Raw genomic sequence first — 57671 nt, forward strand, 5'->3', positions numbered from 1 at the left:
CATGTCGATGCCGAGCGTGCCGGCAAAACCGCCGCCGGCGACATCGAAATCGCTGGCCGAGATAAGGCTTGTGCCGAGAGCCGCTCCATTGAGATCGAGGCCGATGGCGTTCTGGGCGCCCAGCCCGATGTTGAGGCGGACGGCGCTCAGCGACGTACCCAACGTGCCGGAAATGTCGACGCCACGCGAGGTAATGCCCAGCAGGTCGACGACGCCGAGATTGATGACGCCGCCACCGCCGACATTGTTGAGCGCGATGCCGGTCGCCGCGCCATTGACGGAGACCGAGCTGAAGTTGAGGCCGCCCGCACCGATCGTCGCGCCGTCGAGCTTGAGCGCGGTTCCGGTCGTCGTGGCGATGGTGTTGTTGAGGCCGGTGATGCTGACCGTGCCGGCGCCGAAGGTGCTGGCGGTGAAGCCGGCGCCGCTGGTGGTGGTGATGCCGAGGCCACCGCCGGTGAAAGACAGTGTGCCGGTGCCGATGCCGGCGGCCTTGAAGACACCATTGTTGGCGAAGGTGCTGAACGTCTTCGACGTGCCGGAGAAGGTGATCGTGCCATCCGAGAAGCCGTCGACCGCGACGCCGGCGCCGCCACTATGCGCAATGGTGCTCGAAATCGTGTACGTCCCATCGGCTCCGGCGAAGTCGAAGGCCGTCGAGGTCGTGGTCGACGTGACCGAGCCGCCGAGATTGAGGGTGGCCAGGTCGGAGAAGGTGACGCCCACCACGCTGCCGGCGAACGCACTGCCGCCGCTGACGTTGATCGAGCCGTTGTAGTTGAGCGTACCACCGGTGTTGCCGTCGAGCGCAATGGCCCGGTCGATGGTGCTTGTCGTCGCACCGATGCTGGCACTGCCGGTGTTGCCGCCAATGTTGACGGACCCACCCATCACGCCATTGAACGAAATCCCGGTCGAGCCGCCGTCGATGGTCAGGCTGGAGCCGGCGACATTGGCGATGTTCACCGTGCCGAGCTGGCCACTGAAATTAAGACCAATCCCGGTAACGTCGATATTGGTCGTTCCGGTGAAGTTGACGGACTTGCCCACGGCGTTGGTCACGCCGAACACCGTGACGCCCATTGCGCCCGTATTGGTCAGGCCGCCGATGTTCACATTGCCGGCGAGGTCGACGCTGTTCAGCACCACACCGCCGCCACCACCGGTGGCTACCGACGTGATGCTGTCGAAGGCGATGCCGCCAGCGCCGATGTTGGTAACAGCCGCCAGCAGTCCGTCACCGCCGGAAGCGATAGTGTTGCTGGTGCCGGTTACAGTGAGGCTGCCGTTACCGATGCCAAGGCCGTTGCCGACGGTGAGCGCGACGAAGCCCGCCCCGGTCGTCGTCGTGATGTCGAGGCCGCCACCGCTGAAGTCGATCTTGCCATCCGGATTGCCGGTCAGGCTGACGGCATCGGTCGCGCCTGACTTGATCTGCTTGCTGCTGCCGGAGAAGGTGACCGTTGCCGCGGTGCCGTTGTCGATGCTGGCAACGACGATGTTGCCGCCAGCCGTGGCATTGCCGTCGGTCAGATTGCCCGACAGCGTCACCGAACCGCCGGTGAGTTCCTGGATCGAAACCGCCGCACCGGTGCCGTTGCTGGCGATGGTGCCACCATAGGAGATGACCGCGTTGCCGCCGCTCAAATTGGTGGCCGAGCCGACATTGAAGGCGGCGCCCGCGCCGGTGTTGGTCAGCGTGCCGGTGCCAAGGTCGAGCGTGCCGGTCAGGTTCTGCAGATTGATGCCGCTGCCGGCGGCGAAGCTGGCGCTGACCGACGTGAAGCCGCCGCTGACGCTGGCGTTGCTGATGCTGACGCCGGTGCCGTTGGTGGTGGTGACATTGTTGACGCCGGTGAGCGCCACCGCGCCGCGGTCGGCGGAGAAGCCGGTGCCGCCGCTGTTCTGGATCGAGAGGCCGCCAGAGAAGGTCAGCGTGTCGGTGCTGCCGGCCGCGCGCTGCCATATGACGCCGCCGCCGGTGGCATTGGTGATCGAGACCGCGCCGGCAAAAGTCACCGATGTCGCGACGAGGCTGCCGTTTTGGATCTGGATGGCGTTGGACGTCGTGCCGTCGATGGTCACCTTGCCGTTGAACAGCAGCGTCGGTGAAGTGGCCATGTTGGAGAGATAAATGCCGTTCTGGCCGCCGCCGCTCGAATTGATGGCGCCGAACTGCGCCGAGCCGCCCGAGCCGTTTTCAATCCTTGTGTTGGCAAACGAGATCGCCGGCTGGCCGGTGGTCGTCACCGTGTTGCCGGCCGCGCCGAAGAACAGCGTGCCGAGGAAATCGGAGTGCAGGCCTTCGGCCTGGACGGTGTTGACGGTGACGACGCCGGAGAAGCCGGCGCGGTTGCCCGTGCCGATCTGCGCGAGCAGAGCATCGCTGCGGCTCGCGAGCGCGCCGGTGCCGTCGATGTTGAGCGTGGCCGTGCCGAAGTCGACGCTGCTGTTGGCCGCGCCGCTGACATAGAGACCAACCGCGGTAGCGGTGCCCCCCGGATCAAATGTCGAATTGGTTGCGGTCTTGACCGCGACATTGGTTGTGTCGAATTTGAGATCGCCGGCAGCAGCGCCCAGGACCAGGCCATAGCCGCCGACGCGGTTCGTCGATGTGCCGGCGATAAAGGTGCCGCCGTCGACCTGGTCGATGCCGGGGGTGGCCGCATTGGCGTCGAAAACGACGGTCTGCAGCGAGAAGCCGCCGACTTCGCCCTTGTTGCCCAGAAGCGTGATGTCGGAGAAGGCGCTAACCTTCAGGGTGCCGGTGCCGGCCGTGCCGTTGACCGAAGCGATGGCGCCGCCTGTGGCCGAGAGGACCAGATTGGACAGCGCGACCTCGCTGTTGGCCACGCCGTCAACGAGCGACAGCGCACCGCCGCCGCCACCGGCGATCGTCGCCCGGTTGAGCACGACTTCGGTGATGGCGGTGCCGGACACGCCGATGCCGGTGCCGGTATTGCTGATGATGACGTTGTCGATGCTGGCGCGGCCGGTGAAGTCGACCGTGTTGCCGCTCGCCGTCGTCAGCGTCGGCAGCACGCTGTCGACACCGGCCGGCGCGTCGATGATGCTCGACGAATTGATGTTGCTGAATTTGAAGTTGCCGCCGAGCACGCCGCCAACGCCGCCATAGGGCGCGGTGTCGATGGAATCGCCGGCCTTGAGGCCGATCAGGATCTGGCCGTCGGCGAGGTTGAGCGTCTTGTTGCCGGCGCCGGTCTGCTGCGCCAGCATCATGTTGATCAAATTGCTGGTGCCGTTCACCGACGTGTCGATCAGCGCAATGATCTTGGCGCCCGACGCTTCGGCGCCGGCGATCGAGCCTGGATTGTCGGCCGTGCCGTCGCCGGTGCCGTTCTGGTCGACATAATAGATGGTCGATCCCTGCGCTTCGGAGATGTCGCCGATGAAGCCGCCATGGGCGCCGTCGACATCTTTGAAATTGTAGGTGCCGGCCGTCGGGAAGCCGCCGGTCGAATTCAGGATGTCGACCGCCTTGATCGTCGACAGCTTGTCGGCCACGCCTTCGCCGTCGCCATAGATGAAATTGACCGCGGTCGTGCTGCTGAACTGGAAGCCGATGCCGGGGCCATTGCCGCTGCCGCCGATGGTGGACGAGACCCCAGTGGCGGGGTTACCGGGATCGCCGAGCTGGATGGTGCCGGTGCCGGTGGTGTTGGACAGGTTGACCGCCGTCGTGCCGGTCGAGCTGTCGCTGGTCAGGTCGAAACCGCGCGCGGTGATGGTGCCGTTGACCACGGCATTGGCGAAGCTGATGCCGGTCGTGTTGTCCGCTGAAAGCGCTATGTCGAGATCGGCGAAACTGACCGTGCCGGACGTGGTGCCCGAGAAAAGGATAGCCGAACCGCCGCTGGCGTTCACCAATGTCGAGCCATTGAACGCGACCGTGCCGGACGTATTCGTCAACTCCACGATTGTCGGGCTGGAGCCCTCGATGATCACGTTGCCGCCAAAGGTGGCATGGCCGGCGATGTTGGAGAGCAGCAGGCCGCCAAATATGCCGTCTGTAACGTAAAGCGGTTCGTTGACGTTGAGGGTTGCCGCCGCGCCAAGTCCGTTGACGATTGCGCTACCGCCGCCCGTCGCGCTCAGGGCACTGTTCGAGAAGGTGATTGTGCCGCCGGTCGGCGCCGCGTTTGTGCCGATCTCAAACAGATTGCCTGTACCGGTCGAGTTGACGTTGCCCGTGAAAGTCACGGAGCCACCGGTGATGCCGTCGATAATGACGGCTGTACCGGGGTCGTTTGCCGAGCTGGAAATATCGGCCGAGATGGTGATGGCCGCGTTCCCGCCGGAGATGACGACGCCGTTGCCTGTGCCGGAATTGTCGACGGTGCCGCCAATGCCGATCGTGCCGGTGTTGCCGGTCAGACTGACATCGGTGCCGTCCACAGCGGTCGTCACCAGATTGGCGATGGCGAAATTCGCCGACGAAGCGTTGATCGCAAGGCCGCCGATGCCGGCAGCAGTGCCGTTGACCCTGACATCGCCGGCGGAGAACGTGCCGCCCGAGACGATGTTGAAATTCAGCGCCGTGTTAGTCGTGACGCCGGTGGAGATGCTGTCGAACGACACGCCACCGGAGCCGATGGTGACGCCGTCGAGGTTGATCGCCTGGCCGGTGCCGGTAGTAATCGACTCGGTACCCGCGGCCGCGACATTGACCGTGCCGCCGCCGCTGGCGTTGAAGCCGATGCCGGTCGTCGTGGTGAGGTTGAGCCCGCCGTTGAAGCTGATCGTGCTGCCGGTGTTGTTTGTCAGGTTGATCGCGGTGGCAGCACCTGTGCTGGCGGTGATCGCGCCGCCGAACGTGGCGCTGCCGCCGTTCAGGAAGGAGACCCTCACCGCGCTTGCCTGGCTGGTCTGGTTGATGGTGCCGTTGTAGGTGACGTTGGCCGATGAATTGGCGATGGAGAAGGCGCTGCTGCCGGTGTTGGCGATCGAACTCCCGGCCCCGAAGGTGAAGGTTCCGCTCGAGCCGGTGACGACGGAGACGCCAAGGCTGGCGCCGGTGATGTCGAGATCGTCGAAAGTGGCCGTGCCGTCAAAATTGTTGGCGAGCAGCGCGACATTGGCGGCGCCGGTAATCTTCGTGTTGCCGGTGAAATTGACGGTCGCACTTGAATCGACAAGCGCGATGCCGGTTTGGCTCGCGCTCTGGATGGTCAGGTTGTTGACGTTGACGATGCCGGTGGTGCTGTCAAGCAAAAGGCCGACCGTGGCAGCGCTGATCGTCACGCCGCCGATAGTCGCGCCGCTGCTGCCCGTTCCGTCGATCGCAAAGCCGGAGCTGCTGACCGTCAGGTTCTTGACGAGGTTGCCGTTGGCAAGATCGACGGTGTTGCCCGCGGTGTTGCTGAGCGTTGCGCCGCCGAAGCCGAACGGATCGGCCTGCGTCGTGCCGGTCACAATGTTGGTGCCGGTGACATTGGCGGGCGGCGCGCCCAGCGTGACGGTGCCGCCATTGGCGAAGGAAACGATCGACTGGCCGTTGGCCAGCGTGAAGCCGTCGGCGTCGGTGTCGGTGGTCTGGACGCTCGCCGTCTTGACCAGAACGAAAATCGTGCTGGCAGCGGTGGTCAGCTTGTCCGCCGCCGCCGCATTGATCAGATTGTTGGCGCTGGAGCCATCGCCGAGGCCCGTGCTGGTCGCGCCGACATAGATGACATTGGCGACGTCGTAGAGCTGCGGCCCGTTCAGCACCGTGCCGTTGAAGGCATAGGTGCCGCTGCCCGGGTTCAGGCCGCGCATGTCGAGCGAAGCCGTCGTCCCGGTGATCGACGCGCCGCCGGCCGCGCCGAACGAGAAGGCGGTGTTCGCGCTGGTTGCGGCCGCGCCATTGCTGCCCATCTGCACGCCGGTGCCGGCCGAGATGGTGCCGGTGCCGATCGTCACCGAGCCGCCGGTGGTGCCGGAAAGATCGATGCCGGTCGAACTGCCGGCGCCGGCGATGTCGAGCGAGGTGGCGGTGAAGGTCGAGCGGCTACCCGAAAGGTCGAGCCCGGTTCTGCCGGTGGGCAGGCCGGTGATGTCGATGTTGCCGAAGCCGATCGTGCCGTTGATACCCGAAACGTCGATGCCGTTCAGGCCCGGCTGGCCGATACTCACATCGCCGAACGTTACGGCGCCGGAATTGCCATTCAGCGCGATGCCGTTGCCGCCAGGGGACGTGATGGTGACCGTGCCGCCGAAATGCTCCGTCGCCGCGCTGGCGCTGATCGAGAGTCCGTCAGCCGTGGTGTTGGCGATCGTCGTCGCGCCGGAAACGGTGAAGGTGCCGCTGACGCCGGAAAGGCTGATACCGGTCGTGCCGCCGGTCTGGCTGAGGCTCGCCAGCGTGACGCCAAGCTGGATGTTGGTTGCCGAGAAGGCCGAGGTACCGTCGCCGGAAATCGTCCCGCCCGTCGTCGACAGTTTGCCGGCACCCGTCGAGGTAGCGCTGACGCCATTGCCGCCATTGCCGGTCGCGTTGAGCGTCCCGAAACCGTAGGTTCCATTGCCGTTGATCAGCAGGCCGTTGCCGGTGTTGTTCGACAGCGTCGTCGTACCGGTGAAATTGTAGGTGCCGCCGCCCTGGATCGACAGGCCGGCGCCACCATTGTTGCTGGAATTGAGGTTGCTGGCGGTGACGCTGTTGGTGCCGTCGAACAGCAGGCCATCGAGACCGGCGCCCGCAACACTCAGGCCGGAGATCGTGACATTGCTGACACCGCTGCCGTGGACGCCGTTGGCGCTGCCGCCGGCGATGTTGAAATCGAGCAGTGAGCTGTTGTTGGCCAGGGTGACGACATCGCCGCTGCCAGAATCGGTCAGCGTCGCCGCGCCGCCCGCATCCGAGATGGCGCTGGTGTGCGAAATATTGTCGCCGGTCACATTGACCGGGATGCCGCCGAGCGAGAATGTCCGCCCGTTGCCGAACGAGGCCAGTGTCTGCCCGGCGCTCAGCGAGAAGCCGCCGGCGGCGTCGATGGCCGTGCCGCGATTGACCAGCACGAAGATCGCGTCGGCAGCGGTGTTGGCATCGGCCGTCGCGATCGAGGCCAGGTCCAGCAGCGAGGAGCCGTTGCCCGAGCCGGTCGCGGAGGCGCCGACGAAGATCACATTCTGCGTGTCGAACAGCTGCGGGCCGGTGAACGTGGTCGCGCCGAACGCGTAGTGGCCGAGCGTCTGGTTGAGCCCGCGCGCATCGAGCGACGCGCTGATGCCGGCAATGGAACCGCCGCCGAAGGTAAACGCGGCATTGGCCGAATTGGCCAGCGAGCCGGCAACGCCGAAGCGCACGCCGGTGTCGACGCCTGCGATCGCACCGCCATTGGTGATGACGATCGTCGCCCCGCCCGCGCTCGGCGCTGAGAGATCGATGCCGATCGAGCCGGCGGCACCGGTGCCGGTGATGTTGAGCGACTGCGCGGTGAAATTGGTCTGGCTGCCGGAGAAGTCGAGGCCGGTGCCGACGCCGAGGCCCGAGATGACGATGTTGCCGGCGACCACCGCCGCATTGACGCCGGCAAACGAGATGCCGTCGCCGACGGGTGCCGAGATGGCGATATCGCCGAAGCGGATCGCCGCCGGCGAATCGGAAATGGCGATCGCCGGTCCGCTCGTGTTCGAGATCGTCGTCGCACCGTTGACGGTGAAGCTGCCCGAGACATGATCGAGCACGACGCCCGATGTGCCGCCGGCCTGGGTGATCGAATCCAGCACCACATGCGCGGTGATCGGATCGATGAAGACGGCGGTGCCGCCATTGCCCGACACGGTGCCGCCGGTGGTGGTGAAGCTGCCCGATGTCGAGGTGCCCTGCACGGTTATGCCGCGGTCGGCATTGTCCTTGGCGTTGAGCGTCGCGAATGTGTAGGTGCCATGGCCGGTGGCATCGAGCCCGTCGTCGCCATTGCCCTGCAACAGCGTCGTGCCGGTGAAATTGTAGGTGCCGTCGCCTTCGATGTGCAGGCCGTCGAGGCCGTTGCCGGTCGAGGTGAAATTGGAGCCGGTGATGCCGGTCGAGGTGCCTGTGAAGTCGGCGCCATTGCCACCGGCTCCCGTCACCGTGACATTGGTCAGCGTGGCACCGGTGATGTTGTTGCCGAAAATGCCGTCGGCGCCACCGGTGATGGTGATGCCGCTCAGCGTGTTGCCATTGCCGAGCGTGATGACGTTGTTGGCCGGATTGGTGTCCTGGATCGTGCCGTTGCTGCCGCCCAGGTTGAAGGTGCCGGTACTGCCGTTGAACAGCCTCGCGGTGACGCTTCCGCCACCGCCGATGATGGTCTGGCCATTGGCAAGCGTCACGCCGCCGGTGGTGATGTTGCCACTGCCGCCAAGCGCGACGATAAAGCCTTTGGCGCCGGCACTGGTCACCGCATTGTCCAGCGTCGTCGGGTCGCCGAGCGCTCCGGTGCCGAGCGGGTTGTTGTGGCCATCGGTGAAATAGAACTTGCCGAAGGCCGCGTTGGTGGCGGCGTTGATGGCGACGCGCGTCGTCGAGCCGCCGCTCACGTCCTGCGACTGAATCCTGACGCCGACATCGCCGCGCACGCGTTCGTTGACGCGTTTGCGCAGGCCTTCGCTGACAGGATAGACCGGCTCCGGTCCGCCGTCGGCCCCATTGTCGGCATTGTCCGAACCATGGCCGGGATTGAACGGGATGTTCAGCCGGACGCTGCCGGCAAACTGGGTGTGGTCGCGATTGTCGTCGCGGACCTCGCCGGCGAAGACCAGCGAGGTGTTGCTGCCGAAGACGTCGCCGATCGTATATTCGAACCCGGCCTTGGCGCCGGTGACGCTGTGGTCGTCGCCGTGCGGATCCTCGAAGTGATAGGCGCCGATATCCACCCGCAGCGAATGCTTGTCGGGCAGGTTGATCGGCACCTGCGCGCCGACCTCGCCCTCGATGCCCCACGCCGCGTATTGGCGATGATCGAGCACCGAGACCTGCTCGAGCAGCTGGTTTCCGACCATCGACAGGGTCGAGCTGGTCGAGCGATCGCTGTAGTCGCCCTTGATCGGCAGATAGACGTTCACATGCGCGTCGAAATGCGGCGTGATCGCCTCGGCGCCGAGCGTGGCTGATGTGAACTGGTTGCTGTTGAAGTTCTCGACATTGAGATAGGCGTAGCCGCCGATCATCAGGTCGGGGTTGACGATGCGGCGAATGCCGAGGCCGACGTCCTGGCCGAAACCGTCCTTGAAATCGTGCTTGGCCCGGACATCCAGGAACAGCACTGATTCGGCCGTCTGCTTGAGCGGGATGAACCCTTCCAGCGCTGCATTGCCGCCATTGTTGTCGGCACCGATGATGGCGCGCACCTGCGGCTGCCACAGCCCGTTCGGGTCGGCATGGGCAGCCATGCCCGAAAGGCCGAGCGCCAGCGTCGTCAGCGCCGTCGTCTTCCAAAGCTGTCTGGCAATTTGCGAACGGCGATAGCCGGCGCGCACGCGGAAATCCTCCCCACGCGCCATCGTCCCACCACCCAGCCGAGTGCCCTCGGTTTTTCCCATCCCTGGCGAGTCCCTTGGGACTGCACGTCCCGCGTGTGAATTGTTACGCGAATTGTATTGTTTAGCGAGCCCTGATTCTTTTGAGGTCTGCGATTCTTCGCCAAAATTCTTTGTTGTGGCAGGAAAGTCACAACAACTTTCCCGGCTTGCTTAGCCGGTGCGCAGCTTCCTGACGAGCCTCGAGTATTGTATCAAGGCCTTGCCGGAAACGGCTTTCGAGGCGCGAGGAAGACATGCAGGATAAGGACCACAACGCATTTGCTTCAGCCCGCGACGTCGGGTTTCGGCGGATCATCCGGCTCGGCATGCTGGCGTTGGTCCTGTCGGCTGCTGGACCGGCCCTTGCCGAAGATGCCAAGCCGGCACAGCCAAAGCCTGCCGATGCCAATCCGTGGGCGGTGAACTGCTCCAGCGGCTCGGCGAACGCCGAGCTTCAATGCCAGGTGTCGCAGAACCTGACCGAATCCAAGTCCGGACAGCGCGTGCTGACGGTGACCGTGCGGCGCGACAGCGGCAATGGCGGCCTGGCCATGCTGCTTGCCCTGCCGCACGGGCTGTTCCTGCCGTCCGGCGCCTCCTTCCAGATCGACCAGGGCCAGAAGACGACCCTTGCCATCCAGACCAGCGACCAGAACGGCGCCTATGCCGCCACGCCGCTGTCGGCGGACCTCATCAAGGCCATGAAGTCGGGAACCAATCTGAACATCGGCATGGAATCGGTCACCCGCAAGCCGGTCACCATTCCGGTGTCGCTGGCCGGTTTCAAGGCGGCCGTCGCCAAGCTGGAATCGATCAAGTAGCGGGTTCGTTCGCTGTTTCTTGCAGCCAGGGCAATCACCTCAGACCATCAACGACAGTTTCCTGGTTGTAGCGGAGACAATCGCCGAAGTCGGCACCGCCCCTCATCGCCCTGCCGGGCACTTCTCCCCGTATAGTGACGGGGAGAAGGGGCTGACCGCAACGACGGCGCCTTTTCTACAGCGCTGACAATTGGCGAAATCATCTATGAGAGCGCCCTCTCCCCGTCCCTATACGGGGAGAGGATGCCGGCAGGCAGGTGAGGGGCAGCGCCAACGTCCGGATGCACACCCCGCAGCCGCCGCTTGCCCGGCATCTTGCCGCTTGATTGTCGACACCCGGAATGCTCCGTTGCCACCTCTGATATCCGGAGACCATCAATGACAGGCTTTGTCGACCGCGAGCGTGCGACGCAACTGATGGACCGCGCCGGCATCGCGGCGCTGGTGCTCAGCGCGCCCGAAGCGTTCCACTATGCGACCGGTGCCTGGATCGGCCCGGCGGGACTGTTCCGGCGGGCGGGCGCCGGCTTTGTCGTCATCCCGGCTGGCCAAGACCTGCCGCTCGGCATCGTGGTGGCGGATTTCAACATGGCACAGCTGCAGGCGGCAATGCCGGACGCCATGGTCCGCAGCCATCCGATCTGGATCGAATCCGCGACGCTCGATGCCTCGACATCCGCCCATGCGCTGGCGCAGCGCATAGAGGCAGGCCTGACTTCGTCCGGTCGAGCGCCTGATTTTTCCCGGCCGGCGACGTTCGAGCTGGCCAATTCCGTCCGTGAGCTGAAGCATATCCTCGCCGGGTTTGGGCTCGACCATGCGACGATCGGCGTCGATCTCGATTTCATTGCCGCCGCCGATTTTTCCATCATGCAGGCGATGCTGCCGGGCTGTTCGATGGTCGACGGCGCGCCGCTTTTGGACAGGCTGCGGGCGGTGAAATCGCAACGCGAAATCGACCTGCTCCAGCAGGGCATCATCCTGTCGGAGGCCGGGCTGGAGCGGCTGCAGGTCGATGCCATGGCCGGCATGCGCCAGGCCGATCTCGTTACCCTCTACCGGGACAGCGTTGCCACGGCAGCTGCGGGCCTGTCGCATGCGGTCACAACCGCCGAATATGTGACGCTGGGCGCCCGGGCCAAAGGCGCCGATGCGAAGGCGGTTCCCGGCGATCCGCTGAAGTGCGACATGGTCTGCACCGTCGGCGGCTACGCCTCCGACATGTCGCGCAACTTCACCTTCGGGCCGCCATCCCCCGAGCAGGCCGAGCTGCATGCGATCGCCGAGCAGGCCTTCGAGGATGGGCTGGCCGAGCTCGTCCCCGGCACCTCGCTGGCCCAAGTGCATCGCGTCGCCACCGACAGCCTGGCCCGGCAAGGGCTGCGCTCCTATCGCCGCGGCCATTTCGGCCATGGCGCCGGCCAGTCGGTGTTCTCAGAGCAATGGCCGTTCATCGCGGCCGGCAGCGAAGTTTTGATCGAAGCCGGCATGGTGCTGGCCTTCGAGATCCCGCTCTACATTGACGGTCTCGCCAGCTTCAACCTCGAGGATCAGTTCCTGATCACAAGGGATGGGCCAGTGGCGATGAATCGGTTGCCTAGGCGGCTGGAGAGGATTGGATAGCGAGGGGGCTGTTCCCCTGCAGGGGTAGCGCTCTACGGCGCGCGAGGGCGGATGCTTGGCTCTTCTCCGCTCCGCCCTTCCCTTGCCATGCCCCTAACCACTCACCGGCGGCCGCCTATCCTTCCACGGCATCTCCTGCTCGAGCTGCGCAGATGCGGCCAGCACGGTCGCCTCGTCGCCATAGCGGCCGACCAGCTGCACGCCGATCGGCACGCCGCCTTTCGACCAGCCGAGCGGCAGCGAGATCGCCGGCTGCCCCGAAATGTTGAAGGGAAAGGCAAACACCGAATCCGCCCACTTGGCGTTGTAGCGGTCGATATCCGTTTCCGACATGTCGTAATAGCCGAACGGGCGCGGCAGCTGTGTCAGTGTCGGCGTTATGAAGAGATCGTAGGCGTTGAGGTCGCCGACAATGTCGCGGCCGGCCTGCCGCAACTGTTCGACGTCGGAGATGTGCCTGATACCGCCGGTCGCGCGGCCGCGTTCGATGATCGCCCAGGTCACCGGCTCGACATCGCCAAGCGTTACCGGCCGGCCGATCACTGTCTGGAGATAGTCGAACGTTGCCGCCGTCTGCACGCAGGTCATGTTGGTGTAGGTCTTCCACACCGCATCGGCGTCGAGCGGCATGTCGTGTTCCTCGATATGGTGCCCGAGCCGCTCGAGCGCCGCGACGGTCGCCAGCACCGCCGCCTTGACCTCCGGGTCGATGGCCGTGCCGTTGGGCGGCGTGACGGAGAAGCCGATGCGCAGCTTTTTCGGCGCCCGCGCCGACAGGCTGAGCCAGGAACCATTCGGGGCCGGCGGCGTATAGGGATCGCCGGGCAGCGCGCCGGCCACCGCGTCGAGATAGGCCGCGGTGTCGCGCACGGTGCGCGAGCAGCACAGGAAATAGGCGCCGCCATACCAATAGTCGCCGAACGGCGCGAGGCTGACGCGGCCGCGCGACGGTTTCAGCCCGACGATGCCGCAGCAGGAGGCCGGGATGCGGATCGAGCCGGCGCCATCGCTGGCCTCGGCGATCGGCACCATGCGCGAGGCGATGGCAGCGGCGGCACCGCCGCTCGAGCCGCCGGGCGTGATGCCTTCCTTCCACGGGTTCTTGGTCACGCCGTAGAGTTTTGGCTCGGTCGTGATCGACCAGCCATTTTCAGGCGCGTTCGACTTGCCGACCAGCACCAGCCCCGCCGCCTTCATGCGGCGAACCACTTCGGTGTCGAAGTCGGCGACGACGTCTTTCAGGTAGAAGCAGGAATTGGTGTTCGGCGCCCCGGTCCAGGACGAGGCCAGCTCCTTGAGCAGGAACGGCACGCCGGCGAAAGGCGCTGACTTGTCGACCGTCCCGGCCTGGGCGCGCGCCATGTCGTAGAGGCGATGGATCACCGCGTTGAGCGCCGGGTTGAACCGCTCGACCAGCGTGATCGCCGCCTCGACAAGCTCGGCCGGCGAGACCGCGCCGCTGTGCACGAGGCCGGCCAGGTCGAGTGCGTCGGACTCGGCATAGGTTTTCAGCAGACTGTCGGTGACCATGTCTCTCTCCTGATTTTCAATGTTCTCAACGTCGCCCATTGAGGGCCAGGGGCTATCGCTTCGGGCCAACGTTGGCGCCGCCCCTCATCCACCTGCCGGCACCTTCTCCCATATAGGGACCAGAGCACTGGGGAAGCCGAGGTTTTCGCCCTACGAATACCCCCACCCCTAACCCCTCCCCACAAGGGGGAGGGAGACTCTCGTAGACGCTGACACCGGCAAACTACCGAAGTTCGACGCTGAGTATGATGAACAAAGGCGCGGCAGCATTCCCTCCCCCTTGTGGGGAGGGTTAGGGTGGGGGTGCGTGCCGGGCAAACATCTCACAATTTCCATCTGCGGTAGTCTTGTACAGGGCGGCGATAGGGAGGCGCTCCAACGCTGGCTCCCCTCCTGCTGTGCCGCCCGCCTCCAGCGCCAGCGGCGGATCGCGTCAGGCCAGGTCCACCGTCCGTCCCAGCGCGATGCTCTGCTCGGCCGCCAGCACGATGCGCAGGCTGTTGACCGCCGCATCCATCTGCGAGGACAAATCGAGATCCTCGCGGATGGCGCGCAGGAAGAAGGCCTGCTCGCGGTCGCACAGTTCCTGGTGGCCGGGCTCGTCCTCCATGCTGACGATCTCGTCTGGCTTCGAGAAATTCTTGTCGCCGTCGACCTGGGCGTAATGGATCTTCAGCGCATCGGTCTTGGTATGCCGGTCGATGTCGGCGGAGTTCGAGACGTCGGCCGTACCAGCCGCGCTGCTCGCCTGCTGGCCGGCGACGATCGACACCGCGCCCTTGGGGCCGACCACGTCCTTCACGAAATAGGCCGTCTCGCTCATCATCGGGCCCCAGCCGGCCTCGTACCAGCCGACCGAACCGTCATCGAAGGTGACGTGCAGATGGCCGTAATTCTGCTTGTCGGCTTCAGCCCACAATTTGGCGCCGATGCCATGCACGCGCACCGGCTTGGCGCCGGTCAGCTGGCACATGACGTCGACATAGTGCACGCCGCAATCGACGATCGGGATCAGCGAATCGATCAGGTTCTTGTGCCAGTGCCAGGCGCTGCCGCTGCTCTGCTGGTTGAGGTTGAGGCGCATCACCAGCGGCTTGCCCAGCGTCTTGCCGACCTCGATGAACTTGATCCACGACGGATGCACGCGCAGGATATAGCCGAGCACCAGCTTGCGGTTTTTTGCCCGCGCCGCGGCGACCACCTTTTCGGCGTCCTCGTTGTTGGTCGCCAACGGCTTTTCCATGAACACATGGCAATTGGCGGCGATTGCCTTCAGCGCGTATTCGGCATGGGTGTTGGGCCAGCTGTTGATCGACACGGCGTCCGGCCTGGTTTCGTTCAGCGCCTGGTCGAAATCCTCGTAGAGCGGATAGCCGGCCAGCTCCGCCGGGATTTTTGTGTTGCTCTTGATCGAACGGCTCATGATGCCGACGATCTCGAAGCCATCGAGCCGGTGATACGCGCTCGCATGCGACGCACCCATATTGCCGAGACCAACCACCAGCACTTTTACTTTTTCGGACACCGCCATCTCCCAATTATTGATTGATTCGTGCGCGGCGATCGATCGCCGCTCGTATGTCTATCCGGGACAAGTCAGCGCCGCCGCTCATTGCCCGGCCCCTTCCTCTTCCCCGTCGATCGGGGGAGAGGTGTCGAGCGGAGCTCGACGGAGTGGGGGTCGACCTTCGCCGCCCGCCTGAGGTTCCTTGCTCGCCTGATTGTGCCTGTCTTGGGTCGACTGCTCGTTTGGCGAATGCCTTCCCCCACTCCGTCGCCGCTTCGCGGCGCCACCTCTCCCCCCTCCGGAGGGAGAGGAAAGGAGCCAAGGCAGGGCAATGAGGGGCGGCGCCGACATAGCCCCGTTTGCACCCTACTTGATCGCCGAATCGAACAGATGCGCCTTGATCTTCTCGACATCGAGCGCGGCAAAGCCTTCCGACAGCTTGACACCGTCGGCATCGGCCTTGACCTTGGCCTTGTCGAAGGTGTTGGCCGGGCCGATCAGCTCGTTGGTGCAGACGTCCTCGGCCTTCACCGGAGCGGTGATCTGGCCGATCTTGTGGATCTCGTCGAAGAAGCCCTGCCAGCTCGCCATGTCGTGCGAACCCCAGCCGCCGCGCTTGTCCATGTCGCCACGGAAGACGTTGATCTGCTGCAGGATCGAAGTGGTGCCGAGCTCGGGCCTGAGATTCTTGGCCAGAGTCGGGAACTGTTCGAACACCGCTTCGACGGCCGCGCGAGGATTTTGATAGCCAAACTCCAGGCCCATCGCCCAGCCGCGCAGATACTTTTCCAGGAACGCCTTGCGGTCGGGATCTTCCAGATCGGCGGCGCGCACGACGAAAGTGTTGGCCGGCAGCTTCGAATGCTGCACACCGAGCCAGTATTCGAAGTCGAGCCCCTTGGCGATCCACTCGGCGCGCAGGCCTTCCCACGACAGAGCGGCGTCGCCCTGGCCACCGGCAAGTGCCGTGCCCCAGGTCGGCCAGCCGGCCTCGACATACTTCACCTTCTTGATGTCGACGCCTTGCGCGGCCAGCAGCGGGTCGGTGATCGACTGCCAGGCGGCGGAACCGAGCAGGATGGTCTTGCCTTCGAGCTTTTTCAGATCGTTCGACCCCTCGCCCTTGCGGAAGGCGAAGCTGAACGTGTCGCGCGCGCCCATATGGAACACCGACTTCAGCTTCATGCCGTTCTGGATGGCGAAGGAGAACACGCCGGGCGAGGGAAAGCCCATGTCGGCCTGGCCGACATCGACGAACTTCACCGTCGCCGTGCCGTCCGACGGCCCCGGCTGCATGTCGGTGTCCAGCCCGTCGAAATATCCGGCCTTCTTGGCCGCCCAATAGGGATAGTCGTCTAGCACTTCGAGCGTGCCGCGCGGCGAGATCCAGGTGAATTTGCCATAGGCCTCGGCCCTGGCCTTGAGGCCCGTGGCGCCGAGCGCCGTGGCGGTCACCAGGCCGGCGCCGGTCACCTGCAGGAAGTAGCGGCGGCTCATTCCCGCCGGGTGGATTGAATTGTCTTTGGTCATCGCATTCCCCTTTTGTTTGATGTCAGTCTTGCCCTGCCGCCCGCCTCCCGGGCGTCGTAATCGCCTCTGTGCTTATGCCTCCCAGCTCGCCCATTTCTTGCCGATCAGGAAGAACAGCACGTAGATCAGGATGCCGAGCGTCGACAGGATCAGCACCACCGCGAAGAACTGCGGCATCTGGATCATCGACGAATAGGTGGTCAGCCGGTTGCCGAGGCCGAAGCCGCCGCCGACCATTTCGGCGCCGACCGCCGTCAGCAGGCCGAAGATCGCGCCGATCATCAGCCCGACCAGGATCATCGGCAGCGCCATCGGCGCGCGGATCTTCCAGAAGATCTGCAAGGTGCTGGCGCCATAGGAGCGCGCCAGTGCGATCTTGGCGCTGTCGACGCGGCGAAAGCCGGTGGCCGCGTTGATCATCACCATCGGCCCGGCGGCCAGCGCCACCGCGATGATGCGCGGCGTGTAGCCGAAGCCGAAGCGCAGGATCAGAAGCGGCACCAGCGCCAGCATCGGTGTGGTGACGAGCAGCAGGATATACGGCGCGACGATCTTCTCGGCGAACGGGAACTGGGTGATGACGGCGGCCAGCACCAGGCCAATGATGGCGCCGATGGTGAAGCCGGACACCAGCTCGACCAGCGTGTAGCCGAGATGCGGCGCGATCAGCGGAAACTCGTCGAACAGCGCATAGGCGATCGAGCTCGGCGGCGGCATGATGTAGAGCGGCACGTGGAACAGCCGCAGCGCCAGTTCGATGCCGCCGATGATGATCACCGCGACGCCGAGGATGGCCGCCACCTCCTTGCCCGATTTGATACCGGGACCGCTGGCGAAGGCCGACAGATTGGTCAGGCTGACCTCGTGGCCGTCGCCGGGCTTGGACCCGGCCTTGGACTTGGAGAATTCCGGAATGGCGTCGCTCACGGTCTGATCCTCACGATCTCGGCGCTCGGGCGTTCAGCCGCCTTCGGCCGCGTGCGCTCGCCGACAATGTCCATCTTGATCCGGTTGGTGAGGTCGAAGACCTCCTTGGTCGCCATGATCTCCAGCGAGCGCGGCCGCGCAAACGGCACGCGATATTCCTTGGCGACGCGCCCCGGCCGGGCGCTCAGCACCACCACGCGATCGGAGAGGAAGATCGCCTCCTCGATGCTGTGGGTGATGAAGACGATGGTGGTCTTGGTGTCGAGCCAGATCTCCTCGACCAGCCGGTTCATCTCCTCGCGGGTAAAACTGTCGAGCGCGCCGAACGGCTCGTCCATCAGCAGCACCGAGGGTTTCAGCGCCAGCGCCCGCACGATCGCCGCGCGCTGCTGCATGCCGCCCGAAAGCTCGCGCGGAAACTTGCCGCCGAAGCCGTCGAGACCGACGCGGTTGAGCAGATGCGCGATCCACGCCCGGTCCGGCATCTGCCCCTTGATCTCGAAGGGGAAGCGGATGTTGGCGTCGAGATTGCGCCATGGCAAGAGATTCGCTTCCTGGAAGACGATGCCGATATCGGGATGCGGACCGGTGATCTTGATACCGTCGAGCCGGATCTCGCCGCTGGTCAGGCCGTGCAGGCCCGACATCGACCACAAGAGCGTGGTCTTGCCGCAGCCCGAAGGGCCGACGATCGAGACGATTTCATTGGCGCTGACATCGAGGCTGCAGCGATCCAGCGCCAGCAGGTCGCCGGAGGCCGTGTGATAGATCTTGGTCGCTGCCTGCACGCCAAGTTTTGGGTTTTTTACATCGCCCGTGTTCATCTGCCCCCCGGGAAGATTGCGCGATGATCCATTGGCTCATCCGGCCGCGAAAATCAGTCTGTAACTATCCTACTTTCCTGTCAAGCGCGAGTGCTGGTACCCGTATCACGAAAGTCCTGGCTTGGAGCTACACGTTTGTTTCTGCATCGTTTTCTTCGCCTTGAAATCCATGTTGCTTTCCTACATACTTCTGAACTCGCACGAACTGGAAAGGAAACGGCGAAGGTGAGGCTTCCCCAACGACACGCACCGGCTGCGAAGCGGTCAGGCGCGTGGAGCCAAGGCACGCAAACATGCTAAGACGTCAGCCTTGCAACCCAGGGAAAGACTAGGACTTCATGACCGAAGCTGGCAGCCAGGAAGAGCCTGTTCCAAGCCACGATGCGGAGGGCCGCGAGCCTGTCCGGCGCATCCCCGACATCATCTCGCTGGTCAAGGATTCCTACGGCGAATTGCGCCCGGCCGAACGCCGTGTCGCCGATGTCGTGCTCGACGATGTCAAATACGCGGTCGACGCCTCCAACGCCGCCCTTGCGCAGCGCGCCGGGGTTAGCGAGCCGACGGTGACCCGGTTCTGCCGGGCCATTGGCTGCGAGGGCGTGCGCGACTTCAAGCTGAAACTGGCCCAGAGCCTCGTCGTCGGCGCGCTCTATCTGAGCAAGCCGCCACAAACCAGCGGCGACAATGGCATGCCGTTCTGGAACGCGGTGTTCGGCGAGGCGCGCCGGGCGCTGCAGGAGGCCGAGCGGCAGCTCGATCCGGCGCAGTTGCAGAAGGCAGCCGAGCTGATCGCCAAGGCGCGCCAGGTCACCGTGTTCGGCCTCGGCGGCAGCTCGTCGGCGCTGGCGCAGGAAACCCAGTACCGGCTGTTTCGCTACGGCATATCAGTCAGCGCCCAATGCGACCCCTATCTGATGCGCATGACCGCCTCGACCTTGAAACCGGGCGACCTGGTGATCGCCATTTCGGCGACGGGACGCACGCGCGAGGTGATCGAGGCCGTCGAGCTCGCCAAACACTACCGTGCCAATGCGATCGCCGTGACAGCGCCCGACACCGAGCTCGCACGCGCCTGCGACGTCAGGCTGACGGTCGCGGTGCCGGAATATCCCGACACGCTGAAGCCGACCGCATCGCGCTTCGCCTTCCTGGCCGCGATCGACCTGCTGGCGGTTGCTTCCGCCTACAGGCTCGACGGCTCGGCCCGCGAGACGGTTCGGCGCATCAAGTACAACGCCCAGATCCACCGCACCGGCAAGGAGATGGAGCCGCTCGGGGATTGATGTCTGATTTGTGGGGCGTTTGCGCTGCCCCTCACCCTTACCCTCTCCCCGTGAAGAACGGGGAGAGGGGGTCGCCAACGTTGGCGCGCTTCCCTTCTCCCCGTCCCTTACGGGGAGAAGGTGCCGGCAGGCGGATGAGGGGCGGCGCCGAGTTTGACAATTGACGGTCTCAATACGGATTGGGCGCTTGGCAGAAGAGGAAACAAATGCTCGACATGGCACCATCGAAACAGGCAGCCGCATGGCTTGGATCTTTTGCGCGAGCGCTCGGAGCGGGCGATGTGGCGGCGGCAAGCAACCTGTTCGTCGACGACTGCTACTGGCGAGACCTTCTGACCTTCACCTGGAACATTACGACCATGGAAGGCCGTGAAGCCATCCATGACATGCTTCAAGCGACGCTGGCGGCGACAAAGCCGACGGCTTGGCACCTTTCCGGCGAGGCGACCTCGGACGAAGGCACCATCGAGGCCTGGTTCAGTTTTGAGACCGCATCGGCGCGTGGCGAAGGCGTCATGCGCTTGCGCGACGGCCGCTGCCGCACCCTGTTCACCGCGATGACCGACCTGAAAGGGTTCGAGGAGCGCAAGGGACCGGCGCGGCCGCTTGGCGTGCGCCACAAGGCCGATCCCGACCGAGAGACTTGGGGCGAGGCGCGGGCGCGCGAGACGCGCGAACTTGGCGCCGAAGAACAACCCTACTGCCTGGTCATCGGCGGCGGCCAGGGCGGCATCATGCTGGGCGCGCGGCTCAGGCAGCTGGGCGTGCCCACCATCGTCATCGAGAAGAATGCGCGACCTGGCGATTCCTGGCGCAACCGCTACCGCTCGCTCGTGCTGCACGACCCGGTCTGGTACGACCATCTGCCCTACATTCCGTTCCCGGAAAACTGGCCGGTGTTCACGCCCAAGGACAAGATGGGCGACTGGCTGGAAATGTATACGCGCGTCATGGAGCTCAACTACTGGGTCGCCACCAAATGCCTCAGTGCGTCCTATGATGAGGCCGAGAAGGTCTGGACCGTCGTCGTCGATCGCGTCGGCCGGCACATCACGCTGAAGCCGAAGCACATCGTCTTCGCCACCGGCGCCTATGGTCCGCCGCGGCGGATCGAGCTCGCCGGCGCCGACACGTTCAAGGGCGAATTGCTGCACTCCAGCCAATATTCCAGCGGCGACAAATTCCGCGGCAAAAAAGTTGCCGTCATCGGCGCGGCAAGCTCGGGGCATGATGTCAGCGTCGATCTCTGGGAGAGCGGCGCCGACGTGACCATGATCCAGCGCTCGCCGACGACCGTGGTCAAGTCGGACACGCTGATGGAAGTCGGCTTCGAGATCTTTTCGGAAGACGCACTGGCGCGCGGCATCACCACCGAAAAAGCCGACATGATCGTCGCCTCGACGCCCTTCGCGCTGGTGCCCAAGGGCCAGCGGGCGCTCTACGAGGTGATTAAGGCACGCGACGCCGCCTTCTACGACCGCCTGCGCGCCGCCGGCTTCGCCATCGATTTCGGCGATGACGAGACCGGCCTGTTGATGAAGGCCTACCGCACCGGCTCCGGCTACTACATCGATGTCGGCGCTTCCGAGCTGATCATCGACGGCAAGATCGGCGTCCGCAGCGGCGTCGCCATCAAGTCGCTGACGCCGACCGGCATTCTCTTCGAGGATGGCACCGAACTCGCCGCCGACGCGATCATTTCCTGCACCGGCTATCAGTCGATGAACGAGACGGTGGCCGCGATCGTTTCGCGCGAGGTCGCCGACAAGGTCGGCCCGTGCTGGGGGCTCGGCTCGGGCGTCAAGGGCGACCCCGGCCCATGGCAAGGCGAGCTGCGCAATATGTGGAAGCCGACGGCGCAGGACGCGCTGTGGTTCCACGGCGGCAACCTGGCGCTGTCGCGCTTCTACTCGAAATACGTGGCGCTGCAGATCAAGGCACGGATGGAAGGGATAGAGACGCCGGTTTACGGGGCGGTCAGCAACGCTGGGCGGTGAGGGTAATCTCCCCCGGGGGGAGATGTCGCCAAAGGCGACAGAGGGGGTCGCCGCACATGGAACGCCAACCTCCATCTGCCGCAGGGAGTTGGCGTCCAGTCGAACCGCCCCCCTCTGGCCTGCGAGCACGAAAACTCAGTCAAGCGGCAATCAGGCGGAAGCATTGCTTCGGTGAAAGGTCGACCCCCACTCCGTCGAGCTTCGCTCGCCACCTCTCCCCCGATCGACGGGGGAGAGGAAAGGCGCGGGTTCGTCAACCTTGGCGCCCTTCCTCTCCCTCCGGAGGGGGGAGAGGTGGCGCTGCGAGGCAGCGACGGAGTGGGGGACGCCATTCGCCAACGCGCAGCCGCCGCAAGACAGGCACCCTGCTGAGATCAGCTAATCATGCCCGTGCCCAAAATGCCTGGCGGCCACCTCGACATGCGTATGCGAGGCATGCGCCTCGAAGCGCTCCGTCTCGTTGTGGTCAGGCGCCTCGTTCGGCCACCAGGCGCCGCCGATGGCGATGCCTTCGCAGACCAGCCTCTGGTCGGCGACCAGCGAGGCACCGACCGCGTCGACGAAGGTGAAGCGGCCCGGGCGCTGGCGGAGCACGGCGACGTCGCCGACGGTGCCGACGGCCAGCGTGCCGAGGTCGGGCCTTGCGATCGCTTGCGCCGGGTTTTGCGTCGCGGCGCGCAGAACCTCGACCAGCGGCATGCCGAGCGCCAGGAGCTTCGACATGCAGACCAGGATGTCGAAGGCCGGTCCGTCGACGCAGTAGAGATGCACGTCGCTGCTGATCACGTCGGGCGCCAGCCCTTCTTCGAGCATGGCCCGCGCCACCGCGAAATCGAACGAGCCCATGCCATGGCCGAGGTCGAAGATGACGCCGCGCTCGCGCGCCAGCCGCATGTCCGGCCGCACCGCGCCCGAGGCGAACACCGGCGCGTTGGGAAACGGCCGGAAGCAGTGGGTGAGGATATCGCCCTTGCGCAGGCGCGGCAGCACTTCCGAGCGACCGGGCGGCGGCTCGTCAATATGCGCCATCAGCGGCAGCCCGGCCTGGTCGGCCGCCTCCAGCGCGAGATCAACCGGGGCGATGCCGCTGGTGCCACCGGCGTTGCGGCCGGAGCGAACTTTGACGCCGACGACGACATCGCGGTGTTCGCGCGCCGCAGCTATCACCTCGCGCGGCTCGCAGAGCCTCAGGTCGCTGCACTCGCCGACCGACACCGTCTGCGAGAAACCGAAGATGCCGGCAAAGGAAATGTTGACATAGGCCAGGATGCGGACTTTCGAGCGCTCGATGACATGGCGGCGGAAGCCGAGGAAATTGCCGGCGCCGGCACTGCCCGCATCGATGAAGGTGGTGGTGCCGCTCTTGGCGGCGAGCCGGTCGGCATCGACGCCGAGCGAGGTGCCGCCCCAATAGACGTGGCTGTGCAGGTCGACGAGGCCCGGCGTGACGATGCAGCCGCCGGCATCGACGATTTGCGCGGCGCGGTCGGCCGGAATGTCGGCATCGACCGCAGCAATGCGGCCATTGGCAATGGCGACATCGCGCGGCGCATCGAGCCCGGCGGCCGGATCGATCAGCCGGCCGCCTTTCAGCAGGAGGTCGAATTGCATTGGGGTAACCTCCGTTTCGTTGCTTTGCCTTCTCAGATAGGGCGATACGCGACCGCCTCGACTTCGATCTTGATGTCGATCATCAGCCGCGATTCGACCGTGGTGCGGGCCGGCGGGTTTTTCGGAAAGTGCCTGGCATAGACGGCGTTGAAGGCGCCGAAATCGCGCGCGTCTTCCAGCCAGACCGTGGTCTTGACGACATCGTCCAGGGTGCAGCCGGCCAGCGCCAATGCGGCCTTCACATTGGCGAGCACCTGCTCGGTCTGCTCCGTTATGCCGCCCTTGATCACGATGCCGTCGCTGCCGACCGGCACCTGGCCCGAGACATAGACGAAATCGCCGGCCCGCACCGCCGGCGACAGCGGCACATGGGACGTTCCAAAACACTGCTTCGGCAAGGGATGACCTCCTCTGATGACGGATGGGACGCCATGGCGACGCCCGCTTCGATCGACATTTACCGCGATCGGGGCGCTCCTCATAGGGGCCTTGTTGGAAAGCAACATTCTTAGGAATTCATGTTGCTTTATGACAGAAGCGCTTGCATCGTGCGCGCCGTCGCTCGGCGACGCACGGACGCATTTTCCAGACCGGGAGAGCCAGAAATGACCTACGACAAGAACCCGTTTCCGGCCGGCGATGCCGATCGCCACGCGCTCTGGGAAATGCTGGTGCGGCGCGACATCGACGCCTTCATCGGCCAGGACTGGCCGATGGTCGAGAATGATTTCGTCGCCGACAGCTTCTTCGGCATGCATGCGCATTTCCTCCACAACGCCGACGCCTGGCGGCTGCAGTTCCCGCGGCTGGACATCTATCGCGACGAATGGCTGCGCCAGGCCAAGGAGACCGCGGCGACGAAATTCGCCGAGCCGCTGCGCGAGGCGCTGTTTCGCGTCACCAACATGCGCGACATCGATGTCGACGGCGACCGCGCCGTGCTGCACAAGAAGTTCGACGGCACCATTGCCAAGGCGGACGGCAGCGTCGACCGGCTGAAATGGCAGACGCTGTATTTCTGCAGGAAGGTCGGCGGCAGCTGGAAGATCGCCGGCTTCGTCGGCTACATGCCGCACCCGCTCGGAAGCTGACGCATGTCGCTCAAAAGTGGCCCCGGTTTTGAGACACCGATATGCTTGGAAAGAGACGGTTTTCCGTCCGGAATTGCGTCAAGCAATGATCAATAGAGGGTGATGAGGGCCGGGAACAGCAGGCCGGTCGCCCTGAAATGCTCGATCAGTTCGATGATCGGGAAGACGGCCAGGAAATAGAGCCCGTCGAAAAATGTGCGCTTGAGCGCCCGCGTCGAGAACTGCTGCTCGTCCTGGTCATGGTACAGCAGGGGATTGGGCCAGAACCGCGGCGTGCTCTTGATATAGGCAAGGTAGGCCGGGCCAAACTTGCCGAGCAGGAATTCGGCTTCCTTGCGCGCCGTCACGCGAAAGATGAAAAAGCTGGCAACGCCCAGCGCCATGGCCGCCAGCACGGAACCGTAGATCAATCCGATCCCCACCGCCCCGACCGTCGAGAAGAAGTAGAGCGGGTTCTGGGTTGTCGAAAACGGCCCGGTCGAGACCAGTTCCTCGTTCTTCTTGCCGCCGACATAGAGGATGCTCCAGAGCCGTCCGACGACACAGACGACCACCAGGCAGAAGCCGAGGAATTCGAGCGTGTCGTGCCCCTGCGAGCCCTCGCTGAGCGCCGGTTTGGCGAGAAACAGAAGCAGCACCGCGAGCACCGCCGCAACCCGCACGAAGATCAGCCGCTTGCGCTGCTCGAACGCCCGTGAAACCGGTTTCAGGTAGGCATAGCTCATCGTGTTTCCTGGTGCGCTGGCAAGCGGGTGTTTGGCAAGCCCGGGGGCACTGGGTCACCACATTGATGGCGGATGCAAGGCGCCGACCTTCTATCAGCGCACCGCGAGGCGTTCGTAAAGGCTTTTCGCGCGGACCGCACGCATTCTTACGAAATTGTAAGCAGCCGGACAGGCGAGCGTGAACTCCGCTGCCTACGGTGCGAACGCCGGCTCGGCATTTCCGGGGCCGGATTCAATCGAGCCAACCGGCTATCGGCACCAATCAGGGAAGTATCTCATGAGAAAATTTGCGCTTGCCATCGCACTGGGCACGTTTGCCGTTTCCAGTCCGGTCTCCTCTGTTTTCGCGGCCACGGCGCCTTGCGAGGAGACCCTGAAAACCCTTCGCGCGGCGGAGGCCGCGGCCACGCTCAGCGCCGCCGACAAGACCAAGGTCTCGGACCTGGAGACCAAGGGCATCGAGCGCTGCAATGCCGACGACGACAAGCGCGCCGACGACTTCTTCGCTCAGGCGATGAAGATCATGGGCAAATAGGTCCCCGAATCACCAGCCTCAGGACGCCTGCCATGCTCTCTCCCAATACGAATGAAACCGCCGGACCGGACCAAAACAGGGTCCCGGACGTCACCATCGATTTCTGGCTGATCAAGCTGATGGCCGTGACGATGGGCGAAACGGCGGCCGACTATCTCGCCGTCAACCTCGGATTGGGGCTGACCGTGACATCGCTGATCATGACCGGCGTCCTGATCGTCGCCCTTGTCCTGCAGTTCGCCCAGAAACGTTACGTCCCCTGGGCCTACTGGCTGGCGGTGGTGCTGATCAGCGTTGTCGGCACACTGGTGACGGACAACCTCGTCGACAATTTCGGCGTGCGCCTGCAGACCACGACCATTGCTTTCTCCGTCGTGCTCGCCGCGACATTCTCTGTCTGGTACGCCAGCGAAAGAACGCTGTCGATCCACACCATCTTCACCACCAGGCGCGAAATCTTCTACTGGCTGGCGATCCTCTTCACCTTCTCGCTCGGCACCGCCGCCGGCGACCTGGTCGCCGAGACTTTCGACATGGGTTATCTCACCACCGGCCTGCTGTTCGGCGGCGTGATCGCGCTCATTACGCTGGCCTACTACCTGCTGCGTCTCGACGGCATCCTGGCCTTCTGGCTCGCCTATATCCTGACGCGGCCGCTTGGCGCCTCGTTCGGCGACCTGTTGTCGCAGCCGGTCGAATATGGCGGCCTCGGTTTCGGCACCACCTTCACCAGCTTGATCTTCCTTGGCTGCATCGTTGCCCTCGTTCTCTACATGACGCTGAAGAGAACAGCCGACGAGGCTGGCGAGATCCTTGTGGAATCGGACTGAACAGGCGCCTCGTCATGGGGCGCGGCAAGGAGCGAAGCGACGCAGCGCAGACCCTGGGAGGGCGAAGGTCGGGCGGCCCCGGATGCCCCCGGTTCATGACCTCCTAGGAACAGACTCGTACCGGTGCTAGCCTGTCGCCGATCTCGGCAACGGACCGGACCTGCCATGCGACTTCTTCTTGTCGAGGACGACCACAAGACGGCTGACTACATCGTCAAGGGATTGACCGAGGCAGGCCATGTCTGCGACCTCCTGCGCGACGGGCACGACGCGCTTTTCGCGGCGACCAGCGGCAGCTATGACGTGATCGTGGCCGATCGCATGATCCCGGGCCTCGACGGCCTGTCGCTGATCAAGGCGGTCCGCGCCGCCGGGGTGCGAACGCCGGCCATCTTTCTTACCTCCGTCGGCGGTGTCGACGACCGCGTCGAGGGACTTGAGGCCGGCGGCGACGACTATCTGGTCAAGCCCTTCGCCTTTTCCGAACTTCTCGCCCGCATCAACGCGCTTGGCCGCCGGCCGGCCGCGCAGGAGCAGAAGACTGTTCTGCGGGTTGCCGATCTCGAAATGGACCTGATCATGCGGCGCGTCACCCGGCAGGGCCAGACGATCGACCTGCAGCCGAGGGAGTTCAGCCTGCTGGAAGTGCTGATGCGCGGCGAAGGCCGCGTCATCACCCGCACCATGCTTTTGGAGCGCGTCTGGGACTTTCATTTCGATCCCAGGACCAGCGTCGTCGAAACCCACATCAGCCGGCTGCGGGCCAAGATCGACAAACCGTTCGAAGTCCAGCTCATCCATACGGTCCGCAACACAGGCTACAGCCTGCACACTCCGACATGACCGGAACATGGTCCCGCCTGCTGCGCAGCACGCCGTTCCGGCTTGCCTTGACGTTCGCCTTCCTGTTCATGCTGGCCTTCGTGCTGTCGGGCGCCATCGTCTATCAGATGATGAGCGCCAATCTTGCCGAGAGGCTCGACGAAACCATCAAGGAAACCTACTCGGTCGTGACGGCGACCTATGCCGAGAGCGATATCGAGGACCTGGTCGCCACGGTCGAGAGCCATGCAAAGCTCAGCACGAAGAAGAAACAGCTGTTTTCGCTGACCGACGCGGCCGGAAATCGTCTGGCCGGCAACTTCACCGCGGCAGGACTTCCCGACGGCTTCTCGGTGTTCGACGCGGTATTGCCCGGCGTGCCGCCGGACACCGAGTACCGGGCCTATTCCGGCTCGATCGGCGGCAACAATCTGACGGTCGCTTTCAGCCTTTCCGAAACGGAGGAGCTGGAAAGGGTGGCGATGATCAGCTTCGGCTGGGCAACCCTGATCATCACCGGGCTGGCGGTCGCCGGCGGCGCCCTGCTTGCCTCGCGCGTCCAGCGCCGTCTCGACGGCATCGCCGCCACCATGGTGGATGTCTCGCATGGACGGCTGGATACGCGCATTCCGCTGACCGGTCAGGACGACGACATCGACGTCGTCTCCAGCCAGGTCAATGCCGCGCTCGATCGCCTGTCGGCGCTGGTCGAAGGCATGAAACAGGTCAGCGCCAACATCGCCCACGACCTGAAGACGCCGCTCAACCGGCTGCAGATGATCCTCGACATGGCGTCGGAAAAGAACCTCGCTGGCCTCCAGGTCGCCGGCGAACTGGCGGAAGCGCATGCCGAGAGCCTGCAGATCAACGAGACCTTCGATGCGCTTCTGCGCATCGCCCAGATCGAGGCCGGGGCGCGCAAGGCGCGGTTCACCGATGTCGATCTCTGCGAGGTGCTGAAGACCATCGCGGAAATCTATACAGATGTGGCCGAGGACGACGGCAAGGTGCTGTCGTCGACGCAACTGCACGAAACGGCGGACCGGATCCACGGCGACCGCGAGCTGCTGACGCAGATGTTCGCCAATCTGGTGGAGAATGCGCTGCGCCATTGCCCGCCTGGCACGACGATAAAGCTATCGGTGACGCGCCAGGGCGAACGCATTGTCGCCGGCGTCGCCGACAACGGCCCCGGCATTCCCATGGACGAGCGGGAGCGGGTGTTTCAGCGGCTCTACCGGCTGGACCACAGCCGGTCGACGCCGGGCAACGGTCTCGGCCTCAGCCTCATCAAGGCCATCGCCGATCTGCACGGAGCCTCGATCGCCCTAGACGACTGTCAGCCGGGGCTTGCCGTGGTGGTGAGTTTTCCCCTCGCATAGGGTTAGCCGGCAAAATGCCGGGATGATGGCCGATCTCCACTTCAGGGCTGGCTATCGGATATGGATTTTTGCGAAGATGGACCCCCACCCTAACCCTCCCCACAAGGGGGAGGGAACGCTGCCGCGCTCTTCATCTTGGGCGTCGAGACATCGACAGTTTGCCGAGATCAGCGCCTACGGAAGTCTCCCTCCCCCTTTGTGGGTGTTTGGACCGGAGACATCGCGAACAGGTGTGCGAAGACATCGCGAACAGTTTTGCGCGTTTTGCGCGAGGGGGTTCGGGATGCCATTCGGGGACAACAGCGCGATGAAACAGAAATTGGAATTCGTCAGGTTGGCGAGCGCGGCGGGTGCGAATGTGAGCGCGTTGTGTCGGCGCTTCGGAATCGGCCGGACGTTGGCCCACAAGCTGATCGCTCGCTATCGAGCGCAAGGCGATGCGGGGCTTTTGGAGCGTTCGCGGCAGCCCCATTTGAGCCCACGGCGCAGCGCCCCTGAGGTCGAAGCGGCAGCCCTTTGGGTGCGTGCGGCGCATCCGGCCTGGGGTGGGCGCAAGATCGCGCGTGTGCTCGCTCGCGAGGGTATCGGCACCCCTTCGCCCTCGACGGTGACCGGCATCCTGCGCCGCAACGGGATCGAGCTCGGATTGCAGGGCGGCGGGGCGCAGCCTTTCATCCGCTTCGAGCACGAAGCCCCCAACGATCTGTGGCAGATGGACTTCAAGGGCCATGTCGCCCTGCGCACCGGCCGGCTGCATCCGCTCACCGTGCTCGACGACCATTCGCGCTTCTCGATCGTGCTGTCGGCCTGCTCCGATCAGACCACCCAAACCGTGCAAACGCGCCTGATCGAGGCCTTCCATCGCTATGGCCTGCCGTGGCGCATCGCCACCGACAATGGCCCGCCCTGGGGCGATGGCGGCCGCAACAACTTCACGCTGCTCACCGTCTGGTTGATCGAGGCCAGCGTCGCCGTCAGCCACTCCAGGCCTTGCCACCCGCAGACACTCGGCAAGGACGAGCGCTTCCACCGAACGCTCAAGGCCGAGGCGCTGCAGGGACCACCCTTCGCCGATCTCGCCAAGGCTCAGCACGCCTTCGACCAGTGGCGCCATGTCTACAACGCCCAGCGTCCCCACGACGCGCTGGACGGCGCCGTGCCGCTCGACCGCTACCGGGCCTCGCAGCGCCAGTATCGCGAAATTGTCGAGCCGTTCGAATACGCCAAGGACGATCTCATCCGCCGCGTTCAGCAGCATGGCTTCGTCTCTATTCTCGGCCGCAAAATGCGCCTCTGCAAAGCCTTCGCCGGAAAATCCGTTGCCTTCCGTCCGACCGCAACAGACGGCCTCTTCGACGCCTGGTTCAGACACCAGAAAATAGAAACCATCGACCTCAATGCCATGGCTCGATAGCATGCAAAACTGTTCGCGATGTCCTCGCACACCTGTTCGCGATGTCTCCGGTCCAAACAGTGGGGAGGGGTTAGGGGTGGGGGTATTCGTAGAGCGAAAACCTCAGCGGTCGATGCGCGTCGACAGGATGATCGACGACAAGGTCCGTTCGACCCCGTCCATGGCGCCGATCTGGTCGAGCAGCATGTCGAGGTCGCGGATCGACGGCGCGTCGACGATCACGATCATGTCGAAATTGCCGCTGACCGAATGCAGCATCCTGACCGGCACCAGCGCTCGCAGGCCGCGCACCACCTTGTCGGCGAGCTTGGGCGTCACGGTGAGCAGCACATGCGCCCGCACCAGTCCCTGTTCGTAGTCCGGCGCCAGCCGCACGCCATAGCCGCTGATGATGCCGCGCTGCTCAAGCCGTTCGATCCGGCTCTGCACGGTTGTGCGCGAGACGCCGAGCTTGCGGGCCAGTTCAGCGGTCGAGGCGCGAGCATTCTCGCGCAGCAGGGAAAGCAGGGCTTGCTCGGGCTCACTGAGCATTTCGACGATTCCTATCGGCAGAGTGCGCAATCAGAGTTTCGTTTCGAACAATTCCACGCTTCCTTTCGACAGGCAAGCTGCGAGTCTCATGCATGTCGTCCAAAAGTGTGAAGCGGTTTTGGGACAACGACATGCATAAACAAAAGCATCAACAAAGGCATTCGCGTGAGGGATCGGTCATGAAGAAAATTGTTGTTGTCGGCGCTGGCAAGATCGGCTCGACCATTGCCGAGATGCTCGCCGCCACGGGTGACTATCACGTCACCCTCGTCGACCGCTCCGCGGCGCAGCTCGCTGCTGCCGAACTGCCGGCAACGGTTGCCACGCTGGAACTCGATATCGAAGCATCAGGCGCGCTCGAAGCGGCGCTCGCCGGAAAGTTCGCGGTGCTCAGCGCCGCCCCCTTCCACCTGACCACGCGGCTTGCCGAGGCGGCTGCCAGTGCCGGCGTGCATTATCTCGATCTCACCGAGGACGTCGTCAGCACCCGGCGGGTCAAGGAATTGGCGCGTTCGGCCAAGAGCGCCTTCATCCCGCAATGCGGGCTGGCGCCGGGCTTCATCTCGATCGTCGCCAACGATCTCGCCAGCCGCTTCGATTCGCTGGAAAGCGTGCGCATGCGGGTCGGCGCCTTGCCGCAATACCCGTCCAATGCGCTGAACTACAATCTGACCTGGAGCACCGACGGCGTCATCAACGAATATTGCGAACCTTGCGAGGCGATCGTCGAGGGCGAGCTGATCGAGGTGCCGCCGCTGGAGGAGCGCGAGGAATTCTCGCTCGACGGCGTCACCTACGAGGCGTTCAACACATCCGGCGGGCTTGGCACGCTGGCCGAAACGCTGAAGGGCAAGGTGCGCACGCTGAACTACCGCACCATCCGCTACCCCGGCCACGCCGCGATCATGAAGGCGCTGCTCAACGATCTCGGCCTGCGCCACCGCCGCGACGTGCTGAAGGACATCTTTGAAAGCGCCCTGCCGGCAACGTTGCAGGATGTGGTCATCGTCTTCGTCACCGTCTCCGGCCGCAAGAACGGCCGCCTGCTGCAGGAAACCTACGCCAACAAGATCTATTCGAAGCGCGTCGGCCAGACGGTGCGCAGCGCCATCCAGATCACCACCGCCTCCGGCATCTGCGCCGTGCTCGACATGCTGGCCGACGGCAGCCTGCCGGCGACGGGTTTCGTCAAGCAGGAAGACATCGCGCTCGACGCCTTCCTCGCCAACCGTTTTGGCCGCGCCTACGCCCAGCACGAGATGGTGAGCCGGCTCGCGGGGTGAGATTAGCGCCGCCTTACCTTCTCCCCTTGCGGGAGAAGGTGGATCGGCGCGTAGCGCCGAGACGGTTGAGGGGTGTTAGACGGAACACCGTCCTTGCCAAGCTGGAGCACCCCTCATCCGTCGCCTGCGGCGACACCTTCTCCCGCAAGGGGAGAAGGGAAAGCCGCCACCTCAAATATGCAGCGCGTGTCCCAGCGCCTTCAGCGCCGCTTCCTGGAACCCTTCGCCTTGCGTCGGATGCGCATGGATGGTGCCTGCGATATCCTCCAGCCTTGCACCCATCTCGAGCGCCAGCCCAAAAGCAGCCGCCAGTTCCGACACGCCCTGCCCGACCGCCTGGATGCCGAGCACCAGATGATTGTCCGCGCGGGCGACGACACGAACGAAGCCGTCTTCGCCAAGCCGCGTCATCGCGCGGCCATTGGCGGCAAACGGAAACATCCCGATCTTGATCTCGCCGCCCAACGCCTTGGCCTCTTCAGGCGACAGACCGGCCGTCACCAGCTCCGGATCGGTGAAGCAGACGGCGGGAATTGAGCGCTTGTCCCAGCTGCGCTTGTGGCCGGCGACGATCTCGGCGACCATTTCGCCCTGCGCCATCGCCCGGTGCGCCAGCATCGGCTCGCCGGTGACGTCGCCGATGGCGAAGATGCCGCGCATCGAGGTGCGGCACTGGTCGTCGATGCGGATGAATTTTCCAGCCATGTCGAGATCGATCTGGTCGAGCCCCCAGCCTTCGGTCACCGGCCTGCGGCCGACCGTCACCAAGATCTTGTCGGCGGTAACCTTGGCGCTCTTGCCGTCCGAGGTCTCGACCAGCAGCGCGCCGCCCTTGGTTCCCTTGGCCTTGGCACCTGGCATCACCTCGATGCCCATTGCGGCGAGCCGCTTGACCACCGGCCGCGTCAGCTCGGCATCATACTGCGCCAACACGCGGGGCAAGGCCTCGACCACGGTCACCTTGGCGCCCATTTTGGCGAAGGCCATGCCGAGTTCGAGGCCGATATAGCCGCCACCGACGATCGCGAGCTTTTTCGGCACCTCACTCAGCGCCAGCGCGTCGGTGGACGAAATCACCGAGCCGCCGAACGGCAGGAACGGCAATTCGACCGGCGCCGAGCCTGTGGCAATGACGATCATCTCGGCTCGAATCACTTGGCTTCCCGTCTCGGTCTCGACCGCGACGGTCTTGCCGTCGCGGAACGTCGTCCAGCCGTGGACGGTCTTCACCCCGGCCTTCTTGAGCAGGCCGGCGACGCCGCTGTTGAGCCGGCTGACGATGCTGTCCTTCCAGGCGACCGTTCTGCCAAGGTCGAGCACCGGAGCTGTGACCGAAATGCCGAGGGGACTGCCGCCGCCGGCCATGTGCGACACCTTCTCGAATTCTTCGGCCGCGTGGATCAGCGCCTTGGACGGAATGCAGCCGACATTGAGGCAGGTGCCGCCGGGCTTGCCGGCCTCGACGATCACCGTATCGACACCGAGCTGGCCGGCACGGATGGCTGAGACATAGCCACCGGGGCCGGCGCCGATGACGAGCAGCTTGCAGGAGATTTCTTTCATGTCGATTGCGCCCTTCTGTAGAGAACTGCCAGTGACGCATTCCCGGCTGGCGTCGCGCTGCCCCTCATCCGCCTGCCGGCACCTTCTCCCCGTATAGTGACGGGGAGAAGGGAGATGGCCGCAATGTCGGCGCCGTCCTTGCAACGCTGGCGATTGGCGAAACCATGAATGCCAGCGTATTTCTCCCCGTCACTATACGGGGAGAAATGCCCGGCAGGGCAATGAGGGGCAGCGCGACGCTCCGAGGCAGGTGGAGCAAGACGCTGAGAAGGCATTGCCATCACCCTCAATCCACAAAAATGAGCGCCGGCGTCTCCAGCAGCGTCTTGATGCGCTGGATGAACACCGCGGCGTCCCAGCCGTCGATGACGCGATGGTCGAAGCTCGACGACAGGTTCATCATCTTGCGCGGGATGAATTGCGTGCCGTCCCACACCGGCCGCACCATCATCTTGTTGACGCCGATGATCGCCACTTCCGGATGGTTGATGACCGGCGTCGTCGCCACGCCGCCCATGGCGCCGAGCGAGGTGATGGTGATGGTCGAGCCGGACAGCTCGTCGCGTGTCGCGGTGCCGGATTTCGCCGCCTCGGCAAGCCTGATGACCTCGGCGCCGCAGTCCCAGATGTCGCGCGCCTCGGCGTGCTTGACCACCGGCACCACCAGCCCCGACGGCGTCTGCGCGGCAATGCCGATATGGATGCCGCCATGCTGGTGGATGATGCCGGCCTCGTCGTCGAACAGCGAATTGAGATTGGGCTGGTCTGATATCGCCTTGACCATCGCCCGCATCAGGAACGGCAGCAGCGTCAGCTTCGGCCGCTCACCGTTGCCCGGGCGCTTCTCCTTGTTGAGCGCGGCGCGCAGTTCCTCCAGCGCGGTGACGTCGATCTCCTCGACATAGGTGATGTGCGGGATGCGCGACTTGGACAGCGTCATCTTCTCGGCGATCTTGCGCCTCAAGCCCACCACCTTGATGTCCTGTATGGAATCGTTGCGGGCGAGGCCCGATGTCCTGGCGACCTGCGGACCGCGCGCCAGGAAGGCGTCGATATCCTCATGACCGATGCGGCCGGCCGGGCCGCTTCCGGCAACCTGCCTGAGATCGATGCCGGCCTCTTTCGCGCGCAGGCGGACGGCGGGAGACGCCAGCGGCTTTTCGCCTTCGGGGCGTGGGGCGCCTGTGGCAACTCCGGGTGTCGGCGCCGTACCCCCACCCCTAGCCCCTCCCCACAAGGGGGAGGGGGATTCTGTCTCCGCCGTTCGGACGCCGGTACCTGACTCTCTGGCGTCCGCAGATTTTGGCGCAGCCTTGGATGTCGCGTGCTTCGCGCCAACCTTGGTCGCCGAGGTGCCTCCCCCTTGTGGGGGTCCGGAGGACGAGCGAGACCCGTGGCTCGCCCCGGCAAGGTTAGGGGTGGGGGTAATTTCAGCCGTAGACGTCTCACCTTTGGACGACGAACCGACATTCCCCTCGCCCGCCACCTTCAGCCGCACGATGGGCGAGCCGATCGCCACCGTGTCGCCGATCTCGGCGCCCAGCCAAAGAATCTCGCCATCGACGGGCGACGGGATTTCGACCGTCGCCTTGTCGGTCATGACAGCGGCGAGCACGGTGTCCTCGCGCACGATGTCGCCGATCTTGACGTGCCATTCGACCAGCTCGGCCTCGGCGACGCCTTCGCCGACATCGGGCAGCTTGATGATGTGTTCGCCCATCTCAGGCTCCCATGGTTTCGAGCAGGGCCCGGCCGACGCGGGCGGGACCGGGGAAATAGTCCCATTCCTGCGCATGCGGATAGGGCGTGTCCCAGCCGGCGACCCGCGCCACCGGCGCCTCCAGATGGTAGAAGCAGTTTTCCTGCACCAGAGCCGACAGTTCGGCGCCGAAGCCGGAGGTCAGCGTCGCCTCATGCACGATCACGCAGCGCCCGGTCTTCTTGACCGAGGCGACGATCGTGTCGAGGTCGAGCGGCAAAAGCGTCCTGAGATCGATGATCTCGGCATCGATGCCGGTCTCCTCGACGGCGGCCTGCGCGACATAGACCATGGTGCCGTAGGCGAGCACGGTGATCGCGGAGCCCGCCCTTCGAATCGCGGCCTTGCCTAGCGGCACGGTGTAATGGCCGTCGGCGACCTCGCCCAGCTCATGCTTCGACCATGGCGTCACCGGCCGGTCATGATGGCCGTCGAACGGACCGTTGTAGAGCCGCTTCGGTTCGAGGAAAATCACCGGATCGGGATCCTCGATTGCCGCGATCAGCAGCCCCTTGGCGTCATGCGGGTTGGACGGCACCACGGTCTTCAGCCCCGACACATGGGTGAACAGCGCTTCCGGACTCTGGCTGTGCGTCTGGCCGCCAAAGATGCCGCCGCCGGTCGGCATCCGCACCACGATCGGGCAGGTGAAATCGCCGTTCGAGCGGTAGCGCAGCCGCGCCGCTTCCTGGGTCAGCTGGTCGTAGGCCGGATACATGTAGTCGGCAAACTGAATTTCCACGCATGGCTTCAGCCCGTAGGCGGCCATGCCGATGGCCGAGCCGACAATACCGGATTCGTTGATCGGCGCGTCGAAACAGCGGCTCTTGCCGTATTTGGCCTGCAGGCCATGTGTTACGCGGAAGACGCCGCCGAAGAAGCCGACATCCTCGCCGAACACGACGACTTTGTTGTCGCGCCCCATCGACACATCCATGGCGTCGCGAATGGCCTCGATCATGGTCCGTCTCGGCATGGTCAGACCCCCGCCTGCTGGCGCTGGCGCCGCAGATGCGGCGGCATCTCGGCATAGAGCCCTTCGAACATGTCGCGCGTCGACGGCTTGCCGCCGGCATGCAGCGTGCCGTGGCTTTCGGCTTCCTTCTGCGCAGCAATCACCGTGTCGAGGATTTCCGCCTCGGCCTGGGCGTGCCGCTCGTCCGACCAGACGCCGAGCTGGATCAGATGGTTCTTCAGCCGCACGATCGGATCGCCGAGCGGCCATGCGTCGGATTCGGTCTTTGGCCGGTAGGCCGACGGATCGTCCGAGCTCGAATGCGCGCCGGCGCGATAGGTGACATATTCGACCAGCGTCGGCCCGAGATTGCTGCGCGCCCGCTCCGCCGCCCATTTGGCCACCGCATGGACGGCAAGATAGTCGTTGCCGTCGACGCGCAGCGACGGAATGCCGAAGCCGAAGCCACGCGCCGCGAATGTGCCCGAGCCACCACGCGCAATGCCCTGGAAAGTCGAGATCGCCCACTGGTTGTTGACGACGTTGAGCACGACGGGCGCCTTGTAGGTGGAGGCGAACACCAGCGCCGAATGAAAATCGGACTCCGCCGTCGAGCCGTCGCCTATCCAGGCGGCGGCAATGCGCGAATCGTTCGATATCGCCGAGGCCATCGCCCAGCCGACCGCCTGGATATACTGCGTCGCCAGATTGCCCGAGATCGAGAAGAAGCCGTGCTCCTTCGACGAATACATGACCGGCAATTGCCTGCCCTTCAGCGGGTCGGCCTCGTTGGAATAGATCTGGTTCATCATCGTGACCATTGGATAGCCGTCGGCGATGAGCAGGCCTGCCTGGCGATAGGTCGGAAAATTCATGTCACCGGGGGTGAGGGCCTTGCGGAAGGCGCAGGCCACCGCCTCTTCGCCCAGATGCTGCATGTAGAAGGAGGTTTTGCCCTGGCGCTGCGCCATCTGCATGCGCGCATCGAAAGTTCGCAGCGTCATCATGTGGCGCAGGCCGGCCAAAAGCTCGTCGCTGGAAAGCAGACCGGCCCAGGGGCCGACGGCTTCGCCATTGCGGTTCAGCACCCGGATGATCGAGAAGGCGAGATCGCGGATCGTGCGCGGATCGACATCGATGTCGGGGCGCGGCACCGAGCCGGCCTTGGGGATCGGCACGTTGGAAAAGTCAGGTGTGCCGCCCGGCCGCACTTCCGGCTCCGGAACGTGAAAACGCAACATCCCAGCATCGGCCATGACCTTTGTCCTCCAATGTTGCCCTGCGCCAATATTTGCATATCTGCGCCGCCGCACCAGTGCGAATTCGTCGGGCAAGCCTCCGGTCGTCGGTCCCGGCGGCGCCGGCCGATGCAGCCTCCCGTGCACCAAGATGAAGATATGTCCGCGAAATTTCTTGTCGATGTTGGGCGGTGGCGCGCAATTTGGCACAAGATTGAGCTGGGTTTGTCGGAAGATAAGGTGATTGGTTGGCTTGGCGCCGCGGCCGAAGCTGCCAATCTCCCCCCGTGTGGGGGAGATGCCCGGCAGGGCAGAGGGGGGCGTGAAGGAACGCCACCTTGGTTAATCTATAAGAAGCCAAAAACGGAACTGTGAGCACATGCAAAAGATTGACACGTCGGCGGGACAGCGCCCCCCTCTGTCCTGCCGGACATCTCCCCCACGAGGGGGGAGATCGCGCGCTTCATCGTTTCGTCCAATCCCCCGTTCACCCGGCGCTCCCGCTGTGCTAACCAACCTCCCATGGCACAGAAGAAAGCTTTCGAGGTCGATTCGTGGCTCGCGAAGCCGGACCCGCGCATCTCGATCGTCCTGTTTTACGGCCCCGATCGCGGCCTCGTCTCCGAGCGCGCCAAGGCCTTTGCCGAAAAGACCGGCCTGCCGCTCGACGATCCGTTTTCGGTGGTTCGGCTGGAAGGTTCCGAGGTTGACCGCGACGAGGGCCGCTTGCTCGACGAGGCGCGTACCGTGCCGATGTTTTCCGACCGGCGCCTGCTGTGGGTGCGCAATGCCAGCGGCCAGAAGGCGCTTGCCGACGACGTCAAGGCGCTGACGGCCGAACCCGCGCGCGATGCGATCATTCTCATAGAGGCCGGCGATCTCAAGAAGGGCGTCGGGCTGCGCGCCGTGGTCGAGGCGGCCGACAGCGCCATGGCGCTGCCTTGCTATGCCGACGAGGCCCGCGACATCGATGCCGTCATCGACGGCGAGTTGCTCAAGGCCGGCATGTCGATGACCATGGAAGCCAGGCAGGCGCTGCGCCGCAACCTCGGCGGCGACCGGCTGGCCTCGCGCGGCGAGATCGAAAAGCTCGTCCTCTATGCCCATGGCCAGACGGAGATTGGGCTGGAGGAGGTCAAGGCGATGTCGGGCGACGTCTCCGGCGCCTCCTTCGACGATGCTGTCGATGCGCTGCTCGAAGGCAAGGTCGGCGACTTCGACACCGCCTTCACCCGCCACTGCCAGTCCGGCGGTCAGCCTTTCCTCGTGCTGTCCTCGGCGATGCGGCAGTTGCAGAGCATCCAGGCCATGCGCGGCCAGATGGAGTCCGGCAGCCGCAACGCCGCTTCGGTCGTCGCCGCCGCCCGCCCGCCGGTGTTTTTCTCGCGGCGCAAGCTGGTGGAGAAAGCGCTGGAGCGCTGGAGCAGCGAAGCGCTCGGCCGCGCGCTGACCCGGCTGCAGACCGCGGTGCTGCAAACCCGGCGAAGGCCGGATCTTTCCGTGGCGCTGGCGCGACAGGCGCTGCTTGGCATTGTGGTGGAAAGCAGCCGGCTGGCGCAAAGGTGAAGTGCGATCTCCTCCCTCGTGGGGGAGATGGCCGGCAGGCCAGAGGGGGGCGCTGTCCCGCCAGCGTCTCAGTAAGTCGCGATACCCAGTCGGGTCGATCTTCGGCTAACCGCAGACTGTCAAGGTTGGCATTCCTTCGCGCCCCCCTCTGCCCTACCGGGCATCTCCCCCACAAGTGGGGAGATTGGCAGCTTTTTGATCGCGGCGCCCTTCCTGAAACGTTGACAGGTAGCGAAACCATCAATGACAACCGCCCTCGACCCGTTTACGGAGAGAGGATGCCGGCAGGCAGGTAAGGTGCAGCGCTAACGCACCAAGTCCTTGGGACAGCAGGCAAAATTGGAAATTTCGTGACTCTGGGGAGACGACAGTCGGCCAAAGTATATTGCCGGCTAACTACCTCTCCTGCTTCAGCCTGCGACACAGCTCGTCAAGCTGCTCCAGCGACCGGTACGCTACGCGAAGCTCGCCGCCCTTGCCCTTGTGATCGATCGACACGATCATGCCGAGCGTGTCGGTCATCAGCTTCTCCAGCGCCAGCGTATCGGTATCTTTTTCCGGCGCGCTTTGCGCTTGCTTCGGCTTGGCGGGAGTTGGGCCCGCAGGCATCTGCGCCAGTGCTTCGGCCTGGCGCACCGAAAGCCCTTCTTCGACGATGCGCTTGGCAAGCCCGGCCGGATCCTCCGCCGTCACCAGCGTGCGGGCATGGCCCGCCGACAGCGCGCCGTCGACCAGCATGTCGCGGATCACATCCGGCAGCTTCAGCAGCCTGAGCGTGTTGGCGACGTGGCTGCGGCTCTTGCCGATCACCTGGCCGAGATCGGCCTGGGTGTAGCCGTGATCGTCGATCAATTGCTGGTAGCCGAGCGCTTCCTCGACCGCGTTGAGGTCGGTGCGCTGGACGTTCTCGATGATCGCCAGTTCGAGCGCGGTGCGGTCGTTAACCTCGCGGATGATGACCGGGATCTCGGTCAGCCCGGCGCGCTGCGCGGCGCGCCAGCGCCGCTCGCCGGCGATGATCTCGTAACGGCCGGCCTGTACCGGCGAAGGCCGCGCCACCACCGGCTGCACCACGCCATGTTCCCGGATCGACTGGGCGAGGTCGGTCAGCTCGGCTTCGCCGAAATGCCGGCGCGGATTTTTCGGATTGGGGGTCAGGAACTCGATCGGCACCTTGCCGTCGGCGCTCATACCGGGCTTTTCGGGCGCGGCCGGGCGATCGATCTCCCCGATCAGCGCCGCCAGCCCACGGCCAAGTCTCTTTCTCGAAAGGTCTTCGCTCATAACGCTTCCAGTTAACTGTTTTAGATCGTTTCGGTATCGAATCGGCTCTTAATCTATGCATCAAGCCTAATTAAGCGGCGCGCAATTTGCGCTCACGGCGGATCACTTCCGAGGCCAGCTGCAAATAGGCTTGGCTGCCCGAACATTTGAGATCGTACAGGATCGCCGGCTTGCCGTAGGACGGCGCCTCGGACACCCGCACATTGCGCGGAATGATGGTCTCGTAGACCTTGTCGCCCATATGGGCGCGCACGTCCTGCACCACCTGGTTGGCGAGATTGTTGCGGCCGTCATACATGGTCAGCACGATGCCTTGGATGGTCAGGTCCGGATTGATCGAACGGCGCACCTGCTCGACGGTTTCCAGCAACTGGCTGAGACCTTCCAATGCGAAGAACTCGCATTGCAGCGGCACCAGCACCGAATCGGCGGCGGCCATCGAATTCAGCGTCAGAAGGTTGAGCGATGGCGGGCAGTCTATCAGCACATAGCCGTAACCGGCCGAGCGCTCGGCCGAGGCACGCAAGGCGTTGCGCAGCCGCAGCACCCGGTCTGGCGCCGAGGCGATTTCCATTTCGATGCCGAGCAGGTCGAGCGTCGACGGCACGATCGACAGGCCAGGCACCGCCGTCGGAATGGCCGCGGCTTCCAGATCCAGTTCGCCGGTCAGCACGTCATAGGACGAAACCGTCCGGTCCTTGCGGTCGATGCCGAGGCCGGTGCTGGCATTGCCTTGCGGATCGAGGTCGACGATCAGCACCTTTTCGCCGATCGCAGCCAGGGCAGTGGCCAGATTGATGGCAGTCGTCGTCTTGCCGACGCCGCCCTTCTGGTTGGCTACGGTGATGATTCGGGGGCCATTCTTCATCATGGGTCTATGCCAGAAATTCATTTTTGGTCGCCTGGAGCAATCAGACAGGTCGCAGATTGGACAGTTCAAGGATGACCCCATGCGGGTCGGTCACGCTTGGATGTTCTACCAGATCGAAGGCCCATCGGTGAACGCTTTCTTGCACTTCCGCCCGATAATCCCGGCCTTTGTGGAACAGGCCGCGCGCGCCTGACGTCAGCCATGGCGCCGACAGATCGAGCAAGGTCGAAAGCGAGGCCAGCGCCCGCGCCGTGACGATTTGCGGTGCCGAAACCAACGCATGGCTGTCGATGCGGCGCGCCACGACACGTGCCGGCAGGCTGAACTGGCCGACGACGGCTTGCAGGAACGATGCCTTTTTGCGATTGCTTTCAACCAGATCGATGCTGGCGCCATCCCGCTCGGCAAGCAGGAAGGCCATGACAAGGCCGGGAAATCCGCCGCCCGAGCCAAGGTCTACCCAGCGTTTGGCATCGGGTTCGATGCGCCCGAGTTGCGCGCTGTCCAGGATGTGGCGCTGCCAGACATCGCCCGCCGTCGATTGCGCAACAAGATTGATGCTGCGATTCCATTTCTGGAACATTTGCTCGAACGCCACCAGGCGGTCGAATGTTTCACGTGAAACCGGGCCGGCCGCATCCTGCAGGCTCTTCCAGGAGAAAGAGCTCACGCAACAACCCTTTGATCATTCTCGGGCCTTTGATCGGTCTCGGGCCTCTGTGCACTCTCCGCATGGCGGACATGCGCGACGATGATCGCCAGTGCCGCCGGCGTCATGCCCTCCATGCGCTGGGCATCGGCGATGGAGCGAGGCCGCCGCGCCTGCATCTTCTGCTTCAGCTCGTTGGAAAGCCCCGGGACGCCGGCGAAATCGACCATCTCCGGGATCAACCGGCTCTCCTCATGCCGGATCTGCGCCACATCCGTCTTCTGGCGATCGAGATAGACCGAATATTTCGCTTCCGTTTCGAGACGCTCCGCCGTCTTGGCGTCGATCTCGCCGAATCGCGGATCGACACTGGCCAGCCAGGCGACGTCGACCCCGGGATAGACCAGCAGTTCATAGGCCGAGCGGCGCACGCCATCCCGGTTGATCTCCAGCCCATGCCGCGCCGCCTCATTGGGGGTCATGGTGAGCGACACTGCCAGCTGTCGTGCTTCGTCGAGACGACGCATGACGTCGCCGTAGCGCTGCATCCGTTGTGTCGAGGCAATCCCCAGCCTTGCCGCCAGCGGCGTCAGCCGCTCATCCGCATTGTCGGCGCGCAGCGACAGCCGGAACTCGGCCCGCGAGGTGAACATCCGGTAGGGTTCGCTGATGCCGCGGCTGGTCAAATCATCAACCATGACGCCGATATAGGCCTCGGTGCGGCTGAGCCCGATTTGCTCGCTGCCCGCAGCCCGACGCGCCGCATTGAGGCCCGCAAGCAAGCCCTGCCCGGCTGCCTCTTCATAGCCGGTCGTGCCGTTGATCTGCCCGGCGAGAAAGAGCCCGCCGACGCGACTGGTCTCGAGACTCATGGTCAGCTCGCGCGGATCGACATGATCATATTCAATGGCATAGCCGGGCTGCAGCATGACGGCGCGCTCGAGCCCTGGGATGGTTTTCAGGATATCGAGCTGCACATCCTGCGGCAGCGAGGTCGAGATGCCGTTCGGGTAGACGGTGTCGTCGTCGAGCCCTTCCGGTTCGAGAAAGATCTGGTGCCCGTCCCTGTCGCCGAACTTGACGATCTTGTCCTCGATCGATGGGCAATAGCGCGGTCCCACACCTTCGATCGAGCCGGAATACATGGCGGACCGGCCAAGATTGGCGCGGACCAAATCATGCGTGGCCGCGGTCGTGCGGGTGATACCGCACTCGATCTGCGGCGTCTCGATGCGATCGGTCATCAGCGAGAACGGCACCGGATCCTCATCCGCCGCCTGTTTCTCCAGCGAAGCCCAGTCGATGGTCTTGCCATCCAAACGCGGCGGCGTGCCGGTTTTCAGCCGCCCGAGCTTGAAGCCCTGGCGGCTCATCGTCGCCGACAGGCCGAGGCTCGCCTGCTCGTTCATGCGGCCGGCGACGATTTTCTTTTCGCCGATATGGATGAGCCCGCGCAGGAACGTCCCGGTCGTCAGAACCACGGCCCCGCAGGCTAATCGCCTGCCATCGGCCAGCAGAACAGCCACGATCCGCCCATCCACAATATCGAAGTCGAGAACCTCGCCTTCGACAACGTCGAGATCGTTCTGGAGCCGAATCGCTTCTTGCATGGCAAGGCGATAGAGTTTCCGGTCGGCCTGCGTGCGCGGACCGCGCACCGCCGGGCCCTTGCGGCGATTGAGCAGACGAAATTGAATACCTGCGGCATCCGCCACCCGGCCCATGAGGCCGTCCATGGCATCGATCTCGCGAACGAGGTGACCCTTGCCAAGCCCGCCAATGGCCGGATTGCACGACATCACGCCGATCGTGTCGAAGCGAAGCGTCACCAGCGCGGTCCTGGTGCCGGCACGCGCAGCCGCACTGGCCGCCTCGCAACCCGCATGGCCGCCGCCCACCACAACCACATCATAGCGATCGGTCATTTCCAAAAGTCCCGGACTTCATAAAGATTGAGCGACACATGTCCCCGCGAGGCGATGCTGTCAAGAAAACTCCGCGAGTCGTTTCACGTGAAACAACGTCGAGGTCGGCTTGCGGCGGTGTTTCACGTGAGTCGCAGCGATCGAGGGACCAACCACGCCTCGTTGGCGCCGCCCCTCACCTGCCTGCCGGCATCCTCTCCCGTATAGTGACGGGGAGAGGGGCGCTGTGTCATCGCGTTCACCAATTGTCAGCGTTCTAAAGAGGACGCTGGCGTTGCGGCCAGCCCATTTCTCCCCGTCCCTATACGGGGAGAAATGCCCGGCAGGGCAATGAGGGGCAGCGCCATCCGCTGCGACTATGTTTCACGTGAGTCACAGAAACCTCTCCAGTACGCTCCACTGTTTCACGTGAGTCATTTTCCGATGCAGAACTGCGCGAAGATCACGTCCAGCATGTCCTCGACATCGATGGCGCCTACGATCCGCCCCAGCCGGTCAGCGGCGAGCCGCAACTCCTCGGCGCGCAATTCCTGCCCGACAGCCCGGTCGTCAGTCGCTCGGCGCAGATGGCGGTTTGCCTCGCCGAGCAATTCAACGTGGCGCAGGCGTGACGGCAGGATATCGCCGACATTCCCGGCAGCGCTCGCCGCGCGCTGCCCTATGTCCGCCAGCAACGCCCCCACGCCCGTCCCATCCATCACCGAGATAGCGTGATCGTAGCGCTTCTCCGCACCGCGAGCCTCCCGCGCTTCCAGCAGGTCAAACTTGGTGCCAACGCGCAAGGCCGGTATCGCTTCTGGTATCGAATCGACCGCCCTCGGATCCGCGACATCCTGCAACAACAACAGGAGATCAGCGTGACCAGCCTTGGCCCTCGCCTTCTCGATGCCGATCGCCTCGACCTTCCCTGGCGCATCGCGCAGGCCGGCGGTGTCTGTCAGCCTGATGCGCAGGCCGTCAAGTTCCAGTGATACTTCAAGCAGGTCGCGGGTCGTGCCCGGCTCATCCGTTACAATAGCCGCATCGCGCCGCGCCAAGGCGTTGAACAGACTCGACTTGCCGGCATTGGGCGCACCGAGGATGACAACCTCAAACCCGTCGCGGATGATTTCGGCGGCGCGAAATCCGGCACTATGCCGGTCGATCTCGCCGATCATCGCTCGCACATCAAACCAGACCGTATCCGAAACGGAACCCGGCACATCATCCTCGTCGGCAAAGTCGATCTCAGCCTCGATCATGGCACGGGCATGGATCAGACGGCGGCGCCAGCCGAGATAGAGTTCGCTTTGCACGCCTTCGGCGTTCTGGACCGCAAAGCGCCGCTGCGCCTCGGTCTCGGCATTGACGAGATCGGCCAGCGCCTCGGTCTCGACCAGGTCGACCTTGCCATTGAGGAAGGCGCGGCGGGTGAATTCGCCGGGTTCCGCGTGCCGGACACCGTCAAAACCGGTGATCGTCTCCAGCATCCTGGCCACCACGGCCCGCCCGCCATGGACGTGGAATTCCGCGACATCCTCGCCGGTAAAGCTGGCGGGGCCAGGAAAGAAAACAACCAGGCCGTTGTCCAGCACGGTCCCGTCCGGTGCCCGCAGCTTGCGCAAAACCGCCGCGCGGTCCTTAACCATGCTGCCGGCAATCGTTTCGACAACGAATCGAGTCCGAGGGCCGGAAATGCGGATAACGGCGACGCCGGCGGGAAGCCGGCCGCTCGACAGCGCTACGATCGAATCCCTTGAAATCATTTGCCCGCTCACCCGAACCGCCTTAGCTTCGCCGGCTCAATCCATGATTACCGGGTAGCCTCATCGTGACATTGCCGCCGCAAAACCTGCTAGCCGAAGAAGCCAGCCCCTATCTGCAGCAGCACAGCGGCAATCCCGTCCATTGGCGGGCCTGGTCGCCGGCTTCGCTTGAAGAGGCAAAGGCGCTGGACAGGCCAATCCTGCTCTCGGTCGGCTATGCCGCCTGCCACTGGTGCCATGTCATGGCGCATGAAAGCTTCGAGAATGACGACGTCGCCGCCGTCATGAACCGTCTGTTCGTCAATATCAAGGTCGACCGCGAGGAGCGGCCGGACATCGACCAGATCTATATGGCGGCTTTGTCCTCGATGGGCGAGCAGGGCGGCTGGCCGCTGACGATGTTCCTGACACCGGACGGCAAGCCATTCTGGGGCGGCACCTATTTCCCGCGCGAGCCGCGTTATGGCCGCCCGGGCTTCATCCAGGTGATGCAGGCGGTCGACAAGGCCTGGCGGGAGAAACGGGCGAGCCTGAACCAGAGCGCCGACGGCCTGACCACGCATGTCGAGGCGCGGCTTGCCGGTTCGCATGCAAAAACAGCACTCGATCGCGACACGCTGGAAAACCTTGCCAGGGGCATCGACGGCATGATCGACAGGGATCTCGGCGGTCTGCGCGGCGCGCCGAAATTCCCGAATGCGCCGTTCATGCTCACCCTTTGGCTGTCCTGGCTGCGCGACGGCAACGCCGCGCATCGCGACGACGTCCTGCTCAGCCTCGAACAGATGCTGAGCGGCGGCATCTACGACCACATTGGCGGCGGGCTCAGCCGCTATTCGACCGACGCCGAATGGCTGGTGCCGCATTTCGAAAAGATGCTCTACGACAACGCCCAGTCCATCCGCTTTTGCAACTGGGCCTATGCGGCGAGCGGCAATGAATTGTTCCTGATACGAATCGAAGACACGGTCGACTGGCTGCTGCGCGAGATGCGTGTCGATGGCGGCGCCTTTGCCGCCAGCCTCGACGCCGACAGCGATGGTGAGGAGGGGCTGTTCTACACCTGGAGCAGGGAAGAGATCGAAGCCGCGCTCGGCGACGATTCCGCATTGTTTTTCAAACACTTCACCCTATCCAGCCCGCACGGCTGGGAAGGCAAGCCGGTTGTCCACCAAACCCGCTCCCAGCAGTCACGGAGCGTGGTCGATCACAAAGAACTCATTCCGCTGAAGGCGAAGCTTCTCGCCATCCGGGAGAAACGGGTCAGGCCTGGCCTCGACGCAAAAACCCTCACCGACTGGAACGGCCTGATGATCGCAGCCCTGGCCGAGGCAGGCCGGTCGCTGGCGCGGCCAGACTGGATCGAGGCGGCGGCAAAAGCCTTCGCCAACATCAGCGCCGCGAGTCGCGACAACCGCCTGCCGCATTCGATGCTCGGCGCGAGAAAACTGTTTCCGGCCCTGTCGAGCGACTATGCCGCCATGAGCAATGCCGCGATCGCCTTGTTCGAAGCCACCGGCGATTGGAGCTATGTCGACCAAGCCAGGCAGTTCATCGAGCAGCTCGACCTTTGGCATGCCGACACTGAAAAGACCGGCTATTATCTCACCGCTTCCGACAGCACCGACGTGCCGATCCGCATCAGGGGCGATGTCGACGAAGCCATCCCTTCAGCCACCGGCCAGATCATCGAGGCATTGGTCCGGCTCGCCTCGGTCACCGGCGATCTCGATCTGCAGGAGAGGGCGTGGAAGATCGCCGAGCATGCCGCCGGCCGGGCCGCGCAGCAAGCCTACGGCCAGGCGGGCATTGTGAATGCCTGTGCGCTCGCCATCGAGCCGCTCAAGCTTGTGCTGATAGACGATTTGACGGATCCACAACTTGTTCCGGTTGCGAATCGAAATCCCGACCCGCGCCGGGTCGATGTATCAATTTCGATCGGTTCGGCAGCGAATCGACCCTTACTGCCCGGCGGAATCCTGCCGCCAGCCGACAGGCCGGGTGCGTGGTTGTGCACGGGACAGGTTTGCCTTCCCGTCGTCACCGATGCCGAAGAACTGCAACGTCTCCTGCGTCGCCGATAGATCGGATGCTTCGCCTTGCGCCGACGGGAACGCTGCCTGTCTTCGCTTGAACAGCAAATCCCTGGCGGCGACCACCGCGCCGATGGTGATCAGGACGCAAGCGAGCGCCACCGACCAGTGGAACACGCCAAACCCTGCAAGCAGCAGCACGATCACCGAAAACAGCGGTGCGGCGTAGGACAGGGCGCCGAGGATCATGATGTCGCCGTGCTTGCAGCCATAGTCCCAGGCATAGAAGCCGGCACCCAGCGGGATCGTGCCCAGGACAAGGATGGCGCTCCACTGCGTCATCGTCTGCGGCCAGACCGTGGTTTCGAGCATCAGGTGCAGCGCAAAGGCGACCGCCGCGGTGATGAAGCAATAGCCGGCCACCACGTCGGTCGGCACCTGGCCAAAGCGACGCGACAGGACCGAGTAGCCGGCCCAGATGAAGGCGCAGAACAGAGCGATGACATGGCCATTCATCACCCCATTGGCCAGACCGACGCTGCCGCCCTTGGTGATCACCACAACGGCGCCGGCGAGGCCGAGAACCACCCCCACGACGTGATGAACCTTCAGCCTTTCTCCCGGCAGGAAAGCGGCGAAGACAACGATCAGCAGCGGCCAGAGATAGGCGATCAGGCTGACCTCGACCGGCGGCGCCGACTGGATCGCGAAGAAGTAGGCGCAGTGGTAGATGCACAGCCCTGCAGTGCCGATCGCCCAGACCGGCCATGGCTGCCGCAGCGACCGGATCGCTTGCGGGCGGAACATCCAGCTCGTCGCTCCGACCAACCCTCCGAGCAGGAACGTCATAGCCGCCAGCTGAAAGGGCGGGATCGAACCTGCCGCGGTTGAAAGCAGCGCCAGGAACGACCAGGTCAGGATGGCCGAAAAGCCAATCAGGGTCGGGATTGTTTTCTTCACGTCGCTTCGTCTCATCTCGCGAGCGCAATTAGTTGCATAGGGATTGACCGACCCGCTGCCGCATACGGCCACGCGGTATCGGGAATGCGACCTGACCCGCCTCAATGAAAAACCCCATCCCGGTTTCCCGGAATGGGGTTTGCTGCATAGCCGAAAAAGTCTCGGGCCAGACGCCTTACGTGTTCATCGAATCGAAGAAGTCCGCGTTTGTCTTGGTCTGCTTGAGCTTGTCGATCAGGAACTCGATCGCGTCGGTGGTTCCCATCGGCGCCAGGATGCGGCGCAGCACGAAGATCTTCTGCAGGTCCTGGCGGGCGACCAGCAAGTCCTCCTTGCGGGTGCCGGACTTCAAGATGTCCATGGCCGGATAGATTCGCTTGTCGGCGACCTTGCGGTCGAGCACGATTTCCGAATTGCCGGTGCCCTTGAACTCTTCGAAGATGACTTCGTCCATGCGGCTGCCGGTATCGATCAGCGCCGTGGCGATGATGGTCAGCGAACCGCCTTCCTCGATGTTGCGGGCGGCACCGAAGAAGCGCTTCGGCCGCTGCAATGCATTGGCGTCGACACCACCGGTCAGCACCTTGCCGGATGACGGCACCACGGTGTTGTAGGCGCGGCCGAGGCGGGTGATCGAATCGAGCAGGATGACGACATCGCGGCCATGTTCGACCAGGCGCTTGGCCTTCTCGATGACCATTTCGGCAACCTGCACGTGGCGCACCGCCGGCTCGTCGAAGGTCGAGGAGACGACCTCGCCCTTCACCGAGCGCTGCATGTCGGTGACTTCTTCCGGCCGCTCGTCGATCAGAAGCACGATCAGATAGCATTCGGGATGGTTGGTGGTGATCGAGTGGGCGATGTTCTGCAAAAGCACCGTCTTGCCGGTGCGCGGCTGCGCCACGATCAGGGCGCGCTGGCCCTTGCCGAGCGGCGCCACCAGGTCGATGACGCGGGCTGAAATGTCCTTGGAGGTCGGAACCTCCATTTCCATCTTCAGCCGCGACGTCGGATAGAGCGGCGTCAGATTGTCGAAGTGGATCTTGTGACGGATCTTTTCGGGATCGTCGAAATTGATCGTGTTGACCTTGAGCAGCGCGAAATAGCGCTCGCCCTCCTTCGGGCTGCGGATCGGCCCTTCGACCGTATCGCCGGTCTTCAGCGAAAAGCGCCGGATCTGCGACGGCGAAATGTAGATGTCGTCGGGACCTGGCAGGTAGTTGGCGTTGGCCGAACGAAGGAAGCCAAAACCGTCCTGCAGTACCTCGACCACGCCATCGCCGATGATCTCGACGTCCTGGGCGGCCAGTTTCTTCAGGATCGCGAACATCAGCTCCTGCTTGCGCATGACGCTGGCGTTTTCGACCTCGAGCGATTCGGCATAAGCGATCAGCTCTGGCGGTTTCTTGTTCTTGAACTCGGCGAGTTTCATTTCTTGCATAGACGGACCTTGAACGGATGGAGTCTGGGTAAGCTTTGGGAAGATATCGGCGGGATGCGACAAATGCCGGGCGCGGCCGAAAGCAATGATGGGCGGCGCATGACGGGAAGGAAGACCCGTCTTTTATCGTCGGTTGGATGAAAGAGCAAGCTGCGTTTTAAGCGCCGGATAGGCTCAGAACGGCTTGACGACAACCAGGATCACGATTGCGATCATCAGCAATGTGGGGATCTCGTTGATCATCCGCCAGTGCCGCGCCGGTTTTTCATTGCGGTCCTCGGCGAATTTGCGCACCGCACCCGCCAGATAGCCATGAACGGCGGACAGCAAAAGCACTGCACCGATCTTGGCGTGCAGCCAGCCACCGTGGAAACCAAAGCCTTTCCAGGCGAGCCACAGGCCGAACACCCAGGTGACGATCATCGCCGGATTGATGATGCCGCGCAGCAGGCGGCGCTCCATCACCTTGAAGGTCTCCGACTGCACCGAGCCCTTCTCGGCATCGGCGTGGTAGACCAGCAGCCGCGGCAGATACAGCATGCCCGCCATCCACGAAATGACGGCAAGGATGTGGATCGCCTTCGCCCATGGATAAAAGCTGTCGGGCGCGACGAAATACAAAAGTGCGGTGAGAACAACCAGCACGGCAATGCCTGATATCATGCGCATCATCGCCTGGCCGGTGCTGTTCGTGTTGCCAGCGTTGTTCGACTGAACCATCAGCGTGTCGCGCTCCGCACAAGTTTCACCATCGCCTCGACATGGGCGATCGGCGTCTCCGGCGTGATGCCGTGACCGAGATTGAAAATCAGCGGCCCGTCTCCCAGCGCTTTCAGGACGGCCTCGACACCATCGGATAGCGCTTTGCCGCCAGCCACGAGCCGTAAAGGATCGAGGTTGCCTTGAACCGCACCCGAGCGCTGCAAATCCTTCGCTGCCCCCAGGGGCACCGTCCAGTCGATCCCCAGGGCCGTCACACCGGTCTTCTGGCGATAGGTCTGGTAGCGCGCGCCGGCGCCCTTGGGAAAACCGATGATCGGCACATCGGGATGAACCGCCCGCACTTGTCTGACGATCTCGGCCACCGGCTGAACGCAGAACAGGTCGAAGGACGCATCGTCGAGCACCCCGGACCAGGAATCGAAAATCTGCACCACGTCAGCACCCGCCTCGATCTGGCGGATGAGATAGGCGGCCGAATGATCGACAAGCACTTTCAGCAAGTACTGAAATGCCGCCGGCTCGCGATAGGCGAACAGCCGCGCCGGCGCTTGGTCGGGTGTGCCATGACCGGCAATCATGTAGGTCGCCACCGTCCACGGCGCGCCGCAAAAGCCGATCAGCGTTGTCTCGTCGGGTAGTCTTGCCCGTAATCGGCGAACCGTCTCGTAGACCGGTTCGAGATTCACGTGAAACGTTTTGCTTTCCAGAGCCTCTATCTCGGCTGCCGTGATCGGCGTCAGCAGGGGACCGCGTCCCTCTTCAAAGCGCACGTCGCGGCCAAGCGCATGCGGAACGACAAGAATGTCCGAGAACAGGATCGATGCATCGAAGCCGAAGCGCTCGATCGGCTGCAGCGTCACTTCGACCGCAAGGTCGGGATCGTAGCAGAGGTCGAGGAATGATCCGGCGCGCCTGCGTGTTTCCCGATATTCCGGCAGATAGCGCCCGGCTTGACGCATCATCCAGAGCGGAGGCGGGAACACCGCCTTGCCCTTCAGCACGTCCAGCATGATCCGGTTCTGGGGCATCGAGCGCTCGCTTCTCCAAGCCTTCCTATAATCTAAGATTCTTATATCTAAGATTCTTCTGATTCTAAGAGTCTGTTGGTTGTGGTGGTTGTCACCTGTCCCGCTTTGCCCCGAAAAATACCAGCCAGCATATTGTCGCGCGCTTGCTCAGCCAAAACTGTAGGGTTCTGGGGAAGATCAGGAATCCATTACTGGAGTCAACGCGTTACAAGGTGCCGGCAAAAACCCGCCCTGTGGACAGACGATGGCCAAAAAAAGCCGTCCCCGGACTTGTCCCCAGCCGCCCGACGAAGCTGACAGCACAACGAATTGTGGACAAACCGCCATCTGATACAGTCGCCCCTGACCGGCCCGCTTTTCCATCCCGCCTTATCCACAGCCGCCCACAGCCCCAGGTGACCCCCTGTGAACAAACCCCAGAGCTTCTTCCACCTGCACCTGATTTCCGACGCGACCGGCGAAACGCTGCTCGCCGCCGGCCGGGCGGCTTCGGCGCAATACAAGGATGCGCGCGCCATCGAGCACATCTACCCGCTCATTCGCACGGAAAAGCAGGTGGCCAAAGTGTTCGAGGACATCGAGGAGGAGCCGGGCATCATCCTCTACACGGTCGTCGACCAGAAGCTCGCGCGCGGCATCGACGAACGCTGTGCCACCATGGGCCTGCCCTGCGTGTCGGTGCTGGAGCCGGTGCTCACCGTGTTCCAGTCCTATCTCGGCACGCCGGCCGGCCGCCGCGTCGGCGCCCAGCATGTCCTCGACGCCGAATATTTCCGCCGCATCGATGCGCTCAACTTCACCATGGACCATGATGACGGCCAGCTGCCGACCAACATGGACGATGCCGATGTGGTGCTGATCGGCATCTCGCGGACCTCGAAGACGCCGACCAGCATCTATCTCGCCAATCGCGGCATCAAGACCGCCAACATCCCGATCGTGCTCGGCGTGCCGGTGCCGGAAAGCCTGGTCAACGCCACCACGCCGCTGATCGTCGGGCTGATCGCCACCGCCGAGCGCATCTCGCATGTCCGGCAGAACCGCATTCTCGGCAACAGCAGTTCTTATGAGGCGAGCGACTATGTCGACCGCGCGGCGATCAGCGAGGAGCTCGCTTACGCCCGCAAGATCTGCACGCGCCATGGCTGGCCGATGATCGATGTCAGCCGCCGCTCGATCGAGGAAACGGCGGCGGCGATCGTTGCCCTGCGCGGCAAGTCGAGATAAATGAGGCGAAAAGTGAGTTTTCCCAGTCTTCTCTAGCGCTAACTTTACAACTAGAGCTGCTCATACTCTAACCGCGCCTATGTCTGCGCCCGAGTGCAAAAAATGACCGAAAAAATCATCCTCGCCTCTGGCAGCACGTTCCGCAAGGTGATGCTCGTCAATGCCGGCATCGACGTCGAGGCGGTTCCGGCCGATGTCGACGAGCGCGCGCTCGAGGCGCCCTTGCAGGGCAGTGGTGTTTCGCCCGAGGACGTCGCCCTGGTGCTGGCCGAGGCCAAGGCCACCGAAGTCAGTGAGCGCCGGCCTGGTGGACTGGTGCTCGGCTGCGACCAGACGCTGTCGCTGGGCGACGAAATGTTCCACAAGCCGGCCGACATGGAGGGCGCGCGGCGTCATCTCTTGGCACTGTCGGGCAAGACCCATCAGCTGAACAGCGCCGCCGTGCTGGTCCGCGATGGCGCTGTGCTGTGGTGGCATGTCGGCATCGCCAGCATGACCATGCGCAAGCTCGACCCGGCCTTCATCGGCCGCCATCTCGCCCGTGTCGGCGCCAGGGCGCTGGCCAGCGTCGGTGCCTACCAGATCGAGGGCGAAGGCATCCAGCTCTTCGAGAAGATCGAGGGCGATCACTTCACCATTGTCGGCCTGCCGCTGCTGCCGCTGCTGGCTGAACTTCGTGACCTGGGCGCAATCGATGGCTGACGCGACCAAAAAGGCCTTCGTCACCGGCCATCCGGTCAAGCATTCGCGCTCGCCGAAGATCCATGGCCATTGGCTGGCCAAACATGGCATCGACGGCAGCTACCAGGCCATCGACATCGAGCCGCAAGACTTTGCCGAATTCCTGAAGGCCTTGCAGGCGAACGGTTACCAGGGCGGCAATGTCACCATCCCGCACAAGGAAGCGGCGTTCGCGCTCGTCGCCCGCCGCGATCAGGCGGCGCAGGAGATCGGCGCCGTCAACACGCTGTGGTTCGAGGACGGCACTTTGTGGGGGGGCAATACCGACGGTCACGGCTTTGCCGCCAACCTCGACGATCATGCGCCGGGCTGGGCCGGCAAGGGCCCCGCGGTCGTGCTCGGTGCCGGCGGCGCGTCGCGCGCCGTCATCCACGCGTTGAAGGAGCGCGGCGTTGCCGACATCCGCATCGTCAACCGCACTTTGGCGCGGGCGCAGGAATTGCGCGATCGTTTCGGCGCTGGCGTTTCGGCGCACGGCATGGAAGCGACCAACGAGCTGCTTGCCGATGCCGGCCTGCTGGTCAACACCACGGCGCTCGGCATGCATGGCAATGAAGGTCTGTCCGCCGATCCGGCGTGGCTGCCGGACCACGCCATCGTCACCGACCTCGTCTATGTGCCGCTGGAGACGCCGCTGCTTGCCGCTGCCCGCGCGCGCCAGCTGAAGACCGTCGACGGTCTTGGCATGCTGCTCAACCAGGCCGTGCCCGGCTTCGAGCACTGGTTCGGCGTCAGGCCACGGGTCACCGCCGAACTGCGCGCGCTCATCGTAGCCGATCTGGCGCCGAAACCATGATCGTGCTCGGCCTCACCGGCTCGATCGGCATGGGCAAGTCGACCACCGCAAAAATGTTTGCCGAGGCCGGCGTGCCGGTTCACGATTCCGACGAGGCGGTGCATCGCCTCTATGCCGGCAAGGCCGCGCCTTTGGTCGAGGCGGCCTTTCCCGGCACGACGATTGCCGGCGTGGTCGATCGCGCAAGACTTGGCGAGCGTGTCCTCGGCGATGGCGCCGCGCTGAAGCGGCTGGAAGTCATCATCCATCCGCTGGTGCGGGCCGATGCCGATGCTTTCCTGGCGAAGCATCGTAACGCTGGCGAATCGATCGCCATCCTCGATATCCCGCTTTTGTTCGAAACCGGCGGCCGCAACCGTGTCGACAAGGTCGTCGTCGTCACCGCGCCGGCGGACGTACAGCGCCAGCGCGTGCTGGCGCGGCCGGGCATGACGGAGGAAAAACTGGCGTCGATCCTGGCCAGGCAGGTCCCGGACGCGGAAAAACGTCGTCAGGCCGATTTCGTCGTCGACACCGGCCAGGGGCTCGACGCCGCCCGCGCAGCGGTCGCGGCTATTGTTGCTGAACTCTCCGGGGATAAGTCGGGCAAGGCCCGCTCCTGAAACCAGGTCGTCAGCATTGCCCATTGCCATTTTGTTCCGCTGTATGATTCTGCTCGCTTGAAGCGGACTGATTCGATGCGTGAGATCATCTTCGACACGGAAACCACCGGCCTTGATTCGCGCGACGACCGCGTCATCGAGCTTGGCGGCATCGAACTGGTCAACCGGTTTCCGACCGGCAAGACCTTCCACCACTATATCAACCCGCAAGGTCGGGCGATCCACGCCGAGGCGCAGGCGGTTCACGGCATCAGCATGGCCGACCTCGCGGGCAAGCCGACCTTTGCCGAGATTGCCGAGGAGTGGCTCACCTTCATCGACGGCGCCAAGCTGGTCGCCCATAACGCCACGTTCGATGTCGGCTTCCTCAATGTCGAATTCGGCCGGCTGGGTCACCCGGTCATCGACAATGGTCGCGTCGTCGACACGCTGGCGCTGGCGCGCCGCAAGCATCCGATGGGCCCCAATTCGCTCGATGCCCTCTGCCGACGCTACGGCATCGACAACACAAGGCGCACCAAGCATGGAGCCTTGCTCGATTCCGAATTGCTGGCAGAGGTCTATATCGAGCTGATCGGCGGCAAGCAGGCGGCCCTCGTGCTCGACAGCGCAACCGCGCCGGCCCAGGGCAACGAGAACGTCCGCCAGATCGAAATCATCATCAGCCAGCGCCCGGCGCCCTTGCCGCCCCGCCTGACCGAAGCCGAGCGCGACGCGCATGCCGGCATGGTCAATACGCTCGGTGAGAAGGCGCTGTGGTTGAAGGTTGTTGGGAACTAAAGACGTTCCGTCGCGATCCGTCACGCCCCCCTCTGTCCTGCCGGACATCTCCCCCACTTGGGGGGAGATTGGCAGCTTCGCGGGCCGCGCTTCCTTTTTGAACGTTGGAGATTGGCGAAAGCCGAGATGACGGCCAATCTCCCTCCTTGTGGGGGAGATGTCCGGCAGGACAGAGGGGGGCGCTGTCCCGCCGGCATCTCAAACAAAAACCCGGCACAAGGCCGGGTTTTCATAAACAAACGCTGCAGCAAGCCTCAGCTCACCTGGACCTTGGAGGCCGCCTGGTCCTCGGCCAGCTTCTGCTGGAACATCTGGGCGAAATCGATCGGGTCGAGCATCAGCGGCGGGAAGCCGCCATTGCGTGTTGCCTCGGCGATGATCTGCCTGGCGAAGGGGAACAGCAGGCGCGGGCATTCGATGAACAGGATCGGCAGCATGTGTTCCTGCGGGAAGCCTGCGATCGCGAACACGCCGCCATAGACCAGCTCGACATTGAACAGCACTTCCTGGTCGAAGGAGGCCTTGGCGTTCAGTGTCAAATTGACGTCGAACTGCTTGTCTGAGAGCGGGTTGGCGTTGACGTTGACGTTGATGGCGATGCCGGGCGCCTTGTCGCGGCCGCGCAGCGAATTCGGCGCGCCGGGGCTTTCGAAGGACAGGTCCTTCACATACTGGGCCAGCACGTTGAGCGACGGCTGCGCCGCATTGCCGTTTCCGTTGGCTGCGCCAACCGGCGCGTCATCTTTGCTGGCCATAAGCCTTTGTCCTCTTGCCTGGGCAGCATCGCTGACCGAATTGAAATCGGGCGTTCGCTACCATGGCCGGCATGACAAGACAAGGTTTGCCGCCTTGCTTCCCCGGGATGACGAAGGGGCAGCGACCTACTCGTCCTTGAGGCGGCGCCAGGGAGAGTTGTGGTCCGGTCCGCGCTTATAGTCGTCGCCGCGCGAATAATCGCCATCGTCGAGGTCTATGGTCTTGTCGCGCTGCCGGCCGCGGAACCCGCCGGTGCTGAAATTGGTGGCCAGCACGACGCGGCCCTTCAACGCCCGCCAGGCGAGATCGCGGACCGGCGGCAGGAACAGCAGCAGGCCGAAGATGTCAGTGATGAAGCCGGGGATGATCAAAAGGATCGCCGCCAGCACGATCATGGCGCCATGCGCGAGCTGGCGGCTCGGGTCGCGGCCGGCGTCCATCTCGGCCCGGATCCGCGTCATGACACTGAAACCCTGATGCCTGAGCAGCATCGCGCCGGCGATGCTCGACGCCAGCACCAGGCCGACAGTCGCAAGCGTGCCGATCTGGCGTCCGACAACGACGAAGCCGGCGATTTCCAGAAGCGGAAGCGCGAGGACAAAAAGAGGAAGGAACGAAATGCGCAAGTCTTGCCCCACCATTTCCGGGTTCTGGCGTTTCGGGTTTTGGCCCGTTTCCATGTTTTGGTGGCCGGCGGGCAATCGCCGCTGGCACTGAACCTGTTAGATAGGTATGCCTGCCTTTGATTTGAATGATTGCGCCTTGCGTTCTATATGCTTTGAATGTTGAACGCTATGCGACCGCGGCCTTGTTGGGCGGACGGTCCGGCCATGGGCAGGGATTGATTGGCGGAAGATATGGGATTCTTCGACTTCGGCACGATATTCTTCCTGATTGCGGCGGTGGTCATCTTTTTCCAGCTGCGCAACGTGCTGGGCCGTCGCACCGGCAGCGAACGGCCGCCCTTCGACCCCTATACGGCGGCCCGCTCCGGCGACAAGGATGCCGCCCAGAAATCCGAAAATGTCGTCTCGCTGCCGCGCAAGCGCTTGCCGGGCGAGCCGGCGGCCGACACCTATGCGGCGATCGACGCCTTCGCCAAGCCCGATACCGACCTCAACAAGGGCCTGCGCACGATCAAGGACAACGACCCGTCCTTCGAGCCCAAGAGCTTCGTCGACGGCGCCAAGATGGCCTATGAGATGATCGTCATGGCCTATGCCGACGGTGATCGCAAAACGCTGAAGAACCTGTTGTCG

At 64.0% G+C, this 57671-nt stretch carries 43 protein-coding genes and 1 pseudogene (2 of these 44 cut by a window edge); 19 read left to right on the forward strand and 25 right to left on the reverse strand.

All coding sequences use genetic code 11. From position 1 onward, the window contains the following. Positions 1-9525: the 5' portion of an inverse autotransporter beta domain-containing protein gene (locus BPNPMPFG_RS21835; protein WP_258590734.1), read on the reverse strand. It extends 5373 nt beyond the left edge of the window; only the first 9525 of its 14898 coding nucleotides appear in the window; its start codon is at positions 9523-9525; the stop codon falls past the left edge of the window. A gap of 233 nt (positions 9526-9758) precedes the next feature. Here BPNPMPFG_RS21835 and BPNPMPFG_RS21840 point away from each other — a divergent pair, with 233 nt between their 5' ends. After that, positions 9759-10325: an invasion associated locus B family protein gene (locus BPNPMPFG_RS21840; protein ID WP_258590735.1), complete on the forward strand. Its 567-nt coding sequence runs from the start codon at positions 9759-9761 to the stop codon at positions 10323-10325. Positions 10326-10703: 378 nt separating this feature from the next. Further along, positions 10704-11948, forward strand: coding sequence for a M24 family metallopeptidase (locus BPNPMPFG_RS21845; protein ID WP_258590736.1), 1245 nt, complete (start codon positions 10704-10706; stop codon positions 11946-11948). A 93-nt stretch (positions 11949-12041) separates the two neighbouring features. Here the strand turns inward: BPNPMPFG_RS21845 and BPNPMPFG_RS21850 are convergent, their stop codons facing one another. From BPNPMPFG_RS21850 to BPNPMPFG_RS21870, 5 genes are all read right to left on the reverse strand, one after another. Further along, complete coding sequence (locus BPNPMPFG_RS21850) at positions 12042-13478, reverse strand: amidase (protein WP_258590737.1); 1437 nt, start codon at positions 13476-13478, stop codon at positions 12042-12044. A gap of 433 nt (positions 13479-13911) precedes the next feature. Beyond that, complete coding sequence (locus tag BPNPMPFG_RS21855; protein ID WP_258590738.1) at positions 13912-15003, reverse strand: Gfo/Idh/MocA family protein; 1092 nt, start codon at positions 15001-15003, stop codon at positions 13912-13914. Between the two features lie 348 nt (positions 15004-15351). Further along, positions 15352-16515, reverse strand: a complete 1164-nt coding sequence (locus BPNPMPFG_RS21860) for an ABC transporter substrate-binding protein (protein WP_258590739.1) — start codon at positions 16513-16515, stop codon at positions 15352-15354. A 72-nt stretch (positions 16516-16587) separates the two neighbouring features. Then, complete coding sequence (locus tag BPNPMPFG_RS21865) at positions 16588-17442, reverse strand: ABC transporter permease (RefSeq protein WP_258590740.1); 855 nt, start codon at positions 17440-17442, stop codon at positions 16588-16590. After that, positions 17439-18266 carry an ABC transporter ATP-binding protein gene (locus BPNPMPFG_RS21870; RefSeq protein ID WP_258590741.1) on the reverse strand — a complete coding sequence of 276 codons (828 nt, stop codon included), beginning with the start codon at positions 18264-18266 and terminating at the stop codon, positions 17439-17441. The genes BPNPMPFG_RS21865 and BPNPMPFG_RS21870 overlap by 4 nt, the downstream gene beginning before the upstream one ends. 338 nt (positions 18267-18604) lie before the next feature. Here BPNPMPFG_RS21870 and BPNPMPFG_RS21875 point away from each other — a divergent pair, with 338 nt between their 5' ends. Together BPNPMPFG_RS21875 and BPNPMPFG_RS21880 are read left to right on the forward strand one after the other, a co-directional pair. Next, entirely contained in the window at positions 18605-19549 is a 945-nt protein-coding gene (locus BPNPMPFG_RS21875) for a MurR/RpiR family transcriptional regulator (protein ID WP_258590742.1), read from the forward strand. A 206-nt stretch (positions 19550-19755) separates the two neighbouring features. Next, entirely contained in the window at positions 19756-21546 is a 1791-nt protein-coding gene (locus tag BPNPMPFG_RS21880; RefSeq protein WP_258590743.1) for an NAD(P)/FAD-dependent oxidoreductase, read from the forward strand. 378 nt (positions 21547-21924) lie between these two features. On the opposite strand, the gene BPNPMPFG_RS21885 is transcribed toward BPNPMPFG_RS21880, so the two are convergent. Both BPNPMPFG_RS21885 and BPNPMPFG_RS21890 read right to left on the reverse strand, forming a co-directional pair. Beyond that, complete coding sequence (locus tag BPNPMPFG_RS21885; protein ID WP_258590744.1) at positions 21925-23157, reverse strand: amidohydrolase/deacetylase family metallohydrolase; 1233 nt, start codon at positions 23155-23157, stop codon at positions 21925-21927. A 32-nt stretch (positions 23158-23189) separates the two neighbouring features. Further along, positions 23190-23555, reverse strand: coding sequence for a RidA family protein (locus tag BPNPMPFG_RS21890; RefSeq protein ID WP_258590745.1), 366 nt, complete (start codon positions 23553-23555; stop codon positions 23190-23192). A gap of 207 nt (positions 23556-23762) precedes the next feature. On the opposite strand from BPNPMPFG_RS21890, the gene BPNPMPFG_RS21895 reads away from it, so the two are divergent. Next, entirely contained in the window at positions 23763-24248 is a 486-nt protein-coding gene (locus BPNPMPFG_RS21895; protein WP_258590746.1) for a hypothetical protein, read from the forward strand. 89 nt (positions 24249-24337) lie between these two features. Here BPNPMPFG_RS21895 and BPNPMPFG_RS21900 read toward each other — a convergent pair whose 3' ends face one another. Further along, on the reverse strand, positions 24338-24973 hold the full coding sequence (locus BPNPMPFG_RS21900) for a methyltransferase family protein (RefSeq protein ID WP_258590747.1): 636 nt from the start codon (positions 24971-24973) through the stop codon (positions 24338-24340). Positions 24974-25250: 277 nt separating this feature from the next. Between BPNPMPFG_RS21900 and BPNPMPFG_RS21905 the strand changes: the two genes are divergently transcribed. The 5 genes from BPNPMPFG_RS21905 to BPNPMPFG_RS21925 all read left to right on the forward strand — a co-directional run bounded on the left by BPNPMPFG_RS21905 (position 25251) and on the right by BPNPMPFG_RS21925 (position 29956). Next, positions 25251-25508, forward strand: coding sequence for a hypothetical protein (locus BPNPMPFG_RS21905; protein WP_258590748.1), 258 nt, complete (start codon positions 25251-25253; stop codon positions 25506-25508). 32 nt (positions 25509-25540) lie between these two features. After that, positions 25541-26338 (forward strand): COG4705 family protein, encoded by a 798-nt coding sequence (locus BPNPMPFG_RS21910; protein WP_258590749.1) that lies wholly within the window; start codon positions 25541-25543, stop codon positions 26336-26338. A gap of 165 nt (positions 26339-26503) precedes the next feature. Next, positions 26504-27181 carry a winged helix-turn-helix domain-containing protein gene (locus BPNPMPFG_RS21915; RefSeq protein WP_258590750.1) on the forward strand — a complete coding sequence of 226 codons (678 nt, stop codon included), beginning with the start codon at positions 26504-26506 and terminating at the stop codon, positions 27179-27181. Further along, a complete protein-coding gene (locus tag BPNPMPFG_RS21920; RefSeq protein ID WP_258590751.1) occupies positions 27178-28542 on the forward strand; it encodes a sensor histidine kinase in 1365 nt (454 codons plus the stop codon). The genes BPNPMPFG_RS21915 and BPNPMPFG_RS21920 overlap by 4 nt, the downstream gene beginning before the upstream one ends. A 283-nt stretch (positions 28543-28825) precedes the next feature. Further along, positions 28826-29956, forward strand: a complete 1131-nt coding sequence (locus BPNPMPFG_RS21925; protein ID WP_413776797.1) for an IS481 family transposase — start codon at positions 28826-28828, stop codon at positions 29954-29956. Between the two features lie 102 nt (positions 29957-30058). Here BPNPMPFG_RS21925 and BPNPMPFG_RS21930 read toward each other — a convergent pair whose 3' ends face one another. Beyond that, positions 30059-30487 carry an Lrp/AsnC family transcriptional regulator gene (locus tag BPNPMPFG_RS21930; RefSeq protein WP_258590753.1) on the reverse strand — a complete coding sequence of 143 codons (429 nt, stop codon included), beginning with the start codon at positions 30485-30487 and terminating at the stop codon, positions 30059-30061. A 179-nt stretch (positions 30488-30666) separates the two neighbouring features. Between BPNPMPFG_RS21930 and BPNPMPFG_RS21935 the strand changes: the two genes are divergently transcribed. Further along, positions 30667-31770: a saccharopine dehydrogenase family protein gene (locus tag BPNPMPFG_RS21935; RefSeq protein ID WP_258590754.1), complete on the forward strand. Its 1104-nt coding sequence runs from the start codon at positions 30667-30669 to the stop codon at positions 31768-31770. 171 nt (positions 31771-31941) lie between these two features. Here BPNPMPFG_RS21935 and lpdA read toward each other — a convergent pair whose 3' ends face one another. The 4 genes from lpdA to BPNPMPFG_RS21955 form a co-directional block, all read right to left on the reverse strand. Then, positions 31942-33333: a dihydrolipoyl dehydrogenase gene (lpdA, locus tag BPNPMPFG_RS21940; protein ID WP_258590755.1), complete on the reverse strand. Its 1392-nt coding sequence runs from the start codon at positions 33331-33333 to the stop codon at positions 31942-31944. A 286-nt stretch (positions 33334-33619) separates the two neighbouring features. Next, entirely contained in the window at positions 33620-35053 is a 1434-nt protein-coding gene (locus BPNPMPFG_RS21945; protein ID WP_258590756.1) for a dihydrolipoamide acetyltransferase family protein, read from the reverse strand. A gap of 1 nt (position 35054) precedes the next feature. After that, entirely contained in the window at positions 35055-36068 is a 1014-nt protein-coding gene (locus tag BPNPMPFG_RS21950; protein ID WP_258590757.1) for an alpha-ketoacid dehydrogenase subunit beta, read from the reverse strand. A gap of 2 nt (positions 36069-36070) precedes the next feature. Further along, a complete protein-coding gene (locus tag BPNPMPFG_RS21955; RefSeq protein ID WP_258590758.1) occupies positions 36071-37303 on the reverse strand; it encodes a 3-methyl-2-oxobutanoate dehydrogenase (2-methylpropanoyl-transferring) subunit alpha in 1233 nt (410 codons plus the stop codon). Between the two features lie 504 nt (positions 37304-37807). On the opposite strand from BPNPMPFG_RS21955, the gene holA reads away from it, so the two are divergent. Continuing rightward, positions 37808-38851 (forward strand): DNA polymerase III subunit delta, encoded by a 1044-nt coding sequence (gene holA, locus BPNPMPFG_RS21960; protein WP_258590759.1) that lies wholly within the window; start codon positions 37808-37810, stop codon positions 38849-38851. A gap of 396 nt (positions 38852-39247) precedes the next feature. Here holA and BPNPMPFG_RS21965 read toward each other — a convergent pair whose 3' ends face one another. The 5 genes from BPNPMPFG_RS21965 to mnmE form a co-directional block, all read right to left on the reverse strand. Beyond that, positions 39248-40135, reverse strand: a complete 888-nt coding sequence (locus BPNPMPFG_RS21965) for a ParB/RepB/Spo0J family partition protein (RefSeq protein WP_258590760.1) — start codon at positions 40133-40135, stop codon at positions 39248-39250. Between the two features lie 70 nt (positions 40136-40205). Then, positions 40206-41006, reverse strand: a complete 801-nt coding sequence (locus BPNPMPFG_RS21970; protein ID WP_258590761.1) for a ParA family protein — start codon at positions 41004-41006, stop codon at positions 40206-40208. A 40-nt stretch (positions 41007-41046) separates the two neighbouring features. Then, a complete protein-coding gene (gene rsmG, locus BPNPMPFG_RS21975; RefSeq protein WP_258590762.1) occupies positions 41047-41676 on the reverse strand; it encodes a 16S rRNA (guanine(527)-N(7))-methyltransferase RsmG in 630 nt (209 codons plus the stop codon). Further along, positions 41673-43580 (reverse strand): tRNA uridine-5-carboxymethylaminomethyl(34) synthesis enzyme MnmG, encoded by a 1908-nt coding sequence (gene mnmG / locus BPNPMPFG_RS21980; RefSeq protein ID WP_258590763.1) that lies wholly within the window; start codon positions 43578-43580, stop codon positions 41673-41675. Before mnmG ends, rsmG begins: the two co-directional genes overlap by 4 nt. A gap of 413 nt (positions 43581-43993) precedes the next feature. Continuing rightward, positions 43994-45325 carry a tRNA uridine-5-carboxymethylaminomethyl(34) synthesis GTPase MnmE gene (gene mnmE / locus BPNPMPFG_RS21985; RefSeq protein WP_258590764.1) on the reverse strand — a complete coding sequence of 444 codons (1332 nt, stop codon included), beginning with the start codon at positions 45323-45325 and terminating at the stop codon, positions 43994-43996. Between the two features lie 65 nt (positions 45326-45390). Between mnmE and BPNPMPFG_RS21990 the strand changes: the two genes are divergently transcribed. Then, entirely contained in the window at positions 45391-47409 is a 2019-nt protein-coding gene (locus tag BPNPMPFG_RS21990; RefSeq protein ID WP_258590765.1) for a thioredoxin domain-containing protein, read from the forward strand. 120 nt (positions 47410-47529) lie between these two features. Here BPNPMPFG_RS21990 and yddG read toward each other — a convergent pair. The 4 genes and pseudogenes from yddG to hemE form a co-directional block, all read right to left on the reverse strand. After that, a pseudogene (gene yddG, locus BPNPMPFG_RS21995) lies at positions 47530-48333 on the reverse strand (aromatic amino acid exporter YddG); the annotation flags it as partial. 160 nt (positions 48334-48493) lie between these two features. Then, positions 48494-49759, reverse strand: a complete 1266-nt coding sequence (gene rho, locus BPNPMPFG_RS22000) for a transcription termination factor Rho (protein ID WP_109663581.1) — start codon at positions 49757-49759, stop codon at positions 48494-48496. 174 nt (positions 49760-49933) lie between these two features. After that, the gene (hemJ, locus tag BPNPMPFG_RS22005; protein ID WP_413776798.1) at positions 49934-50479 is read right to left on the reverse strand and encodes a protoporphyrinogen oxidase HemJ; all 546 of its coding nucleotides are present in this window, start codon (positions 50477-50479) and stop codon (positions 49934-49936) included. Beyond that, complete coding sequence (gene hemE / locus BPNPMPFG_RS22010) at positions 50479-51510, reverse strand: uroporphyrinogen decarboxylase (protein WP_258590766.1); 1032 nt, start codon at positions 51508-51510, stop codon at positions 50479-50481. The genes hemJ and hemE overlap by 1 nt, the downstream gene beginning before the upstream one ends. Positions 51511-51915: 405 nt before the next feature. Here hemE and BPNPMPFG_RS22015 point away from each other — a divergent pair, with 405 nt between their 5' ends. The 5 genes from BPNPMPFG_RS22015 (at position 51916) to dnaQ (ending at position 55656) form a co-directional block, all read left to right on the forward strand. Then, positions 51916-52737, forward strand: coding sequence for a pyruvate, water dikinase regulatory protein (locus BPNPMPFG_RS22015; protein ID WP_258590767.1), 822 nt, complete (start codon positions 51916-51918; stop codon positions 52735-52737). A 102-nt stretch (positions 52738-52839) separates the two neighbouring features. After that, complete coding sequence (locus BPNPMPFG_RS22020; protein ID WP_258590768.1) at positions 52840-53439, forward strand: Maf-like protein; 600 nt, start codon at positions 52840-52842, stop codon at positions 53437-53439. Continuing rightward, the gene (locus tag BPNPMPFG_RS22025; protein WP_258590769.1) at positions 53432-54274 is read left to right on the forward strand and encodes a shikimate dehydrogenase; all 843 of its coding nucleotides are present in this window, start codon (positions 53432-53434) and stop codon (positions 54272-54274) included. Before BPNPMPFG_RS22020 ends, BPNPMPFG_RS22025 begins: the two co-directional genes overlap by 8 nt. Beyond that, positions 54271-54876, forward strand: coding sequence for a dephospho-CoA kinase (coaE, locus tag BPNPMPFG_RS22030; RefSeq protein WP_258590770.1), 606 nt, complete (start codon positions 54271-54273; stop codon positions 54874-54876). Before BPNPMPFG_RS22025 ends, coaE begins: the two co-directional genes overlap by 4 nt. Positions 54877-54951: 75 nt before the next feature. Then, positions 54952-55656: a DNA polymerase III subunit epsilon gene (dnaQ, locus tag BPNPMPFG_RS22035; protein ID WP_258590771.1), complete on the forward strand. Its 705-nt coding sequence runs from the start codon at positions 54952-54954 to the stop codon at positions 55654-55656. A gap of 254 nt (positions 55657-55910) precedes the next feature. On the opposite strand, the gene secB is transcribed toward dnaQ, so the two are convergent. Together secB and BPNPMPFG_RS22045 are read right to left on the reverse strand one after the other, a co-directional pair. After that, positions 55911-56411 carry a protein-export chaperone SecB gene (secB, locus tag BPNPMPFG_RS22040; protein ID WP_258590772.1) on the reverse strand — a complete coding sequence of 167 codons (501 nt, stop codon included), beginning with the start codon at positions 56409-56411 and terminating at the stop codon, positions 55911-55913. Between the two features lie 126 nt (positions 56412-56537). After that, entirely contained in the window at positions 56538-57038 is a 501-nt protein-coding gene (locus tag BPNPMPFG_RS22045) for an FxsA family protein (RefSeq protein ID WP_319946002.1), read from the reverse strand. Between the two features lie 231 nt (positions 57039-57269). On the opposite strand from BPNPMPFG_RS22045, the gene BPNPMPFG_RS22050 reads away from it, so the two are divergent. Further along, positions 57270-57671, forward strand: the 5' portion of a protein-coding gene (locus tag BPNPMPFG_RS22050) for a Tim44/TimA family putative adaptor protein (protein WP_258590773.1). It continues 306 nt past the right edge of the window; 402 of the gene's 708 nt are visible here — the first part of the coding sequence; its start codon is at positions 57270-57272; its stop codon lies off the right edge, out of view.

The sequence above is a fragment of the Mesorhizobium sp. AR07 genome, assembly GCF_024746815.1.
In the GTDB taxonomy this organism is placed as follows: domain Bacteria; phylum Pseudomonadota; class Alphaproteobacteria; order Rhizobiales; family Rhizobiaceae; genus Mesorhizobium.

Coding starts and splice junctions, on each gene's coding strand:
- BPNPMPFG_RS21870 (WP_258590741.1), bottom strand. CDS start 18,266: ATGAACACGGGCGATGTAAAAAACCCAAAACTTGGCGTGCAGGCAGCG.
- BPNPMPFG_RS21970 (WP_258590761.1), bottom strand. CDS start 41,006: ATGATGAAGAATGGCCCCCGAATCATCACCGTAGCCAACCAGAAGGGC.
- dnaQ (WP_258590771.1), top strand. CDS start 54,952: ATGCGTGAGATCATCTTCGACACGGAAACCACCGGCCTTGATTCGCGC.
- BPNPMPFG_RS21875 (WP_258590742.1), top strand. CDS start 18,605: ATGACCGAAGCTGGCAGCCAGGAAGAGCCTGTTCCAAGCCACGATGCG.
- BPNPMPFG_RS21850 (WP_258590737.1), bottom strand. CDS start 13,478: ATGGTCACCGACAGTCTGCTGAAAACCTATGCCGAGTCCGACGCACTC.
- BPNPMPFG_RS21895 (WP_258590746.1), top strand. CDS start 23,763: ATGACCTACGACAAGAACCCGTTTCCGGCCGGCGATGCCGATCGCCAC.
- hemJ (WP_413776798.1), bottom strand. CDS start 50,479: ATGGTTCAGTCGAACAACGCTGGCAACACGAACAGCACCGGCCAGGCG.
- secB (WP_258590772.1), bottom strand. CDS start 56,411: ATGGCCAGCAAAGATGACGCGCCGGTTGGCGCAGCCAACGGAAACGGC.
- BPNPMPFG_RS21900 (WP_258590747.1), bottom strand. CDS start 24,973: ATGAGCTATGCCTACCTGAAACCGGTTTCACGGGCGTTCGAGCAGCGC.
- lpdA (WP_258590755.1), bottom strand. CDS start 33,333: ATGAAAGAAATCTCCTGCAAGCTGCTCGTCATCGGCGCCGGCCCCGGT.
- BPNPMPFG_RS21930 (WP_258590753.1), bottom strand. CDS start 30,487: ATGCTCAGTGAGCCCGAGCAAGCCCTGCTTTCCCTGCTGCGCGAGAAT.
- BPNPMPFG_RS21945 (WP_258590756.1), bottom strand. CDS start 35,053: ATGGGCGAACACATCATCAAGCTGCCCGATGTCGGCGAAGGCGTCGCC.
- BPNPMPFG_RS21920 (WP_258590751.1), top strand. CDS start 27,178: ATGACCGGAACATGGTCCCGCCTGCTGCGCAGCACGCCGTTCCGGCTT.
- hemE (WP_258590766.1), bottom strand. CDS start 51,510: ATGCCCCAGAACCGGATCATGCTGGACGTGCTGAAGGGCAAGGCGGTG.
- rho (WP_109663581.1), bottom strand. CDS start 49,759: ATGCAAGAAATGAAACTCGCCGAGTTCAAGAACAAGAAACCGCCAGAG.
- BPNPMPFG_RS21905 (WP_258590748.1), top strand. CDS start 25,251: ATGAGAAAATTTGCGCTTGCCATCGCACTGGGCACGTTTGCCGTTTCC.
- BPNPMPFG_RS21915 (WP_258590750.1), top strand. CDS start 26,504: ATGCGACTTCTTCTTGTCGAGGACGACCACAAGACGGCTGACTACATC.
- BPNPMPFG_RS21910 (WP_258590749.1), top strand. CDS start 25,541: ATGCTCTCTCCCAATACGAATGAAACCGCCGGACCGGACCAAAACAGG.
- BPNPMPFG_RS21880 (WP_258590743.1), top strand. CDS start 19,756: ATGCTCGACATGGCACCATCGAAACAGGCAGCCGCATGGCTTGGATCT.
- BPNPMPFG_RS21885 (WP_258590744.1), bottom strand. CDS start 23,157: ATGCAATTCGACCTCCTGCTGAAAGGCGGCCGGCTGATCGATCCGGCC.
- BPNPMPFG_RS21840 (WP_258590735.1), top strand. CDS start 9,759: ATGCAGGATAAGGACCACAACGCATTTGCTTCAGCCCGCGACGTCGGG.
- BPNPMPFG_RS21935 (WP_258590754.1), top strand. CDS start 30,667: ATGAAGAAAATTGTTGTTGTCGGCGCTGGCAAGATCGGCTCGACCATT.
- BPNPMPFG_RS22020 (WP_258590768.1), top strand. CDS start 52,840: ATGACCGAAAAAATCATCCTCGCCTCTGGCAGCACGTTCCGCAAGGTG.
- BPNPMPFG_RS22025 (WP_258590769.1), top strand. CDS start 53,432: ATGGCTGACGCGACCAAAAAGGCCTTCGTCACCGGCCATCCGGTCAAG.
- BPNPMPFG_RS21950 (WP_258590757.1), bottom strand. CDS start 36,068: ATGCCGAGACGGACCATGATCGAGGCCATTCGCGACGCCATGGATGTG.
- BPNPMPFG_RS21845 (WP_258590736.1), top strand. CDS start 10,704: ATGACAGGCTTTGTCGACCGCGAGCGTGCGACGCAACTGATGGACCGC.
- BPNPMPFG_RS21860 (WP_258590739.1), bottom strand. CDS start 16,515: ATGACCAAAGACAATTCAATCCACCCGGCGGGAATGAGCCGCCGCTAC.
- coaE (WP_258590770.1), top strand. CDS start 54,271: ATGATCGTGCTCGGCCTCACCGGCTCGATCGGCATGGGCAAGTCGACC.
- mnmG (WP_258590763.1), bottom strand. CDS start 43,580: ATGACCGATCGCTATGATGTGGTTGTGGTGGGCGGCGGCCATGCGGGT.
- BPNPMPFG_RS21925 (WP_413776797.1), top strand. CDS start 28,826: ATGCCATTCGGGGACAACAGCGCGATGAAACAGAAATTGGAATTCGTC.
- holA (WP_258590759.1), top strand. CDS start 37,808: ATGGCACAGAAGAAAGCTTTCGAGGTCGATTCGTGGCTCGCGAAGCCG.
- mnmE (WP_258590764.1), bottom strand. CDS start 45,325: ATGATTTCAAGGGATTCGATCGTAGCGCTGTCGAGCGGCCGGCTTCCC.
- BPNPMPFG_RS21965 (WP_258590760.1), bottom strand. CDS start 40,135: ATGAGCGAAGACCTTTCGAGAAAGAGACTTGGCCGTGGGCTGGCGGCG.
- BPNPMPFG_RS21955 (WP_258590758.1), bottom strand. CDS start 37,303: ATGGCCGATGCTGGGATGTTGCGTTTTCACGTTCCGGAGCCGGAAGTG.